Source organism: Nocardia sp. NPDC047038, from assembly GCF_040644075.1.
Classification (GTDB): domain Bacteria; phylum Actinomycetota; class Actinomycetes; order Mycobacteriales; family Mycobacteriaceae; genus Nocardia; species Nocardia sichangensis.
Map to the genome: position 1 here is coordinate 1 of NZ_JBEYVQ010000014.1, position 57,272 is coordinate 57,272.

50 protein-coding genes and 1 pseudogene (1 of these 51 running past the window's edge) are annotated in these 57,272 nt (G+C 66.9%); 28 read left to right on the forward strand and 23 right to left on the reverse strand.

Features of this window, described 5'->3' with window-relative positions; translation table 11 throughout:
* Positions 1-209 precede the first annotated feature (209 nt).
* The 6 genes from ABZ824_RS31250 to prpD all read right to left on the reverse strand — a co-directional run bounded on the left by ABZ824_RS31250 (position 210) and on the right by prpD (position 8,427).
* Positions 210-1,922, reverse strand: coding sequence for an acyl-CoA dehydrogenase family protein (locus ABZ824_RS31250; RefSeq protein ID WP_356967422.1), 1,713 nt, complete (start codon positions 1,920-1,922; stop codon positions 210-212).
* Between the two features lie 318 nt (positions 1,923-2,240).
* Positions 2,241-3,152: a cutinase family protein gene (locus ABZ824_RS31255; protein ID WP_356967424.1), complete on the reverse strand. Its 912-nt coding sequence runs from the start codon at positions 3,150-3,152 to the stop codon at positions 2,241-2,243.
* 607 nt (positions 3,153-3,759) lie between these two features.
* Complete coding sequence (locus ABZ824_RS31260; RefSeq protein WP_356967426.1) at positions 3,760-4,488, reverse strand: DUF6069 family protein; 729 nt, start codon at positions 4,486-4,488, stop codon at positions 3,760-3,762.
* A 419-nt stretch (positions 4,489-4,907) separates the two neighbouring features.
* Entirely contained in the window at positions 4,908-6,014 is a 1,107-nt protein-coding gene (locus tag ABZ824_RS31265; protein WP_356967428.1) for a bifunctional 2-methylcitrate synthase/citrate synthase, read from the reverse strand.
* The gene (prpB, locus tag ABZ824_RS31270; protein WP_356967429.1) at positions 6,011-6,925 is read right to left on the reverse strand and encodes a methylisocitrate lyase; all 915 of its coding nucleotides are present in this window, start codon (positions 6,923-6,925) and stop codon (positions 6,011-6,013) included. The genes ABZ824_RS31265 and prpB overlap by 4 nt, the downstream gene beginning before the upstream one ends.
* Entirely contained in the window at positions 6,925-8,427 is a 1,503-nt protein-coding gene (gene prpD / locus ABZ824_RS31275; protein WP_356967431.1) for a 2-methylcitrate dehydratase PrpD, read from the reverse strand. Before prpD ends, prpB begins: the two co-directional genes overlap by 1 nt.
* A 153-nt stretch (positions 8,428-8,580) precedes the next feature.
* On the opposite strand from prpD, the gene ABZ824_RS31280 reads away from it, so the two are divergent.
* Positions 8,581-10,017, forward strand: coding sequence for a short-chain fatty acyl-CoA regulator family protein (locus ABZ824_RS31280; protein ID WP_356967433.1), 1,437 nt, complete (start codon positions 8,581-8,583; stop codon positions 10,015-10,017).
* 20 nt (positions 10,018-10,037) lie between these two features.
* Here the strand turns inward: ABZ824_RS31280 and ctaD are convergent, their stop codons facing one another.
* Positions 10,038-11,735, reverse strand: coding sequence for a cytochrome c oxidase subunit I (gene ctaD / locus ABZ824_RS31285; protein ID WP_356967435.1), 1,698 nt, complete (start codon positions 11,733-11,735; stop codon positions 10,038-10,040).
* A gap of 28 nt (positions 11,736-11,763) precedes the next feature.
* Complete coding sequence (locus ABZ824_RS31290) at positions 11,764-13,557, reverse strand: thiamine pyrophosphate-requiring protein (RefSeq protein ID WP_356967437.1); 1,794 nt, start codon at positions 13,555-13,557, stop codon at positions 11,764-11,766.
* Positions 13,558-13,715: 158 nt separating this feature from the next.
* On the opposite strand from ABZ824_RS31290, the gene ABZ824_RS31295 reads away from it, so the two are divergent.
* On the forward strand, positions 13,716-14,219 hold the full coding sequence (locus tag ABZ824_RS31295; RefSeq protein WP_356967439.1) for an FAD-binding oxidoreductase: 504 nt from the start codon (positions 13,716-13,718) through the stop codon (positions 14,217-14,219).
* A 61-nt stretch (positions 14,220-14,280) separates the two neighbouring features.
* Here ABZ824_RS31295 and ABZ824_RS31300 read toward each other — a convergent pair whose 3' ends face one another.
* Positions 14,281-14,931 (reverse strand): hypothetical protein, encoded by a 651-nt coding sequence (locus ABZ824_RS31300; RefSeq protein WP_356967441.1) that lies wholly within the window; start codon positions 14,929-14,931, stop codon positions 14,281-14,283.
* Between the two features lie 564 nt (positions 14,932-15,495).
* On the opposite strand from ABZ824_RS31300, the gene ABZ824_RS31305 reads away from it, so the two are divergent.
* Complete coding sequence (locus ABZ824_RS31305) at positions 15,496-16,134, forward strand: hypothetical protein (protein ID WP_356967443.1); 639 nt, start codon at positions 15,496-15,498, stop codon at positions 16,132-16,134.
* A 252-nt stretch (positions 16,135-16,386) separates the two neighbouring features.
* Positions 16,387-17,271: a universal stress protein gene (locus tag ABZ824_RS31310; RefSeq protein ID WP_355074249.1), complete on the forward strand. Its 885-nt coding sequence runs from the start codon at positions 16,387-16,389 to the stop codon at positions 17,269-17,271.
* A gap of 185 nt (positions 17,272-17,456) precedes the next feature.
* Here ABZ824_RS31310 and ABZ824_RS31315 read toward each other — a convergent pair whose 3' ends face one another.
* The 3 genes and pseudogenes from ABZ824_RS31315 to ABZ824_RS31325 all read right to left on the reverse strand — a co-directional run.
* Complete coding sequence (locus tag ABZ824_RS31315; protein WP_356967445.1) at positions 17,457-22,913, reverse strand: carboxyl transferase domain-containing protein; 5,457 nt, start codon at positions 22,911-22,913, stop codon at positions 17,457-17,459.
* An 850-nt stretch (positions 22,914-23,763) separates the two neighbouring features.
* Positions 23,764-24,255 carry a TetR/AcrR family transcriptional regulator C-terminal domain-containing protein gene (locus ABZ824_RS31320; RefSeq protein WP_356967677.1) on the reverse strand — a complete coding sequence of 164 codons (492 nt, stop codon included), beginning with the start codon at positions 24,253-24,255 and terminating at the stop codon, positions 23,764-23,766.
* A 12-nt stretch (positions 24,256-24,267) separates the two neighbouring features.
* Positions 24,268-24,498, reverse strand: a pseudogene (locus ABZ824_RS31325) (helix-turn-helix domain-containing protein); the annotation flags it as partial.
* Positions 24,499-24,830: 332 nt separating this feature from the next.
* Between ABZ824_RS31325 and ABZ824_RS31330 the strand changes: the two are divergent.
* Positions 24,831-25,808 carry an ADP-ribosylglycohydrolase family protein gene (locus ABZ824_RS31330; RefSeq protein WP_356967447.1) on the forward strand — a complete coding sequence of 326 codons (978 nt, stop codon included), beginning with the start codon at positions 24,831-24,833 and terminating at the stop codon, positions 25,806-25,808.
* 263 nt (positions 25,809-26,071) lie between these two features.
* Here ABZ824_RS31330 and ABZ824_RS31335 read toward each other — a convergent pair whose 3' ends face one another.
* Positions 26,072-26,275, reverse strand: a complete 204-nt coding sequence (locus ABZ824_RS31335; protein ID WP_356967448.1) for a phosphatidylserine decarboxylase — start codon at positions 26,273-26,275, stop codon at positions 26,072-26,074.
* A 68-nt stretch (positions 26,276-26,343) separates the two neighbouring features.
* Here ABZ824_RS31335 and ABZ824_RS31340 point away from each other — a divergent pair, with 68 nt between their 5' ends.
* On the forward strand, positions 26,344-26,679 hold the full coding sequence (locus ABZ824_RS31340) for a hypothetical protein (RefSeq protein WP_356967450.1): 336 nt from the start codon (positions 26,344-26,346) through the stop codon (positions 26,677-26,679).
* Between the two features lie 129 nt (positions 26,680-26,808).
* Here the strand turns inward: ABZ824_RS31340 and ABZ824_RS31345 are convergent, their stop codons facing one another.
* Complete coding sequence (locus tag ABZ824_RS31345) at positions 26,809-27,765, reverse strand: LysR family transcriptional regulator (protein WP_356967452.1); 957 nt, start codon at positions 27,763-27,765, stop codon at positions 26,809-26,811.
* 64 nt (positions 27,766-27,829) lie between these two features.
* Here ABZ824_RS31345 and ABZ824_RS31350 point away from each other — a divergent pair, with 64 nt between their 5' ends.
* The 10 genes from ABZ824_RS31350 (at position 27,830) to ABZ824_RS31395 (ending at position 38,205) form a co-directional block, all read left to right on the forward strand.
* The gene (locus ABZ824_RS31350; RefSeq protein WP_356967454.1) at positions 27,830-28,963 is read left to right on the forward strand and encodes an XdhC/CoxI family protein; all 1,134 of its coding nucleotides are present in this window, start codon (positions 27,830-27,832) and stop codon (positions 28,961-28,963) included.
* A gap of 80 nt (positions 28,964-29,043) precedes the next feature.
* Positions 29,044-29,934, forward strand: coding sequence for a xanthine dehydrogenase family protein subunit M (locus ABZ824_RS31355; RefSeq protein WP_356967456.1), 891 nt, complete (start codon positions 29,044-29,046; stop codon positions 29,932-29,934).
* 2 nt (positions 29,935-29,936) lie between these two features.
* Complete coding sequence (locus ABZ824_RS31360) at positions 29,937-30,455, forward strand: (2Fe-2S)-binding protein (RefSeq protein WP_355074262.1); 519 nt, start codon at positions 29,937-29,939, stop codon at positions 30,453-30,455.
* The gene (locus tag ABZ824_RS31365; RefSeq protein WP_356967459.1) at positions 30,452-32,842 is read left to right on the forward strand and encodes an aerobic carbon-monoxide dehydrogenase large subunit; all 2,391 of its coding nucleotides are present in this window, start codon (positions 30,452-30,454) and stop codon (positions 32,840-32,842) included. The genes ABZ824_RS31360 and ABZ824_RS31365 overlap by 4 nt, the downstream gene beginning before the upstream one ends.
* 26 nt (positions 32,843-32,868) lie before the next feature.
* Positions 32,869-33,762, forward strand: coding sequence for an XdhC family protein (locus ABZ824_RS31370; RefSeq protein WP_356967461.1), 894 nt, complete (start codon positions 32,869-32,871; stop codon positions 33,760-33,762).
* A complete protein-coding gene (locus ABZ824_RS31375) occupies positions 33,759-34,352 on the forward strand; it encodes a nucleotidyltransferase family protein (protein WP_356967463.1) in 594 nt (197 codons plus the stop codon). Before ABZ824_RS31370 ends, ABZ824_RS31375 begins: the two co-directional genes overlap by 4 nt.
* Positions 34,349-35,236 carry a MoxR family ATPase gene (locus ABZ824_RS31380; protein ID WP_356967465.1) on the forward strand — a complete coding sequence of 296 codons (888 nt, stop codon included), beginning with the start codon at positions 34,349-34,351 and terminating at the stop codon, positions 35,234-35,236. Before ABZ824_RS31375 ends, ABZ824_RS31380 begins: the two co-directional genes overlap by 4 nt.
* A 13-nt stretch (positions 35,237-35,249) precedes the next feature.
* Entirely contained in the window at positions 35,250-35,894 is a 645-nt protein-coding gene (locus tag ABZ824_RS31385; protein ID WP_356967467.1) for an SRPBCC family protein, read from the forward strand.
* Positions 35,891-37,117, forward strand: coding sequence for a VWA domain-containing protein (locus tag ABZ824_RS31390; protein WP_356967469.1), 1,227 nt, complete (start codon positions 35,891-35,893; stop codon positions 37,115-37,117). The genes ABZ824_RS31385 and ABZ824_RS31390 overlap by 4 nt, the downstream gene beginning before the upstream one ends.
* A 146-nt stretch (positions 37,118-37,263) precedes the next feature.
* Complete coding sequence (locus ABZ824_RS31395; RefSeq protein ID WP_356967471.1) at positions 37,264-38,205, forward strand: FAD-dependent monooxygenase; 942 nt, start codon at positions 37,264-37,266, stop codon at positions 38,203-38,205.
* 234 nt (positions 38,206-38,439) lie between these two features.
* On the opposite strand, the gene ABZ824_RS31400 is transcribed toward ABZ824_RS31395, so the two are convergent.
* The 3 genes from ABZ824_RS31400 to ABZ824_RS31410 form a co-directional block, all read right to left on the reverse strand.
* On the reverse strand, positions 38,440-38,880 hold the full coding sequence (locus ABZ824_RS31400; protein WP_356967473.1) for a hypothetical protein: 441 nt from the start codon (positions 38,878-38,880) through the stop codon (positions 38,440-38,442).
* A 526-nt stretch (positions 38,881-39,406) separates the two neighbouring features.
* Complete coding sequence (locus tag ABZ824_RS31405; protein ID WP_356967475.1) at positions 39,407-39,565, reverse strand: hypothetical protein; 159 nt, start codon at positions 39,563-39,565, stop codon at positions 39,407-39,409.
* Positions 39,566-39,857: 292 nt separating this feature from the next.
* The gene (locus tag ABZ824_RS31410; protein WP_356967477.1) at positions 39,858-40,853 is read right to left on the reverse strand and encodes a transcriptional regulator; all 996 of its coding nucleotides are present in this window, start codon (positions 40,851-40,853) and stop codon (positions 39,858-39,860) included.
* A gap of 93 nt (positions 40,854-40,946) precedes the next feature.
* On the opposite strand from ABZ824_RS31410, the gene ABZ824_RS31415 reads away from it, so the two are divergent.
* From ABZ824_RS31415 to ABZ824_RS31425, 3 genes are all read left to right on the forward strand, one after another.
* Positions 40,947-41,369 (forward strand): VOC family protein, encoded by a 423-nt coding sequence (locus ABZ824_RS31415; protein WP_356967479.1) that lies wholly within the window; start codon positions 40,947-40,949, stop codon positions 41,367-41,369.
* Positions 41,370-41,876: 507 nt separating this feature from the next.
* A complete protein-coding gene (locus tag ABZ824_RS31420; RefSeq protein WP_356967481.1) occupies positions 41,877-43,310 on the forward strand; it encodes an aminobutyraldehyde dehydrogenase in 1,434 nt (477 codons plus the stop codon).
* 165 nt (positions 43,311-43,475) lie between these two features.
* On the forward strand, positions 43,476-44,222 hold the full coding sequence (locus ABZ824_RS31425) for an ABC transporter permease (RefSeq protein ID WP_356967482.1): 747 nt from the start codon (positions 43,476-43,478) through the stop codon (positions 44,220-44,222).
* Between the two features lie 50 nt (positions 44,223-44,272).
* Here the strand turns inward: ABZ824_RS31425 and ABZ824_RS31430 are convergent, their stop codons facing one another.
* On the reverse strand, positions 44,273-44,929 hold the full coding sequence (locus tag ABZ824_RS31430) for a VC0807 family protein (protein WP_356967484.1): 657 nt from the start codon (positions 44,927-44,929) through the stop codon (positions 44,273-44,275).
* A gap of 227 nt (positions 44,930-45,156) precedes the next feature.
* On the opposite strand from ABZ824_RS31430, the gene ABZ824_RS31435 reads away from it, so the two are divergent.
* Entirely contained in the window at positions 45,157-45,549 is a 393-nt protein-coding gene (locus tag ABZ824_RS31435; protein WP_355074285.1) for a hypothetical protein, read from the forward strand.
* A 72-nt stretch (positions 45,550-45,621) separates the two neighbouring features.
* Here ABZ824_RS31435 and ABZ824_RS31440 read toward each other — a convergent pair whose 3' ends face one another.
* Positions 45,622-45,999, reverse strand: a complete 378-nt coding sequence (locus tag ABZ824_RS31440) for a PPOX class F420-dependent oxidoreductase (protein WP_356967487.1) — start codon at positions 45,997-45,999, stop codon at positions 45,622-45,624.
* Between the two features lie 46 nt (positions 46,000-46,045).
* Positions 46,046-46,456 (reverse strand): dihydrofolate reductase family protein, encoded by a 411-nt coding sequence (locus ABZ824_RS31445; protein ID WP_356967489.1) that lies wholly within the window; start codon positions 46,454-46,456, stop codon positions 46,046-46,048.
* A 90-nt stretch (positions 46,457-46,546) separates the two neighbouring features.
* On the opposite strand from ABZ824_RS31445, the gene ABZ824_RS31450 reads away from it, so the two are divergent.
* The 3 genes from ABZ824_RS31450 (at position 46,547) to ABZ824_RS31460 (ending at position 48,599) form a co-directional block, all read left to right on the forward strand.
* On the forward strand, positions 46,547-46,999 hold the full coding sequence (locus ABZ824_RS31450; RefSeq protein ID WP_355074290.1) for a helix-turn-helix domain-containing protein: 453 nt from the start codon (positions 46,547-46,549) through the stop codon (positions 46,997-46,999).
* A gap of 238 nt (positions 47,000-47,237) precedes the next feature.
* On the forward strand, positions 47,238-47,468 hold the full coding sequence (locus tag ABZ824_RS31455) for a DUF6400 family protein (RefSeq protein WP_355074292.1): 231 nt from the start codon (positions 47,238-47,240) through the stop codon (positions 47,466-47,468).
* A gap of 300 nt (positions 47,469-47,768) precedes the next feature.
* Positions 47,769-48,599, forward strand: coding sequence for an LLM class F420-dependent oxidoreductase (locus tag ABZ824_RS31460; protein ID WP_356967492.1), 831 nt, complete (start codon positions 47,769-47,771; stop codon positions 48,597-48,599).
* Positions 48,600-48,792: 193 nt separating this feature from the next.
* Here the strand turns inward: ABZ824_RS31460 and ABZ824_RS31465 are convergent, their stop codons facing one another.
* The gene (locus ABZ824_RS31465; protein WP_356967494.1) at positions 48,793-49,401 is read right to left on the reverse strand and encodes a helix-turn-helix domain-containing protein; all 609 of its coding nucleotides are present in this window, start codon (positions 49,399-49,401) and stop codon (positions 48,793-48,795) included.
* A 77-nt stretch (positions 49,402-49,478) separates the two neighbouring features.
* Between ABZ824_RS31465 and ABZ824_RS31470 the strand changes: the two genes are divergently transcribed.
* Positions 49,479-50,429: a zinc-binding dehydrogenase gene (locus tag ABZ824_RS31470; RefSeq protein ID WP_356967496.1), complete on the forward strand. Its 951-nt coding sequence runs from the start codon at positions 49,479-49,481 to the stop codon at positions 50,427-50,429.
* Positions 50,430-50,906: 477 nt separating this feature from the next.
* Positions 50,907-51,599, forward strand: coding sequence for a dienelactone hydrolase family protein (locus ABZ824_RS31475; RefSeq protein ID WP_356967498.1), 693 nt, complete (start codon positions 50,907-50,909; stop codon positions 51,597-51,599).
* A gap of 194 nt (positions 51,600-51,793) precedes the next feature.
* Here ABZ824_RS31475 and ABZ824_RS31480 read toward each other — a convergent pair whose 3' ends face one another.
* On the reverse strand, positions 51,794-53,128 hold the full coding sequence (locus ABZ824_RS31480; protein WP_356967500.1) for a carotenoid oxygenase family protein: 1,335 nt from the start codon (positions 53,126-53,128) through the stop codon (positions 51,794-51,796).
* A gap of 332 nt (positions 53,129-53,460) precedes the next feature.
* Here ABZ824_RS31480 and ABZ824_RS31485 point away from each other — a divergent pair, with 332 nt between their 5' ends.
* Together ABZ824_RS31485 and ABZ824_RS31490 are read left to right on the forward strand one after the other, a co-directional pair.
* Complete coding sequence (locus ABZ824_RS31485) at positions 53,461-54,225, forward strand: potassium channel family protein (RefSeq protein WP_356967502.1); 765 nt, start codon at positions 53,461-53,463, stop codon at positions 54,223-54,225.
* Positions 54,226-54,454: 229 nt separating this feature from the next.
* Positions 54,455-55,774 (forward strand): serine hydrolase, encoded by a 1,320-nt coding sequence (locus tag ABZ824_RS31490; protein ID WP_356967504.1) that lies wholly within the window; start codon positions 54,455-54,457, stop codon positions 55,772-55,774.
* Positions 55,775-56,404: 630 nt separating this feature from the next.
* Here ABZ824_RS31490 and ABZ824_RS31495 read toward each other — a convergent pair.
* Positions 56,405-56,872 (reverse strand): MarR family transcriptional regulator, encoded by a 468-nt coding sequence (locus ABZ824_RS31495; RefSeq protein ID WP_355074309.1) that lies wholly within the window; start codon positions 56,870-56,872, stop codon positions 56,405-56,407.
* A gap of 111 nt (positions 56,873-56,983) precedes the next feature.
* Here ABZ824_RS31495 and ABZ824_RS31500 point away from each other — a divergent pair, with 111 nt between their 5' ends.
* Positions 56,984-57,272: the 5' portion of an NADH:flavin oxidoreductase gene (locus tag ABZ824_RS31500; protein WP_356967506.1), read on the forward strand. It continues 839 nt past the right edge of the window; only the first 289 of its 1,128 coding nucleotides appear in the window; the start codon lies at positions 56,984-56,986; its stop codon lies off the right edge, out of view.

Genomic DNA, 57,272 nt, shown 5'->3' on the forward strand with positions numbered 1-57,272 from the left:
TTGGTCACACTCTCGGTCCTGACCTCGACGCCCACGCCAACCTCCACAAATTCTCAGCGAGCTGCCCACCGGCGAACCGCGCGCTCGGTCATCGCCCGCACGGCGAAAAGTTATTCGAAATTCACAGAGCAGCGTACAGGAACAGGTTCCTGCGCAATCTCGACAGTCCTCGACGGCGACGGCGTGCGCCGTCGAGGAGGGGCAGCCGGCTACGGGTTCATTTCGAACACGCCCGTGTGGCTCATCACCTCGTCGTGCAGGCGCGCGGTTCGCTGGACGTCGATGATCGGCTTATGCAGCACGCTCAGTGCCCAATCCTGTTGAGCGGTGGTCGAGGAGGCTTTCGAGAAGACTCCCAGCGCGTACGAGGAGAAGTCGCGCACGAATATCTCGAAGATCGAGCCCACAATGTCCTCGGACGCCCCTTTGATCTCGGCTTGTTCCAGGATGAGCTGCCCGTAAGGCAGCAGCGTGAACAATTCCCCCACCGCGAGCTGATAGTCCAGATCCTCGAGTTGGGCCGGGGTAGGCGGTGCCTGGACGGGGAAAAGAGTGAAGCGCTCGGCTTGCTCGACGAACAATGCCACGTTGGGCAGGTGCCGATAGCGTTCGTACGCCGGCCGCCAATCCGCGAATCGCACTGCGCCCAACCCCGCCGCGCCCGGTTGCCGGAACAGCGACTCGTCGTCGCCGGGATCCCGTCGCACCGGCACCGGCGGCAGTTCCGCGGGGTTGAACAAGAAGTTCGGCATGAATTTCAACGTCAAGGCCATATTGACGTGTGCGGTGCCCTCCAGCCGTGGCATCGAGTCGATGGTGCCGCGTGCCGTCGCGAAGTAGGACTCCTTCTCGAATCCCTTGGCGGAGATGACATCCGAGAGTTCACGGAACACGCGCTCGGCCTCGCGAGTGACCTTCATCTTGCCGATGGAGTTGAACATCACGAAGCGGCGGTCCTCGGGGGTCGAGCAGCGCATGTAGTCGATCGCTCGTTCGTGGTAGAGCCGCATGGCGGTCATGCGCACGTAGCTGTCGCTCAGGATCTGGCGCACCTGCGGGAAGTCCGTGACAGGGTGCCCGAACAGGACCTTGGCGGCGGCGTGGTTGATCGTCTCGTAGAAACAGTGCTCCACGATCCCCAACGCGACCATGCCGATGTTGAACTTGCCGCAGTTGACCGCGGCGAGCGCGGAGTCGAACGCCTTGCGGCCTACGTGGAGTACGTCGTCGGCCGAGACGGGATAGTCCACCAGGTCGTAGGCGGAGACGAAGTTCTGCCCGTGGATGACGTTCTTGACCAGCCGGTAGTTCGGGTGCTGGCTGTCGGCGATGAACCAGACGTACGCGTCGGAACCCTCCAGGTCGGTGCGCCTGCCGATGGTCGGCACGATCCTGGCCACGTTGCCGTTGCCGATGTAGTACTTGCTGCCCGTGGCGGTGAAACCCCCTGCGCCATCGGGAGAGAGCAGCATATCGGTAGCGTAGATGTCTGCGCCATGGTCCTTTTCCGACAGCCCGAACCCGATGATCCCGCCGCGGTCGAGTTCCTCGGCCGCACGCAGATGCGCCTTGCCGTTGGCGCTCTGCCATATGGTGGCAAGGCCGAGCGTGGAGACGCCCCACGCATACCAGTACTGCGATCCGTAGAAGCCGGTGATCTCGTTGAACCGGGAAATGAACGCGGTGTCCCAGCGCTTCTCCGGATCCGCGCCCGAACTCGCCCTCGGGGTCGCCATGTAGGCGATGATCCGGCTCTCCGCCAGGAACCGCATCCAGTCCTCGTACCACTCCGCTCGGTGCGCGTCGCTGGTGAGCGCCTGCTTGCCCTTCCGCTCGAAGAAGTCGACCACCGACCGTAGCCGAGCCCGCGTGGCGGGATCGAACTCCTCGAACGTCTCGGTCTTCGGGTTGAAGAGGGCCATGACGACACCTTTCGAACTGACGGCAAGTGCCATCACTTTATGACTGACGGCAGCTGCCGTCAATCATCGGACGGGGCTCGGTGGTACAGGCGACGGTAAGCGGTCAGCGTCTCGGCGAGGTGTTCGACGACCTGGTCGCGTGTCGCGGGCAATGTGCCGTTCGACCAGGCCCGAGAACAGGCCCGCACAGGCGCACGCCATCGCGACCGCGGCCAGGTCGCGGCGCACCGGATCCCGGATACCGGTGCAGAAGTGCACTCGGATCAGGCGCGGTGGATACCAGCTCCAGCGGCGAGGTGCTCGTTACCGAACGGAGGGTCAGGAACTCGTCGCCTCGATGAGGCGCTGGCGCAGCCAGGTCAACGGCGTGGCCGCATCGGGGCCGATGGCGTACGCGGGATAACTCTGGTGAATGCCGGACTTCAGGAATTCATCGATCTGCCGCTTCCGCTGTTCGTAAGCGGAGGCGTTGAGCTGATCGGACAAGAGACCGAGGCCTCCCGCGGCCAGTGCGTCACCGATGATTTCGATTGCCTGCCGCTGGTATTCACCCATGTTGCCGGGATCGGGATTCGACAGTTGCACGAAGAAGCCGGCGATGCGTCCGGCGAAGTCGCCGTCCGGCATCGCGCAATACAGGTCACCCGCGATGCAGAAGGTGTAGGTCCGCGCGGTGAGCCAGCCGAAACCCCCCGCGCGAGGGCCGATCGCGCCCGCACCCGGGACAGGCGGCCCGATCAGAAGGTCGCCGGGTGAGCGACGAGGATCGGAGATCAGCCCGACCAGCACGACCCGGTGTGGCGGCACCACGCCCAGTCCGGTACCGATTTCGGCCGCGAGATCACCTGCCGCGTCCGCGCCTTGGCTGTAGCCGAGCAGCGCGATCCGGGTGGCCCCGCACAGCTGGGCCACTGCCGACACCAGGACGCGCGCTTTGTCGATCGCCTCCTGTTTGGAGCGACCGTACACTTCGCTTTCCCATGGGAAAGCCGTTGCCGCGTAGGGGACATAGTCGACCTGGACATCCCCGGGTAGATCATTCAGGCTCAGCGCGAGCATTCCTTTGCCCGGATCGGTGTTGGACGTTTCCCACGTTCCGGGAATCGCCACCACGTACAACTCTGGGCAATGGGCCGGTGCGCCGTCCGAAGCGGACACGACACCGAGATGAGCGGTGGTCACCGCCACGGCTACCAACGCAGCGGCGATCGTCTTCCATCGAGCGAGCATCGAATACCCCAGGCGCTCATCACGGTAGCCGCAGGGGAACCGTCATGCCGTTCGGGCCGCGCCGAGTTCGACGCCTCGGAGATCCGGTTGCTCCGGATCGTGATCGCACAACGGGTTTCGACGCCGCGCGCCGCCTGAATCCATCCATACCTGCGCCACTCCTCATTGAGCCGAGCACCGATCGTGCGGGCACAAGGACGTCCACACGCGGGCAGAGCATAAGAATAGCCATTAACATATCGATCGTCCAGCGTACCGCCTCGGCTCATCGCAACCCAGTCTCCGTCGCCGGCCTCCGGAGACATCAGCCAGTGCGAGTGCCGTCCATTCCAGCTGCTGCAGCGGTTTTCTCGCATCCCAATGGCGCAACTTGCGGCACCGCGTGCGTCGCGCGGCGAACAAGAGGCACTACCGTTACCACCAATCGTGGCGGTGGGGCGAATAAGCAGTCACATACCCACGGATGGGTCGGCAAGGCGAGTGAAGGTGCACGCTCCTCGATCAACCGCGCTCCCACACCCGTCGAATCCTCCGGCGCCACGGCCACCCTGAGTGAGGGGGGCATCCGGCTCGCGGCAGCGCGCGGGCGAACACTACGCAGGGTCGATCACCGGGGCACGATGCTCTTGGCGCCCACCATGCGCACGAGGCTGAGGATCGGAAGCCCGATCACCAAATGTTCGATCCCGGTGGAGATGCCGACCCAGAGGTCGCTGGACAGTGCCAGAGGAATGATCACCGCCGCGGCGGTCAGAATGCCCACGATCCAGCCGAAGAACAACTCCGGCGACGGAGTGCCCAGGCGCAGCAGATACCACAGCACCCCGCCCAACAGCGCACAGATGAATGCCACCACGGCGAACCAGTACGCATCCTGGGCCATCGGGTTCCACACCCCGAACTTGCCGCTCTCGCTCACCCGGGTGGCGATGATCTCGATGATCCAGGCGCACAACCACGCCGCGAGCGCGGTCACCACCGCCGCGGCGATCACACCGCCGACGAACATGCCGATATTGACGTCCGGCTCCTGCCGCGACCGAGGTTGCCTCTCCGGGCGTTCGGAGTGCTGATACGCGCCCTGTCCCTGGTCCTGGCCGTATCCGGACGCCTGGTCGTATCCGTGATCCTGGGCGTACCCGTGATCCTGGCCGTACCCGTGATCCTGGCCGTACCCGTGATCCTGGCCGTATCCCGAGGCCTGGCTGTACCCGCGATCCTGGCCGTACCCGGAGGACCGGCCGTTTCCGCGATCCTGGCCGTACCCGGGATCACGGTAATCGCCCGGCTGATAACCGGCTTCATAACGTGCGGTGTGCTGGTCGCGCGGATTCATGGGATTCAACCGCCGATCACCTCCGTGGAGAGCTTGCGTGTGCGTCGAGTGTAGGGCGGGACCGCAAGGGCCGCTGCCCCCTATCCAATTCCCGTTGCGCGCAGTCGTCACACACAGGTCGGCGCCGCCATGGCGGAGATCAGTAAGGTGCCGGACTCCGATCGGGGCCTGAGGATCGCCGTCGCCCAGATGAAAGAACCCGGAATGGTCCCCGACCGCGGCCCGGAACCAACCGTTCATCCGGCGCAGCGGGGAAGGATCGCGGGCGGGCGAACACTCCCCGCCGGGCGGAGCCGCGCGGTGATACGCAACGGGCCTGGGCGAGTCCGAGCGCCCCGCCCGCCACCGAGAGTTTGGGCCGACAACTCCTCCCGGTTCCCGGCCGATCGCACCTGAGCACGATCCGCAGTGCGGAAAGTTCAGGCGACGACCGTCCGTTGCGGGACGCCGACGTATTCGCTCAGTGGCCGGATCAACGCGTTGGATTCGCCCTGCTCGATGATGTGCGCGGTCCAGCCGGTGATGCGGCTCATCACGAAGATCGGGGTGAACACCTCGATATCGAAACCGAGCAGGTAGTAGGCGGGGCCGGTCGGGAAGTCGAGATTCGGTTCGATGCCGGTGGCCTCGCGCATGGTGCGCTCGAGGACCTCGTATATACGCACCCACTTCTGGCCGTCGGTCGCCGCGGCGATATCCAGGAAGGCTTTCTTCATGGTGGGGACGCGGGAGTCACCGTTCTTGTAGACGCGGTGGCCGAAGCCCATCACCTTCTCCTTGCGCGCCAGCTTGTTACGCAACCATGCCTGGGCCAGCGCGGGGTCGTCGATCTCCAGCATGTCGTGCATGACGGCTTCGTTCGCGCCGCCGTGCAGGGGCCCTTTCAATGCGCCGATGGCGGCGGTTACGGCGCTGTATATGTCCGACTGCGTGGAGGTGACGACGCGGGCGGCGAAGGTGGAGGCGTTGAAGCTGTGCTCGGCGTAGAGGATCAACGACACTTCGAACGCTTCCACCAACGCGCGCGACGGGATGGTCCCGAAGCACATGTTCAGGAAGTTCTCCGCGTACCCCAGATGGGAATGCGGTGCGATCGGGTCCAGGCCATGGCGACGGCGATGGTCGGCCGCGACGATGGTCGGCAGCACCGCGAACATGCGAAGGGCCTTGGCGCGGTTGGCATTCGCCGAATTGTCGTCTTCGGCCGGGTCTTCCGCGCCGAGGTAGCTGATGGCGGTGCGGACCACATCCATCGGGTGGCAGGTGTCGGGCAACTTGGCCACCAGCGACAGCAGTGACCGGTCGGCCCGGCGGGACGCGCGTTCTCGCTGCTGGAACCGCTCCAGTTCGGCGTCCGAGGGCAACTCGCCGTACCAGAGCAGATACGCCACTTGTTCGAAACCGCAGTGTGCGGCCAGGTCCTGTACGGCGTAGCCACGGTAGGTCAGAGAGTTGGTTTCCGGCACCACCTTCGAGATGGCCGTGGTGTCGACGACGACGCCAGCCAGGCCTTTGGCTATGGTCACTGGTTCCTTCCCAGAGTGAAATCGAAGATGTCGGAATCGAATTCGTTGTATCGCTCGTACTGGAGAAGCTCGTACAGGCGAGAGCGGGGCTGCATTCGATCGAGCAAGCCCGATTGCGTGCCCTGCTCGAAGATCTCCTGCAACCCGGCTTCGGCCGCGAACATCGCCAACCGCAGGGTGGACACCGGGTAGATCACCGCGTTGTAGCCGATCCGCTCCAGTGTCGCCGCCGGGATGAGTTCGGACTTACCGAACTCGGTCATATTCGCCAGCAATGGAATCGGCATCGCGGCCCGGAACTTCTCGAAATCCGCGACGGTGCGCAACGCCTCGGTGAAAATCAGGTCCGCGCCCGCTTCGGCATAGGCCCCGGCCCGATCGATCGCGGCGTCGATGCCTTCGATCCCGGCGGCGTCGGTGCGCGCGCAGAGCACGAAATTCGGATCCCGCCGGGCGGACACCGCGGCCCGGAGCCTGCGCACCATCTCCTCGACCGGCACCACAGCCTTGCCGTCGAGGTGACCGCACCGTTTCGGATTCACCTGATCCTCGAGATGGCAGCCCGCGATTCCGGCGTCTTCCAGCATCGAGACCGTGCGCGCGGCGCTCATCGGCTCGCCGAAGCCGGTGTCGGCATCGATGAGCACCGGCAGATCGGTCACGCGCGCGATCTGCCGACCGCGCTCCGCCACCTCGGTCGAGGTGGTGAGCCCGATATCCGGCAGCGCCAGATCGGCCGAGACCACCGCGCCGGAGACATACACGCCTTCGAAGCCGATTTCTTGAACCAGCTTGGCTACCAGCGGATTGAACGCACCCGGGAAACGCTGGATCGTTCCGGAGGCCAGCCCCGCACGGAACGCGGCGCGTTTGTCGGCGGCCGGCGTGGCCGCGGCCAGCAGACCGGTCATCAGAACAGTCCCTTCGGCAATTTCGGCGCCCGCGCGAGTACCTCGTCGGAGACGGTGAAGTTCAACTGACCCAGTTCCTCGGCGGACAGCCGCGGGGTGCGCTGGGCCACGTCGAGGAAGCGGTCCTGCTCGCCCGCGTCGATCAGTCCCTCGGCCAGCGTCCGGAACTTGGCGATGTACTGGTCGCGGGTGAACGGCCGCGCGCCGAGCGGGTGCGCGTCGGCGACCGCGAGTTCGTCGACGATCACCTCGCCGCTCTTCAGCGTGACCTCGGCACGGGCGCCGAACGCCTTCTCGTTCGGGTCGGTCGAGTGATAGCGCCGGGTCCACTCCGGGTCCTCGGCGGTGGAGATCTTGCGCCACAACTCGACGGTGTCGGGCCGCTTCGCACGTTCGGGGGCGTAGGAGCGCTCGTGGTGCCAGGTGCCGTCCTGCAGGGCGACGGCGAAGATGTACATGACGGAGTGATCGAGGGTTTCGCGGGACGCCGTCGGGTCGAACTTCTGCGGATCGCCCGATCCGGTGCCGATCACCACGTGCGTGTGGTGGCTGGTGTACAGCACGATCGAGGCGATCCGGTCCAGGTCGCCGATCCGCTCACGCAACCGGCGCGCCAGGTCGATCGGCGCCTGGCTCTGGTATTCGGCGGAATGCTCCTTGGTGTAGGTGTCGAGGATGCCGCGCTTGGGTTCACCCGGGCCGGGCAGCGGCACCGAATACTCCTTGTCGGGGCCGCCCAGCAGCCAGGCGATGACGCCGTCCTCCCCTTCCCAGATCGGCGACGGCGCGCTTTCACCGCGCAGGGCACGATCGACCGCTTCCACCGCCATCTTCCCGGCGAAAGCGGGTGCGTAGGCCTTCCAACTGGAGATTTCTCCCTTGCGCGATTGCCGGGTGGCGGTGGTGGTGTGCAGTGCCTGACCGATGGCCTGATAGATGGTCTCGGGGTCCAGGCCGAGCAGCGTGCCGATACCGGCGGCGGCGGACGGGCCGAGGTGGGCGACGTGGTCGATCTTGTGCTCGTACAGGCAGATCGCCCGCACCAGGTCCACCTGGATCTCGTATCCGGTCGCCAACCCGCGGATCAGATCCCGCCCGCCGCGTCCGGCATGCTGGGCTACCGCCAGGATCGACGGGATGTTGTCGCCGGGGTGGGAGTACTCCGCGGCCAAGAACGTGTCGTGGAAGTCCAGTTCGCGCACGGCCACGCCGTTGGCCCAGGCCGCCCACTCCGGCGAGCATCGGCCGTCGACGCCGAAGACGGTCGCGCCCGGCTGGTACGGGTGCGCCAGCGCCTGGGCGCGCGCGTTGGCCACCGGACGACGCGTCACCGACGCCGCCGCGACCGCCGCGTTGTCGATGATCCGGTTGACGATCATCTCCTCGGTCTCCGGAGCGACCCCCACCGGGTCCGCGGCAACCTCGGCGATCCGCCACGCGAGGTGCTCCTCGCGGGGGAAGTGCTCAGCGGAGCGACGCGTGCGGACGAGGTGGTTTTTCACGACGAAAGCCTCCAGATCATCAATTTCCGGGTTCTTTTCGCACACTACACACGCCTATGCACGCGGGAAATCCGTTACAAATGCCGAATTTTGCGTACCGCAATCAGCAAATTTGTGGAAATTGCGAAATCTCGTGGTGCTACATTCGCGAGCATGCAGAAGATGTATGCGGGCGGGCGGCTGCGCGCACTGCGCGAGCAACGCGGCTTGTCGCAATCGGGCCTGGCGAAGGCGCTCGCGCTGTCGGTCAGCTACGTCAACCAGCTGGAGAACGATCAGCGGCCCCTGACGGTGCCGGTGCTGCTACGCCTGAATTCCACCTTCGATCTGGACATGGGGTTCTTCGCCGCCGACACCGACGCGCGACTGCTTGCCGACCTGCACGACGTCTTCGCCGAGGATCCCGACGGCGCGACGGTGTCCACCGCCGAACTCGACGACCTGGTCTCCCGGGTGCCCGCCGCCGCCCGCGTCCTGGTGAGCCTGCACCGACGTCTGCGTGGCGCGACCGAACAACTCGAACGATTCTCCGCGGGCATCGAAAGCCCTACGGCCGACCCCGGTCGTGCCATGCCGTACGAGGACGTGCGCGACTTCTTTTACGACCACCGCAACCACATCCCCGAACTCGACCAGGCCGCCGAACGACTCTTCGCCGACCACGGTCTGGGCATCGGCGGCCTCGACCTGCAACTGAGCAAACTCCTGCGCGAGCGGCACGGCATCACGGTCGCGATCAGATCCGACGACCCACACCGCCCCGGCCCCAAGCGCGTCTACGACCCCGAAGCGGGCCGTATCACGCTCGCCCGCAGGCTCTCCGCCGGTCAGCGGGCCTTTCAGCTCGCCACGCAGCTGGCTTTTCTCACCCAGACCGCGACCATCGATGCGTTGACCGCGAGGGTGGAGTCGATGGCTGACGAATCGCGCGGGCTCCTGCGGGTCGGGTTGGCGAACTACTTCGCCGGGGCGCTGATCCTGCCCTACACCCGGTTCCGGGACGCCGCCGAAGAGCTGCGCTACGACATCGATCTGCTGTCGGCGATGTTCGAGGTCGGCTTCGAGACCGTCTGCCACCGCCTGTCCACACTGCAACGCCCCGGACGACGCGGAGTCCCGTTCTTCTTCGTACGCACCGACCGCGCGGGCAACATCTCCAAACGCCAATCCGCGACCGCGTTCCATTTCTCCCGGGTCGGCGGCAGCTGCCCGCTGTGGGTCGTCCACGAGGCCTTCACCGCGCCCGGTCGGATCCGTACCCAGATCGCGGAGATGCCCGACGGACGCAAATACCTCTGGCTGGCCCGAACCACCGACGAGAGCACCCCCGGATACCTCTCTCCCAGAAGAGATTTCGCGATCGGTCTGGGATGCGACCTCGCCTACGCCGACAAGCTCGTCTACTCCCACGGCCTGCCCATCCACGACGACACCTCCGCGGTTCCCATCGGCGCGGGCTGCAAGATCTGCGAACGCCCCGACTGCGCCCAGCGCGCCTTCCCTCAACTAGGGCGCGCGATCCGGGTCGATGAGAACCGCGCCGCCAACATCCCCTACACCCCGGCCGACCATCGCGGCGAACCGCGATGATCACACCGGCTTCGTGCCACCTACGAGCCCCAGCCGACGTACGATTCCGCGCGCATCCGTTCTCGCATGTGTGGGTAGTGGAGTTCGAAGGCCGGGCGTTCGGATCTGATACGGGGGAGTTCGTAGAAGTTGTGCCGGGGAGGCGGGCAGGTCGTGGCCCATTCGAGTGAATTTCCCGCGCCCCAGGCGTCGTCCACGGTGACGACCTCGCCGTAGCGGTAGCTGCGGAACGCATTCCATACGAACGTGACCATCGAGACGCCCAGAATGAACGATCCGATGGTCGAGATGGCGTTCAGCGCGGTGAACCCGTCGGTCGGCAGATAGTCGGCGTACCGGCGGGGCATACCTTCGGCACCCAGCCAGTGCTGAACCAGGAAGGTCGTGTGAAAGCCGACGAATGTCGTCCAGAAATGCAGCCTGCCCAGGCGTTCGTCCATGTAGCGCCCGGTCATCTTGGGGAACCAGAAGTAGATTCCGCCGAAAGTGGCGAAAACGATCGTGCCGAACAACACGTAGTGGAAGTGGGCTACGACGAAATAGGTGTCGTGAATCTGCCAGTCCAATGGCGGGCTGGCGAGGATGACGCCGGACAGTCCGCCGAACAAGAAAGTGACGATGAAGCCGACGGCGAACAGCATCGGGGTCTCGAAAGTCAGGTTCCCCTTCCACATGGTGCCGATCCAGTTGAAGAATTTCACCCCGGTCGGCACCGCGATCAGGAAGGTCATCATCGAGAAGAAGGGCATCAGCACCGCCCCGGTCGCGAACATGTGATGCGCCCATACCGCTGCCGACAGCACTCCGATCGAGATGGTGGCGTACACCAGAGGTCCATAGCCGAACAGGGGTTTGCGGCTGAACACGGGGAGGATCTCGCTGATGATCCCGAAGAACGGCAGTGCCACGATGTAGACCTCGGGGTGCCCGAAGAACCAGAACAGATGCTGCCAGAGCAGGACGCCACCGGTGGCGGCGTCGTAGATGTGCCCGCCGAGATGCCGGTCGTAGGCCAGCGCCATCAAGGCGGCGGTGAGAATCGGGAACGCGAGCAACACCAGCACGCTGGTCACCAGGATGTTCCACCCGAACATGGACATGCGGAACATCGTCATGCCGGGCGCGCGCAGGCAGACGATGGTGGTGATCATGTTCACCGCGCCGAGAATGGTGCCCAAACCGGATACGACCAAGCCCATGATCCACAGATCGGCTCCGGGGCCGGGCGCGTGGATGATGTCGCTCAGTGGCGTATACGCGGTCCATCCGAAATCAGCCGCGCCGCCGGGTGTCACGAATCCGGAGACCACCATCGTCCCGCCGAAGAGGAACAGCCAGAAGCTCAAGGCATTCAACCGTGGAAATGCCACGTCGGGTGCTCCGAGTTGCAGCGGAAGGACCGCGTTGGCGAATCCGAACACCGTCGGAGTCGCATACAGCAGGAGCATGACGGTGCCGTGGATGGTGAACAGCTGGTTGTACTGCTCGGGTGAGAGGAACTGCAGGCCCGGCCGTGCCAGTTCCGCGCGCATGAGCAGCGCCATCAGACCGCCGAGCAAGAAGAAGGCGGTCGCGGCGACGAGATACATGATGCCGAGCACCTTCGGGTCCGTCGTGGTGACCAGCCGCCACAACACCGAGCCCTTCGGAGCCGTCCGCGCCGGAAACGGCCTGGTCGGTGCGACCTGCGGTGCGAGTGGATACGACACCTGAGTCATCGATACTCCTCACCTGCTACCGGCGAGATCACCCGCGGTGGCCGGGGACGAATTCCTGGGCCTTGACTTTCGCGCCTTGTGCCACGAGATGCCATGCGTCGGGGTCGCCCCGCAGCACCGCTTCGGCGGTGGATTTCATCTGGTCCCAGGTGGCGTGCGGTGGGATCGGCGGTACCTCCGGATCGCAGCGGACGTCGAGCACCGTGGGCCGCTCGGCCGACAGCGCCGCTTCCCAGGCGGGCGCGAGGTCGTTCGGGTCGTCCACGGCGATGGCGCCCAGGCCGTACGTGCGGGCGAGTTCGGCGTAGGAGACCTCCGGCAGCGACTGCGATTCCTCGAATTTCGGCGCGCCCCCCATCGAGCGCAGCTCCCACGTGACCTGGTTCAGGTCGTTGTTGTGGAACACGCACACCACCAGCCGTGGATCGCGCCACTGCTCGTGGTAACGGCTGATGGTCAGCAATTCGCCCGCGCCGTTCATCTGCATCGCACCGTCACCGACGAGAGCGACCACCGGCCGGTCCGGGTGGGCGAACTTCGCGCCGATCGCGTACGGCACACCGGGCCCCATGGTCGCCAGCGTCCCCGACAACGAACCCCGCATCTGCCCGCGGAACCGCAGACAGCGGGCATACCAGTTGGTGGACGACCCGGAGTCCGCGGTCACGATGGCGTCCTCCGGGATGTACCGCGACAGTTCCCACACCACCCGCATGGGATTGACCGGCTTCGCGTCCAGCAGCGACTGGCGTTCGATCGTGTCCCACCAGCGCCGCACGTTGGATTCGATCGTCGTCCGCCAGCTGCGATCGGACTTGCGGCTCAGCAGCGGAAGCAGTTCGGTGAGTGTTCGTTTCGCGTCACCGACGAGGTTGACCTCGGTGGGGTATCGCATGCCGATCATGGCGCCGTCGATGTCGATCTGCACCGCACGCGCCTGACCGAAGTCCGGAAGGAACTGCGAATAAGGGAAATTCGATCCGATGATCAACAGGGTGTCGCAGTCGCGCATCAGTTCATAGCTGGGCCGGGTACCCAGGAGCCCGATGGATCCGGTCACGTACGGCAGGTCGTCCGAAAGCACGTCCTTGCCGAGCAGGGCTTTGGCCACCCCGGCTCCGGTGATCTCGGCCAGCTCCATCACCTGCTCGGCGGCGTCCCGGGCGCCTTGCCCGACGAGGATCGCCACCCGCGACCCGGCGTCGATGATCTCGGCGGCTCGTTCTATGCCTGCGCGATCCGCGGTGACCGTGGCATGCAGTGCCGAGGGCGGGCTGGATGGCACTTGCTTGAACGCGTGCTCGGGCGGCTGATAGCGCTCCTCCTGCAGATCGGAGGGGATGATCAGCGCCGTGGGGGCCCGGCGGGTGGACGCGATACGGAACGCGCGGTCGAGCGCGTTGGGCAATTGATCGGGAACGTTCACCTCGACCAAGTAGTCCGAGGCGACATCCTTGAACAGGCTCTGCAGATCGACTTCCTGCTGATAGCTGCCGCCCATCGCGCTGCGCGCGGTCTGCCCGACGATCGCCACGACCGGCACGTGATCGAGTTTCGCGTCGTAGAGGCCGTTGAGCAGATGGATCGCTCCCGGACCCGACGTGGCAGTGCAGACGCCGACCTCGCCGCTGAACTTCGCGTAGCCCACCGCCTGGAAGGCGGCCATCTCCTCGTGGCGCGCCTGAATGAAGGCGGGTTTGTTGTCGGCCCGCCCGAACGCGGCGATCAAGCCGTTGATGCCGTCGCCCGGATAGCCGAACACCTGCTGCACGCCCCAGTCACGCAGTCGTCGCAAGACATAGTCGGCGACCTGGTCAGCCATGTCGTTCTCCTGTCCGCCTTCGAGGTGTCGTCTCCGGGGCCGATTACCCCGGCCTGCAGCCCTCAACCCGAGGCATACGCGGCGACCGGACGGGTATCCGCGCGGTGTTCTCGTCTGTTCCGATGCTCACCTGCCGTCGTCGAGAGGATGTGCCCGAAATGGCGCGTTCGCTTCAATTGCCCGGCCATCACAGCGCTTCCGGTCGTTCCCAATGGCCGTTGGAGGCACTGCGCGCGGAACTCACCGAGCGGATCTACGGCGAGGTTCGATTCGACTCAGGAAGCCGCGCGACGTACTCGACGGATGCGTCGAACTATCGCGCCGTCCCCCTCGGGGTGGTCGTGCCGCGCACACCGGAGGACGCGGCCATGGCGGTCGCCGTCTGTCGCGCTCACGACGTGCCGGTGGTGTCGCGTGGTGGCGGCACGAGCCTGGCCGGGCAATGCCGCAACGCGGCGATCGTCATGGACCGGAGCAAATACTGCACGCGTGTGGTGTCGGTGGACCGTGCCGCCGCCACCGCCGTGGTCGAGCCGGGCATCGCGCTCGACCGGCTCAACACCGAGTTGGCATCCACCGGCCTGATGGTCGGCCCCAAGCCGTCCACTCATGTCAGTTGCACGATCGACAGCTCTCGCCGCGCGTCCGGCTCGGCGGAATGAGAGCACGGCCCGGCCGGTGAAGGCCCGGGCGGCGACATGCCCTGACGTCCATACTTTTTCATCACCCGCCGGTCCACCGCGATTGCGGCGGACGCACCCGGTGCACGCGATCGACCGACGAGGCTCCGGGCTGCTCGACGAGCGGGATGGGCCATCGGAGGTCGATCATGGTCGCCGTGTGCAGCGTACGTTGGCGTTTCATGATCGGCCCGAGCTCCGGCGCGCCGATCGATACCGTCACGGTGCAATCGCCGGGGCCGAGCGCCACCAGCATGCCGTTGCGAACGGTGGCGGCGAGCGGCTGGAGCAGTAGCGCGACACAGAGTTCGATCGTGAACTCCCCCACCGTATTTCCGTCGATGGTGACATCCAGGCACGGATGGTAGGTCTGGGTGATCTCGTGTTCGAACAGCGTCACCTGCTCGGCTCCGCCCGCACTTGTACGCATCGCCGCCATGCGTAGCCGGTCGTAGCGGCGCCAACCCTCGATCGCGACAGTGCCCAAGTCGACCTCGAGCAGCCCATCTATCGTCTCGGCCACCTCGTGCAGCGCCGCCGACTCCAGTAGCGCGGCCACGCCCGGCGCCCGGCGCAGTGCCAAGTGTTCGGCGCCCCTTTCGTGCAGGCACTCGGCCAACTCGCCCACACCGACATCGTGCGGAGCGTTCTGGAACAGTACTGTCCGAGCCCTGATCAACGCTGGACTTGTCATCCGAATACCTCCTTGACATTCAGCCATGGCTCGCAGGCCCGCAGCCGCACCCGGACGTCGGGAGCGCGGGCGACCTGGCGAACGTGGATGGATGGGGGGACGTCCGCGACCACACGCACATGTACCTGTGGCAGATGCGGATCCTCGTCGTGCGACGCGCTGCCCGGGCGTTTCCCGCGACCCCGTATGACCAACGCCGCGGCACCGAGGGCAAGGAGGAACCCTCCGAGGCCCACTATGCCGATGGGGCCGGTGTCCGGATTGCCCCCATCGGCTTGTCCCGGAGGAGGCGGAGGCTCGCCGGGCGGTTCCGGGATTCCGGGTCCGTTGGATGTGGGGACGAGCCGCGCGGGTGATATCTCCACGGACGTCTTCGCGACAATGCGCTGAGAGGTTCCCGAACAGGCGGCGGGGATGGAGTGCAGACCCAGTGCGGCTCCCTGTGGCACATCGACGCGAGCATCGAACGAACCGCCCTGAGCCTGGGCGGTCACCGCCGCGGACCAGTCCGGAAGCACCCGAACCAGGTCGCAGGGCCAGCGTTCGCCGTGCACAGTGATCACAGTGCCGCGTTCGGCAGTGGCCGGAGCGGTGAGAAGGGGTGCGGGAAGCACGGCCGAACTCTCGGTCGGTACGGGGGACGGACCGGAACTCGGTGGCGGCGCGGTTGTCCGGACCGGTTTCGTCGTCGTGGTCGTCGTCGGACTCGGTTGCGTCGTGGTTGTGGACTCCGGCTTTGTCGTCGTGGTTGTCGGTTCCGGTTTCGTCGTGGTTGTCGGTTCCGGTTTCGTCGTGGTTGTCGGTTCCGGCCTTGTCGTCGTGGTTGTGGACTCCCGTTTCCCCGTCGTGGTCTCCGGCGTCGTCGGGGTGGTCGTCCAATCGGACCGCGTAGTCTTGGGCAGCCAGTCATCCGTGGGCGTGCTGTTCGGCCAAGCGGGTTGCGACGTGACCGGCGACGGGTTGGGCACGGTGGTAACCGGCTCCGGTGCCGCGACCGGTACCGACACCGCGCCGAGCAGTCCCGCTACGGCCGCCGCGACAAGGAATACTCGCGAATCGTTTCTCATGATCACCTCCCCCGAGACAGGCATGCTCCCGAGGATGCAGTCGAGCCTTCGCTCTCCTCGACCTGCCGACGCGAGTAGCCGACTACCCGTTTCCCGTAGTCGCGCCCGTACCCGTCTGCCTCGGCACCGCCCTTGATTCCGCGAGGCCAGCGGATGTATCACCCGTCGCCGAGGCTCGAACGCACCATCGTGCTCCGCGACTTCGCCGCAGAGGTCGCCGCGGGGAAGGCGGCTCCCGCCGCGTGCAAGAGCGGGACCTTGGTCCTTCGCCGCTGGCTACCGGTTGCTCTACTGCCGCCTCGCCGAGGAGACGGACACTCGCAGGTACGCCACCACGATCTCGACCCGGCCCGACAACGGCCCCCGCATGCGAACCGGAGGAGAACCCATGTTCACTTCGAGCAAGGCTCCGATCCTCGCGGGTGTCGACGGTTCCGAGGTGGCGCTTGCCGCCGTGCGCTGGGCCGCCATCGACGCCGCCCACCGCCACGCACCGCTGCACCTCGTCTACCTGACCGGTGGCCTCGGCGACCACGGTTCCGGCGTCGAGTTCGGGCCGTCCGCTCCCGGCAGCTATCGCTGGGGCGGCCCGGACGCGTTGGAGATCGCGTACGCCACGGCCATCGCCGAATCCGCTCCGATCAATCGGATCGACGTGACCGCGGAGTTGACCAACGCCGCCCCCGTTCCGGTTCTGCGCCGCCGATCCGAGACCGCGCGGCTGCTCGTGGTCGGCGCCCATGACCTCGGCGCGTTCAGCCGCGCGATGCTGGGATCGCTGAGCACCGCGCTGGCGCGGCAGGCGGGATGCCCCGTTGCCGTCGTTCCCCGTGGCGTCGAGCACGGCGACGGGCCTGTCGTCGTCGGCGTCGATGCCTCCACGAGCAGCGCGGCAGCCGTCTCCTTGGCTTTCGACGAAGCGGCGTTTCGCGGCGCCGATCTCGTTGCGGTCCACGCGTTGTCCGGCTTCCCCGGCTCGCTCATCGAATCGCGGGAGGGTGGCGAGGGATTGCTCGACCGGAGTTTGGCAGGGTACAGCGAGGCGTATCCGGAGGTGACGGTGAGGCGTGTCGTGGTCGAGGACCACCCCGCCAGGCGACTGCTCGAGGCGGGCGAGAAAGCGCGGTCGATCGTCGTCGGCAGCCGCGGGCACGACGAATTCTCCGCGATGCCGCTCGGTTCGGTCAGTAGAGCCGTACTACACGGGGCGCAGGTGCCGGTGATCGTCACCAGACCGGCGAGCTTTGCGCGGCACCCCCGGAACCGGCGATAGACGGGCACCGCCACCGCGGTCGACGGACCGTCAACGCTACCGATTCACGGTGCACCACGGGGAGCCGTGGGCCCGTAGCGGAGTTCGCACACGAGGGCGGGCGACGACTGCCGATCGGATTGTGCCGCTATCGAGCACAACCGACCGTCCAGCCGCCGCCCGCCGAGGACGCAGCCCGCCCGCCGTCAGCCGTCCAGGCGCTCCTGGATGGCTTCGATGACGCGAAGCCGCAGTTCATCGGCGCGGATGACCGCATCGACAGAGCCGACTTCGACGGCGCGCTGGATGTTGTGGATGCGGTCGAACTCCGCGGCCACTTCACCGAGTTTCTCCGCGCGCACCGAGGAGCGCAGTTCGTCCAGTTCGGCGCTCAGAGTGGCGCGGTCGGTACCGGCCGCGTTGGCGACGCGCACCTCCAGCTCCTGCACCCGCGGGTCGGCCGTGGTGCGGGTGGCGACGTCACCGGAGAACACCGCCGCCGCGGCGGGCGCGCCGCCGAGCACCGAGGCGAACGAGCCTTCCAGCGCCAGGACGGTCATGTTCGGGTTCAACGCCTTCGAGAAGACGACGAACGCGCCACCGTGATAGCGGGAGATCACGCAGAACACGATCGGACCGTCGAAGTTGACGATCGCACGGCCGATCTCGGCGCCGTACTCCAACTGCAACTTGCGCATCGACTCCGGCGACCCGTCGAAGCCCGACAGGTTCGCCAGCACCACCAGCGGACGGTTGCCGCTCGCGGCGTTGATCGCCCGCGCGGCCTTCTTCGACGACCGGGGGAACAGCGTGCCCGCGGTGTAGGTGTCCGGGCCGTCGGTGGGCGGAAAACCGTGCCGCGGCACGCCCCTGGACTCGATGCCCAGCAGGCACACCGGGATTCCGCCCAGATGCGCGTCCTGCACGACGGCGGTCTCGGCGTCGGCCATGCCCGCCCAGCGCTCCAGCACGGGGTGGTCCTGGTCGGCGACCGCGCGCATCACCGTGCGGATGTCGAACGGCTTCTTCCGGTCCGGATTCGCGGTGGCGGAGAAGATCTCGCCGACGGTGGCGAAGTCGCTGCCCGCCAGGACGTGCGGGAAATCGGAGATGTCGCGATCGATGGGATCGCTGGTCTGCGACCGCCGCGGCGCCTGCTCACCAGGGACGATGTAGGTGTGGTCGTAGTGCGCCATCAGGATGTCGCGCGCCGCGGCCAGGTTCGGCGCCCAGTACTGCGCCTGTCCGTTCGGACCCATGACCCGGTCGTAGCCGCCGATGCCGAAGTTGTCCTCGGCCGACACGCCGCCGGAGAAGTCCAGCGCCTGCTTACCGGTGAGCACCATGGCCGAATCCGGCGTCATCACCAGGATGCCCTTGGTGTGCATGAGCATGGTCGCCTCGGCGTTCCAGTACGGCTGGGCTCCGACATTGATGCCCGCGACCACGATGTTGATCTCGCGGCCCGCCTGGGTGAATTCGACGATCCGCTTGAGCGCGGCCGCCACCCAGTCCATGTTCTCGGTGCCCGATTCCATCGAGATGCGAGCGCCCGCCGACAGCGCGTACCACTCCAGCGGCACCTCCAGGCGCTCGGCCAGGTCCAGTGCGGCGATCACCCGCCTGCACTCCGGTTCCGACAGCGCGCCCAATGCTTTCGTCGGGTCGCCGAGCAGCACCACCCGCGTGACGCCCTCCGGGTGTTTCGGGGTGGCCGTGGTGATGACGCCGGCGACGATCGCGGCGGTATTGCGCCCCTTCGGCCGGTCGACCGGGACCAGCGTGTGGTCGCTGTCGAGGTCGTATTCGGTGAAATCGCCGAGCAGGCCGGTCAATTCGTAGGGGTACACCGCATTGCGGCCCGCGGCGCGCAGCACCTTCTGCCGATAAGCGTCGAGCGGTTCGATCGGTTCGTCGGACGGCTCGCCGAAGGTCACCACGGTGCCGCCCGCGGCATCGAAACTGATCCGGATGGCAACCTTCGTCAACTCGCCGGTGTCCGCGTCGCGTTCCCGCGCGATGAGCACGATCTCCTCGAGTCCGGCGCCCGCGGTCGTCGGCAGCACATGCCCGCCGATCCGCTCGAGCTCGGCGCGGGTGACATCCAGCGGCGGCCAGACGTACATCACGATGCGATTGGTGTTGAGCCGCTTCGCCGACGGCCGCTGCGACTGCGCCCGGCGGATCGAGTCGAGGCAGGTGGCGATCGTGCTCTCGGCGGTCGGCAGCGCGAGCAGCCGTCCGTCGTGTTCGCGCAGCGCGGTCAGGTCCCGCACCTGGGCGAACGCGATGAGCCGGTCGTCGGCCGGATTGTCCTTCGCGACGCACCGGAACAGATAGATCTCCTCGTCGTCGGACGACGGCAGTCGCGTCAGATCGAACTTGCGCAGCCGCTCCATTTGCATCCGCTGCGCGATGTACGGATGCAGGCCGCGGATCAGCCTTTCCTCGGCCGGGCCGGTGGCCGACGGGCGGAAGGTGAAGTGGTGATGCATGACCGCGCCGTTGCTGCCCGCGACCGTCGCGGTGATCCGGTGCACCTGCTTCGGCAGCGGCTGCGCGCTGAGCACCGAGTGCAAAGCCGCGGCCATGGCGTCGAAGTCGGCGGGCTGCTTCTCCCAGCTGAGGTAGATGTCGGCGTCGATCGACACCGCGTCGCCGGTCAGTTCGGCCAGCCCGCGCACCGCGGCGCCGAGCGCGTCGAAGCGCACCGCGGCGGACACCAGGCTCGCACCGTCGCGGTCGGCGATCAGGTAGCGGCATCCGTCGACATCGTGGGTGCGGACGCCGGTGAGGCCCTTGTTGCCGTAGTACCGGCGGGTCAGCACCTCGAGCATCGCCGTGTTGTCGTCGCTGCCGCGCACCAGCCGCTGGCCCAGCAACCGCACCAGCGGTTCGGTGCTGCGGACCATGTCGGAGATACGCTCCGCGCGATCGGACGCGTCGGGATGGGTGTCCAGGTACCGCAGGGACCGGCGGACATTGGTGTACACGCGGGCGCGATTACGCCGCAGCAACGGCTGGCCGTACCAGCCGAACACCAGACCGCGAGCGAGATCGGCGACGACGGGGAAATGCACCTGGGTCGCGGCGACCAGCCGTTCCAGTGCCAGACCGACCGGTTCGCGCAGGGCTCGATCGGGCATCCGCTCGCCCAGCCACTCCCGCAGCAGTGCCGTCACGACCGCGACGGTGTCGGTGCGTTGCTGGGCGAGGAAGATCCGGAAGACCGCGGCCTCGAGCTCGGGGGTACGTTCCAAATCGGACACGCCGTAGTGGCCGAGCGCCCGCGCGAGCTTGCTCTTGAACGATTCCGGCAGTCCGGCCCGTTCGACGTCCAGGCTCTGCAGGTAGGTGTGGAAGTACTCGCGGGCACTGTGGACATGCCCTTGGGCGTCCTCACCCGACGGCCGGTTGTGGCTCAACTCGGCGAGGTCGGTGAACACGTCGATGAGCTCGAGTTCCTCCGCCAGCGGCCTGCGGTCGTCCGCGACGGCGATACGGCGGGCATCGAGGTAATCCGTCAGCACCCGGCGGTCGTCGTGCGGATCGACGTCGAAACCGAGCAGCAGGCCGCGCAGGTCCTGCGACCGTCGGACGATCCGCTCGTGCGGATGAGCCTGCGCATCCCCGGCGGGCAGGTCCAGTTCGACCGACCCGACGGCCGCGGTCTCCTCGACCGCGTCGTCCACCAGGCGCTCCAGCCGCAGCAGCGGCGCCCCGGTCTCCACCTGGGTACCGACCGAGACGGCGCATTCCTTCAGCCGCGCCTTGAACGGTGCGCGCAGCACCGTCTCCATCTTCATGCTCTCCAGCACCAGCAGCGGCGCGTTGGCCTCGACCTCGTCGCCGACCTGCAGCGGCGTGGCGACCACGAGCGCGGGTGCGGGTGAGCGGACGACGCCGCCCTCGTCCCGGCTCACCCGGTGGGTAACACCATCGACGTCGACCACGTGGATCGGCCCGTGCGTGCCCGCGGTGACGCGGAAGGCGGTGCCGTTGACCACGATCTGGCCGGAATGCCGGTCATAGCGGACCAGGTCGACATCGGCGGTGCGGATGTCCTCGCCCGCCTCGATGCCGATGCGGAACCGATGCGCGCCGGTACGGGCCACGCGCACCCGATAGCCGACTCCGCGCAATTTGAGGTCGAGCGGTCGGCCCGCGTGGTGCTGCACCAGGGGACGACCGCCCGCGGCGGTGGACAGCAGGCGGTCCCGCTCGGCCCGTTCCTCTTCCTCGTAGGCATCGATGGCGGCGGCCGCGAGCGCGACGGCGGAGTTGCGGTGCGAGACGAGACGACCCTGTCCGCGCACTCGGTCGATCCAGCCGGTGTCGGCGCTCGCGTCGATCACCTCGGGCTGGTCCAGCAGTTCGAGGACGAAACTCTTGTTCGTAGCGCCGCCCTCGATGATCACCCGGGTCTGCCCGACGGCCCGGCGCAACCTACCCAGCGCCTCGGACCGGTCGCGGCCGTAAGCGATGATCTTGGCGATCATCGAATCGAAATCGGCGGGGATGACATCGCCTTCACTGACACCGGTGTCGACCCGAATACCCGGCCCCGCGGGCAGGTCCAAGCGGGCGATCCGGCCCGGCGCGGGAGCGAAGTCGCGGTCGGGGTCCTCGGCGTTGAGCCGCGCTTCGATGGCGTGCCCACGCTCGGCGGGCGGCTCGCCCTCGAGCCGTTCACCCGAAGCCACCGCCAGTTGCGCGCGAACCAGGTCGAAACCGGTGGTCTGCTCGGTGATCGGGTGCTCGACCTGCAGCCGGGTGTTGACCTCGAGGAACGCGAACAGCTCGTCACCGGGGTGATAGAGGAACTCGACGGTCGCCGCGCCGCGGTAACCGACCGCGACCGCCAGGCGCTCGGCCGAGGCCTTGAGCTCGGTGACCTGCTCGGGCCGCAGCACCGGTGACGCGGACTCCTCGATGACCTTCTGGTTGCGCCGCTGCACCGAGCAGTCGCGCACACCCAGCGCCCAAGCGGTGCCCTGACCGTCCGCGATCACCTGAACCTCGACATGGCGGGCGCCGGTGACGAGCCGTTCGAGGAACACCACACCACTGCCGAACGCGCGGGCGGCCTCCTGCCGGGTGCGTTCGTAGGCGTCGACCAACTCGGCCTCGTCGGTGACAACGCGAATACCGCGCCCGCCGCCGCCCGCGGTCGCTTTCAGCATGAGCGGGTAGCCGATGTCGGCGGCGGAGGCGAGCGCGTCGTCGACGGTCTCGACCGGGCCGCGGCTCCACGGCGCGACCGGTACGCCGACCTCTTCGGCGATGAGCTTCGCGCCGATCTTGTCGCCGAGTTTGCGCATCGCCTCGGCATCCGGACCGATGAAGGTCACGCCGATCTGGTCGCACAACTCGGCGAACGCCGGATCTTCGGCGACGAAGCCCCAGCCGACCCACGCGGCGTCGGCCCGGGTCGCCACCAGCGCCCGTTCGAGCGCCTTCAGATCCAGGTACGGTCGCGCGGAGGCCGGGCCGAGGTCATAGGTGATATCGGCCTCGCGCACGAACGTCGCGTTGCGATCGACATCGGTGTAGAAGGCGATGGTCTCGATCGAACGTGCCGTTTCCGCGGCCAGGTCTCGGACCGCGTGGATGAGGCGCATGGCGGCCTCTCCCCGGTTCACAATGGCGATGCGGCTGAACACTCGCCGTCCTTCCTCTCCGAAGTTGTGGCCCGGTCGACGGGCAAAGGGTGGATACCCTTTGTCGCACATCCGGTCGGTGCAATTACACCTGTCCGGTGGTTACTCGGCCGTATCGTCGCGCGGGGTGCGGGGCAAGCGCGCCGGGTAGCCCGCTGCCGACTGCGACGGTCACGGAAGCGTGGAGTGATCCGGCAGCCGTCGGTCGCAGAGATGGCGATACCTGCGACGGCCACCCCGACGCCGCATGGTAAGCATCGTTCACCACGCGAAGGTTAGAGGCAGGCCGGTGCCGCGTCAATCTTTTCGCCTCGCGTACGCTCGCGTCGTCGGATTCCGCTACGAAACCAGAAACGCGAATTACTGGTCGGTTTCGAATATTTTAGCGAGTACCGAGAGCTGTGGCGCCGCAACCTGCACGCGAACGGCGTCTCCCTTTCGCAGACGTCTCCCCTCCCACGAACGGGGAACCTGCCACTTCGCGACCCACCGGACGACCCCGTGACGAGGAACCGCGTAGTTGTCCCGGGTTCACCTCCTCACCCGGGGTACGGAGCAAATGACTCGATGCGCCCGCCGTAGCGCGTTCCGATCGCGATCTTCCCGACCTCGGCTTTACCGTAGGCATACAAAAGGCTCGTATGCCGATTCACCCCGTCGCGCTGCCACCCTGCACCCGGTAGGAGACCTGGCGCGCCGACCAGGGTGACGATCGTGATCCCACAGGTCGCAGATGCGTATGAAGCGCACCGCCTTCGCCGATGCGTCGACGTCCGGACAGACCGCGAACCGGTTGAGCCGATCAGCCATGGTGCGGCCGCGCCCGTCGATTCGGCCGAAGCCGACACTGCGGTCAGCTATGCACCGAGGCAAGGATGTTCGCCGAATCTCGAACCTTGCCGTAGAGAACAGCGCGCAATCCGTCCGTGAACCTCAGATCCCGATCACCGGTCATAATCGCGAGGACATCGTCGACGCCCTCCTGCCGGGCATGATCACCGGTCGAAATTCGCGCCACCAGGGAATCCCACTCGCCCGCGTTGCTCAGTTCGAGATAGGCCTGTTCCTCGATGACGAAACCCGTGATGTAGGAACGCAATACCAAAACGATCTCGCCGACGCCGAACTGCGGCAGAACCACACCGCGGAGGAGTGTCGTCAGCGTACTGGAGACTCTGATGGTCTCCGGCGAAGGCGAGTACGAGCCCGCGACGACGCGCCCTCCCTCACGGAAACGAAGTATCGCCGCACGAATACGCCGACAGCAGATCATCGCCTGAGCGACATCGGGGTTGCCGAGGTCGATATCCGACAGGTCGACGGCCCGGAAAATGGTGTCGGCCATCGCACGCTGGAGATCCTTCCGGTCCCGTAAATGCTTGTACAACGCACCGGGCGTCACCCCAGCCGCGGCCGCCAGCCGTCGCATCGTGAGCGCGTCCAGACCGTTCTCGGAGACGTAATCGTGAGCGATGTCGGCCAGACGATCCCGGGTCAACCCGCGCTTGGTCATCGCTATCGCGCCGATCCCGCGCCGCGAGCAGGCCCAAGGGCGCGGCGAGTGCCTCCCCCCACGTGATCGACACATACGAGCCGTCGAGTCACCCCACGGACATCTACGAAGCGGAGGCCGTCCAGATCTCCCGAACACGAGACGGAAGTGTTTACGACCGCCGGGTGATCATTGTTCACCTCGCCGAGGCTAGGACAAGCGCTGTATTGCCGTCAACGGCTCTACGTGGTGATACATATCTCGATGCGCATATCTAAGTATGAACATGCAAATGGCCCGTGCGCCCGCCGGCAGCGAATTCACCCATCTCGCCCAGCTGGGCGTTCCACCGTCAGCGCTCGGTTCAGGTACGGCCCAGCCTGCGCATTCGTATGCACCGCCGTTTCGGATGGCTACCCTCAGACGCGATGCATGTTGAGTTGATGCTCGATTCACTCGATGGACTGTCCGTGGGAGACGCGCTGGGAGCGGAATTTCCCATCATGGGCCGGTCGATTCCGGATCTTCGGGCCGGCAATCTCCCGGCCCGGCAGTGCGGGTGGACCGACGACACCGAAATGGCCTGCACCGTGGTTGCCGAACTCATCGGTCGCGGTGGGATCGACCAGGATCGGCTCGCCGCCGCGTTCGCGCGCCGATTCGACCCGAGCCGTGACTACGGCTTCCTGGCGGTCGACACATTGCGCCGAATCCGCGACGGCGTGCACTGGCGGGAGGCGGCCGGAGCCGTGTTCGACCACCAGGGATCCTGTGGAAACGGTGCGGCCATGCGGGTCGCTCCGCTCGGCGCCTTCTACGCCGACGATCCGGAGAAGATCGCCGCCGAAGCGGCGCGGTCGGCGCAGGTGACGCATCTGCATCCGGAAGGCGTCCTCGGCGCGGTCGCGGTGGCGCTCGCGGCCGGTCAGGCCGCTCACGCTCGCCTACGCGGAAGTCGGCCCACGCCAGCGGATTTCATCACCGGCGTCCTCGACCGCCTCGACGACGGCGAGACGACCCGCCTGATTCGCCGTGCTCGCAGTCTGCTCGAGGCCTCCGCGAAGGAGGCAGCGGACGAACTCGGCAACGGATCCCTGGTCACCGCGCAGAACACGGTGCCGTTCACGATCTGGGTAGCGGCGACGCATCTCGACGACTACCCGGCCGCGATCACCACGTGTATCGCCGCGGACGGCGATATCGACACCACGAGCGCCATCGTCGGCGGAATCGTCGCCGCCCACACCGGCACCGACGCGCACCCCGGCCCGCTCGGAGGAGTGCCGCGAACCTGGCTCGCCGCGCGAGAACCGTTGCCCGGCTGGTTCGACCCCACCCGCCGACCACCACGGCGCAAAGATTCCGTTTCCGGCCGCTTCCGGAAGTGGCTGTCCGGCGCGTCGTGAGAACAACCAGCTGACGCCGTGGATCCCCAACACCAAGACGCCACTCCCCCGTCGTACTTCCTCCCCTACCCTGGCGCCCGCCGCACCGGTCGCGGCCCAGAGCCTCGTGGTCGCAAAGCTTTTCAACCGAGCGGCGCCGATCATGCGGTGACGTGAGCGATGTCCTGTGCCCTTGGACGGCCCGATGCTTTCTCGGTGGCGCATGAGGCCGGCCCGGAATGCGTCTGTTCCCGATATCGGTTTCGTCATCGTCCAGCCGCGCGTCAGCGGTTGGTCGCCGACGCGAAGTGCGCTGCGGGTGATCCGACGAGCCGGTAGTCGTCGTCGGTGTTCACGTGCAGATCGAGCTTGTTCTGGAAGAGGAGGATGATGTCGGAGCCGCCGAACTGGAAGTAGCCGAACTGCTGCCCCTTCTCCATCTGCCTGTTCTCGACCGCGGTGAGCACGACCGAACCCACGTGGGACATGCCGACGCAAACGACCGCGACGATGCGGCCGCCGAAGACTCGGCGATCGCCGTCTGGTCATCGCCCACGTGCTGGTCGACGAGCCAGAAGAAGTGGCACATCCGATCGGTGACCTCACCTGCGTCACCCCGCTCCGGCGCGGGTGCGGTCCAGGCGGGCGCATCGGATTCCACGGGCACCCAGCGAAGGAAACGCTCCAGGTAGGCCTCGTACTGCTCGAGATTCTGCGGCCAATCCAGCGCCGCGAAAAGCGCGGGGTCCAGCTGTGGCTGCGCGGATGCGCGGGCCTGAACCAACGACTGCTCGAGCCGGGCGGCAAGGCCTTGCTCCTCGCCGAGTGCCCGCCGCAAATGCTGGATGATCCTGTCCGGCTCGCTCACATCAGCCTCCTGCCGGCCGGATAAACCCAACTCTACGTCGCGGCCCGCGGCGGCCAGACGTTCCGCATCGCCGACAACATCGACTCCGCCATCGAGGCCGTCGTGCGGACTCGAGGCGAAGCATCCCGTCAACGGTGCGCAGCAGTCGCGGTTTCAACTCCACAGGGTCACATGCACTTTCGGGCGAAACCGCGTGACGCCCACGCCGGACCCACGGATCATCGCCTGGATGCATCGCGGGGTGGCGATGAACCGCAGCAGTTCCGACACCGCGGGCTGGCGGGAATCGGGCGGCAACGTGGTGGCGCACCACTCGTCGGATACCTGGAGCCCTGGTCCCTTGACGTGGATCAACCGACCGGCCGCGAGATCGGCGGCCACGGCGAAACCGATCGTCGGGGTGATGCCTCCGACCCGGCGGACCTCTTCCAGAGCGGCGGCGTCGCTCTGGAAGATCCGCTGATGGGATTCGGGTACCGCCAACTCGCGCAGCATCGTCGCGATGTGCCCGTCCACACTGCCCGCGCTGGGACCCAGCATCCACGGCTGCTCCCGCAGCAGCGCCGGAGGTGCGGCGGCGCCCGCCAGAGGGCTGTCGGGGCGCGCGACCGAGATGATCTGATACTTCAGGAACGGCCGGGCGGCGATGGCCGTGTCGGCGTTCTCCGGCCCGGGCCCGAGCGCGATGTCCACCGCACGGGTCTCGATCAGACCGCGGAACCGGCTGGTGGGGTGCACGCTCAGCTCGACCGCCAGATCCTTCGCCCGCGCCGCGAACAAGTCGATGAGGCCGGGCGCGGCATGTTCGGCGAACGCGCTCGATGCCGCGATGCGCAGCAGCCGTCGGCCATGGGCGGCTTCGCTCACCTCGATCGCGGTCTGCCGTTGCAGTCCGAGGATCTCGATGGCCCGGCTGGCCAAGCGCAATCCGCCGGGCGTGAAGGCCAGCCCCGCGGCGGCGCGGGTGAACAACGGGTCGTCGAGTTCTTTGCGCAGCTGGGCGATGTGCAACGAGACACCGGCGTCGGACATCCCCAGCTCTCTGGCCGCCGCATGGACGGAGCCGAGCCGCACCACGGTCGAGTAGGCCCGAAGCTGGGCGGGCGTCACGATCCGAGTCTAGTTTGGAGGTGGACGCGGTGCCTACCGCCGTATCGCGCCCGGAGGACGCATCATGCAGGACGTGCTCACGGATCTGATGGCAACGTGGAACGCCGGGGGCACGGCTGGGGTCGCGACGGTCGTACGCACCTTCCGCTCGGCGCCGCGACCGCCAGGCGCCGCCATGGTCGTCGCCCCGGACGGGACGGTCGGCGGGTCGGTCTCCGGCGGCTGCGTCGAAGGCGCGGTCTACGAACTCGCCACCGATGTCGTGCGCACCGGCCTTCCGGTGTTGCAGCGGTTCGGGTTCTCCGATGACGACGCGTTCGCCGTCGGCCTCACCTGCGGCGGCATCATCGACATCTTCGTCGAACCGATCTCACGGAAGACGTTTCCGGAGCTCGGCGAGGTGGCCGCGGACATCGCCGAGCACCGGCCGGTCGCGATCGCGACCGTCATCGAGCACCCGGACCCCGGCCGGATCGGGCGGCGGCTGCTGATCCGGCCGAGTGACGCGCGCGGCACGCTGGGGTCGGCGCGCACCGACGACGCGGTGATCGATGACGCGGCCGGGTTGCTCGCGGCGGGCCGCAGCGAGGTGCTGTCCTATGGCCCGGACGGACAGCGTCGCGGCGAGGGCATGGCGGTTTTCGTCGCCAGTCATGCCAGGCAGCCGCGGATGCTTGTGTTCGGGGCCATCGATTTCGCCGCCGCCGTGGCGCAGCAGGGATCCTTCCTCGGGTACCGGGTGACCGTATGCGACGCGCGGCCGATCTTCGCCACCTCGGCCCGGTTCCCGACCGCAGACGAGGTCGTCGTCGACTGGCCGCACCGCTACCTGGCCGCGCAGATCGCGGCAGGCGCGGTCGATGCGCGGACCGTCGTCTGCGTGCTGACCCACGATCCCAAGTTCGACGTTCCGCTGCTCGAAGTGGCCCTGCGGGCGCCGCAGATCGGTTATGTCGGCGCCATGGGGTCGCGCCGCACGCACGACCAGCGGCAGGCCCGCCTGCGGCAGGCCGGCCTCACCGAGGAGCAACTCGCCCGGCTCGCCAGCCCGATCGGGCTGGACCTGGGCGGCCGTACGCCGGAAGAGACGGCGGTGTCCATCGCGGCCGAGATCATCGCGCGGCGCTGGGGCGGGCACGGCCGTTCGCTGACCGGAACCGGCGGACGGATTCACCACACCGCGCCGACAGCCGATTAAGTGATTACTTAATCCGGTCTTGACCCCCAGCTCAGCGGCGCAGAAGCTGAGCTTCTCCCCATGAATGTGAGGTGGGTCACATGCAGGTGCCCGGACCATTCGAATACGAGCGCGCGACGGGCGTGGATCACGCCGTCGGACTCCTGGACCGGCTCGGAGAGGAGGCGCGCATCATCGCGGGCGGGCACAGCCTGTTGCCGATGATGAAACTGCGCCTGGCCAATCCGGAATATCTCATCGACATCAACGACCTGGCTGCCGAGCTGGGCTATATAGTCACCGATCCCACCCTGGTGCGCATCGGCGCGATGGTGCGGCACCGGCATCTGCTCGAATCCGACGATCTCGCCGCGGTGTGCCCGATCTTCCGTGACGCCGAGCGCGTGATCGCCGACCCGGTCGTGCGCAACCGCGGCACGATCGGCGGCTCGCTGTGCCAGGCCGATCCCGCCGAAGATCTGACCACGGTCTGCACGGTTCTCGGCGCCACCTGCCTGGTGCGCGGACCGTCCGGCGACCGGGAGATCGCGATGGACGACTTCCTGGTCGGCCCGTACGAGACCGCCATGACGCGAAACGAGCTTTTGATCGAGATCCGAATCCCGGTGCGGCATCGGACTTCCAGTGCGTACCGGAAAGTGGAACGCCGGGTCGGCGACTGGGCGATCGCGGCGGCAGGCGCGACGGTGACACTGCGCGACGGTGCGATCGCGGCCGCACGGATCGGCCTGACGGCGGTCGACCCCGATCCCGCGGCATTGGCCGCCGCGTCGGACCTGCTCATCGGTGAGCCGCCCACCGAAGAGATCTTCGCGGAGGTGGGCCGCCGGGCGAGCGCGGCGTGCTCACCCGCTTCCGATTCGCGTGGCAGCGCGGACTACAAGCGCCACCTCGCCTCCGAACTGACGATCCGCGCGCTGCGCACCGCGGTCGAGCGCGTACTGAACGATTCCGCGCTGAGAGGGAACTAGCCATGCAGGTAACCATGACCGTCAACGGCGAGCAGGTGAGCGCCGACGTCGAGCCGCGCACCCTGCTCGTGCACTTCCTACGAGACCAGTTGCGGCTCACCGGAACCCACTGGGGATGCGACACCAGCAACTGCGGCACCTGTGTCGTGGAGGTGGACGGCGAACCGGTGAAGTCGTGCACGATGCTGGCCGTCATGGCCGGTGGGCGTTCGGTGCGCACCGTCGAGGGACTCGAGGTCGACGGCAAGCTCGATCCCGTGCAAGAAGGCTTCATGCAGTGTCACGGGCTGCAGTGCGGATTCTGCACGCCCGGGATGATGATCACGGCCCGGGCACTACTCGACCGCAACCCGGACCCCGACGAGCAAACCATCCGGGAGGCGATCTCGGGCCAGATCTGCCGCTGCACCGGATACACCACCATCGTGCGGTCGATCCAGTGGGCCGCGGCTAAGCAACGGGGCGAAGCGGCGGAGCCGGAACCCGCGCCCACCGCGGCGCCGGTAGGGAGTACATCATGACCGCCGTCGAATCCCGGCCGGAAGACCGCGTCGACAACGACCGCAGGCCGTGCGGGCACGGCAGGATGCTCCGCAAGGAGGATCCCCGGTTCATCCGCGGACGCGGCAATTTCGTCGACGACGTCCAACTGCCCGGCATGCTGCATATGGCGATCCTGCGTTCGCCGTTCGCGCACGCGCGGATCGTGAGCGTCGACGTCTCCGCGGCACAGGCGCATCCGAAGGTGAAGGCGGTCGTCACCGGCGCGGACCTCGCCGCCAAGGGACTGGCCTGGATGCCGACGCTTTCCAACGACGTGCAGGCGGTGCTGGCGACCGACAAGGTCCGGTTCCAAGGCCAGGAGGTGGCCTTCGTCGTCGCGGAGGACCGCTACGCCGCGCGTGACGCGCTGGAACTCATCGACGTCGAGTACGACATGCTCCCTCCGGTGATCGATGCCCGGACCGCGCTCTCGCCCGAGATGCCGGTGATCCGAGACGATCTCGAGGACAAGCGGGACAACCACTGCTTCGACTGGGAGACCGGTGACGCCGCCGCGACCGAGGCGGTGTTCGCCCGCGCGGACGTCGTCGTCGAGCAGGAGATCGTCTATCCGCGCGTGCATCCCGCCCCGATGGAAACCTGCGGCGCCGTCGCGGATCTCGATCCGGTGACCGGCAAGCTCACCCTGTGGTCGACGAGTCAGGCGCCGCACGCCCACCGCACGATCTACGCGATGGTGGCCGGGCTGCCCGAGCACAAGATCCGGGTCATCGCACCCGATATCGGCGGCGGGTTCGGCAACAAGGTGCCCATCTACCCGGGATACGTCTGCGCCATCGTCGGGTCGCTGCTACTGGGCAAACCGGTCAAATGGATGGAGGATCGCAGCGAGAACCTGACCAGCACAGGTTTCGCCCGCGACTACATCATGCTCGGTGAGATCGCCGCCGACGCCGACGGCAAGATCCTGGCCATCCGGTCCACCGTGCTCGCCGATCACGGCGCGTTCAACGGCACGGCCGCGCCGTTGAAGTATCCGGCCGGCTTCTTCGGTGTCTTCACCGGCAGCTACGACATCGAAGCCGCCTACTGCAAGATGACCGCGGTCTACACGAACAAGGCCCCCGGCGGCGTCGCCTACGCGTGCTCGTTCCGGATCACCGAGGCCGTCTACTTCGTCGAGCGGTTGGTGGATTGCCTCGCGCAGGAACTGAAGATGGATCCGGCGCAGCTGCGGCTGCGCAATCTGCTCCGGCCCGAACAGTTCCCGTACACCAGCAAGACCGGTTGGGTTTACGACTCCGGTGACTACGAGAAGACCATGCGCTTGGCGATGGACATGATCGGATACGACGCCCTGCGAGAGGAACAGCGGGAAAAGCGCGCCCGCGGTGAGTTGATGGGCATCGGGATGGCTTTCTTCACCGAAGCCGCCGGCGCGGGACCGCGCAAGGATATGGACATCCTCGGGCTCGGGATGGCCGACGGGTGTGAGCTGCGGGTCCACCCGACCGGCAAAGCCGTTGTGCGGCTGTCGGTGCAGACCCAGGGGCAGGGACATGAGACGACGTTCGCCCAGATCGTCGCCGAGGAGCTCGGGATACCGCCGGACGACATCGACGTCGTCCACGGCGACACCGATCAGACCCCGTTCGGCCTCGGCACCTACGGCAGCCGCTCGACTCCGGTCTCGGGCGCCGCCGCCGCGCTGGTGGCGCGGAAGGTGCGCGACAAGGCCCGGATCATCGCGTCCGGCATGCTCGAAGTATCCGTCGCCGATCTGGAGTGGGAGAAGGGCTTGTTCCACGTCAAAGGCGACCCGTCCGCGGCCGTCACGATCCAGCAGATCGCGATGCGAGCACACGGCGCGGGTGATCTGCCGGAGGGTATCGAGGGCGGACTCGACGCGCAGATCTGTTATAACCCGGCGAATCTCACCTACCCCTATGGCGCGTACTTCTGCGTCGTCGATGTCGACCCGGGGACGGCCGTGGTGAAGGTCCGGCGCTTCCTCGCCGTCGACGACTGCGGGACCCGGATCAATCCGATGATCATCGAGGGTCAGGTGCACGGCGGCATCACCGACGGCATCGGCATGGCGCTGATGGAGATCATCGCCTTCGACGAGGACGGCAACTGCCTCGGCGGATCCCTGATGGACTACCTCATCCCGACGGCGCTCGAAGTTCCGCATTTCGAGACCGGGTACACGGTCACTCCTTCGCCGCACCACCCGATCGGCGCGAAAGGTATCGGCGAATCGGCGACCGTCGGATCACCGGCGGCAGTGGTCAACGCGGTGGTGGACGCATTGGCGCCCTACAAGGTTCGGCACGCCGACATGCCGCTGACGCCGTCGCGAGTCTGGGAAGCGATGCAGGGCCGGGCCACACCGCCCGTCTGAGTGGGGCGGGAGCGATGGGAATACCGATGAAGCTGACCGAGCGTGCACAGCAACTGGTTCGGACCCGGACTCCGTTCGTGCACGCGACCGTCGTCCGAGCGCAGCAGCCGACCTCGGCGCATGCCGGGGACGAGGCGATCCTGTTGCAGGACGGGACGATCGAAGGATTCGTCGGCGGCCAGTGCGCCCAGAACTCGGTCCGCAAGGCCGCGCTGGGCGCCCTGCAATCGAACGAGAGCGTGCTGCTGCGCGTGTTGCCCGACGGCGACCTGCAATTTCCCGAAGCCCCCGGCGCGGCTGTGGTGGTGAATCCCTGTCTGTCCGGCGGAGCGCTGGAGATATTCCTCGAGCCGCAGGTCCCGGCTCCTCTGGTGCGCATCTGCGGCGCGACACCGATCGCGGACGCACTGGCCGAGATGTGCGCACTGGTGGGATTCGATGTGCAGCGCGGTATCGGCGGAGCCGACTCGCCGGATTCGCTGACCGACACGACCGCGGTGGTGATCGCGAGCCACGGCGGCCCGGAAGCCGAGACGATCCGCGCCGCGCTCGACTCGGGCGTGGGGTATGTCGGTCTGGTGGCCAGCAAGATCCGGGGAGCGTCGATTCTGGACGAGCTCGGCTTGACCGAAGCCGAGCAGATGCGCGTGCGCACCCCGGTGGGCCTGCCGATCGGCGCCAAGACCTCGGCGGAGATCGCCGTCTCGATCGTCGCGGAAGTGATCCAGGCGATCCGCAAGGGCGGCTTGGCCATCCCGGTTCGCCTGTCGAGCGTCGCGTTCGAGGCGCTCGATCCGGTGTGCGGCATGACCGTGGCGGTCGGGCCGGACACGCCACATCTCACCATCGACGACGTCGACTACTGGTTCTGCGGCTCCGGCTGCCGCACTTCCTTCGCCGAGGCGAAGACGGGCTCATGACAAACGGATTCGTCACCGGGGTCGTACTCGCGGCGGGAACCTCACGGCGTCTCGGCACACCGAAACAGCTACTGCCATACCGTGATACGACACTTCTCGGCGCCACATTGGACGTGGTTCGAGCCTGCGGTTTCGGTCAGATCATCGTCACCCTCGGCGGGGCGGCCGCAGCGGTCCGGCAGCAGGTCGATCTCACCGGGGTGGAGGTGGTCGTGGCCGACGACTTCGGTTCGGGCTGTTCCTCGTCGTTGCGTTCGGCCCTGGGCTCGGTACATCCCCTGGCCACCGGAATCGTGCTGATGCTCGGTGATCAACCGGGTTTGTCGGCCGCGACCGTCGAACGACTGATCGCCGACGCGACGACCGCGGCGATCACGGTCTGCGGCTACCGCGACGGCGTCGGGCATCCGTTCTGGCTGCCCCGCGGCCTGTTCGGCCAGTTGGCCCGATTGCACGGCGACAAGGCGGTCTGGAAGATCATCGAGTCGGGCCGCGTCCCGGTGTCCCGGCTCGACGTCGACGCAGCGGTGCCCTTGGATGTGGACACCTGGGCCGATTACGAGCGCCTGCGCGCCTCGACCTCGCCATGATGTCGCCGTTCGCCGATATCGAGGACGTGGTCCGGCGATTCGACGCCGACGACTACCTGCTCGACACCGGTACCGCCGCCGCCTTCTATCTGGCCACCACGTTGGGTCGGCCCCTACTGCTGGAAGGCGAGCCGGGAGTCGGCAAGACGACCGCGGCGAAGACCCTTGCCACCGCGCTAGCCGCGCCGCTGATCCGCCTGCAGTGCTACGAGGGCCTCACCGTGAACGAAGCGCTGTACGACTGGAATTACCAGCGTCAGCTGCTCAGCATTCGGCTCGCCGAAGCACGCGGCGCCGACCTCACCGAAGCCGACTTGTTCACCGAGGCATTCCTGGTCGACCGTCCGATCCTGCGCTGTGTCCGTTATCGCGGTCCGACGCCCCCGGTGCTGCTGGTCGACGAAATCGACCGTGCCGACGACGAATTCGAGGCGTTGCTGCTGGAATTCCTCGGTGAGGCCGCGGTGACCGTGCCGGAACTCGGCACCTTCACCGCCGAGCGGCCGCCACTCGCGGTGCTGACCTCGAACCGCAGTCGCGACCTGCACGACGCGCTGCGGCGGCGCTGCCTCTACCACTGGATCGACTATCCCGAACCGTCCCGCGCGGTGGCGATCGTGCGACGCACGGTGCCCGGGGCGACCGATGCGCTGATCGAACATGCCACCCTGTTCGTCGCGCACGCTCGCGGTCTCGATCTCGACAAGCCGCCCGGCGTCGCCGAGACCATCGACTGGATCGCCGCGTTGGCGACGCTCGATGTCGCCGATCTCGTCGCGCCGGAGGCGGTCGCAGCACTCAGCGCGCTGGCGAAGACACCCGACGACCGCGCGACCGTGCGGGAGGCGTTCGTCGAATACACGCGAGACCTGGCTACCGGATGAGAGGGATGCCGCAATGAAGATCGCCAACGAGTTCACCGTCAACGCACCCGTCGAGCAGGCATGGGAGGTACTGACCGACCTCGAACAGGTCGTCCCGCTCCTGCCAGGCGCACAGATGGTCGGATGGCAGGGAGACGACTTCCTCGGCAGATTGAAGGTCAAAGTCGGCCCGGTGACCAGCGAATTCACCGGCAAAGCGCAATTCGTCGAGCGCGACGAACACGACCATCGCGCCGTTATCAGCGGGCGCGGCCGGGATTCACACGGATCCGGGAACGCCGCCGCGACCATCACCACACGGCTGTGCGCGGACGACGGCAGGACGCGGGTCACCGTCGACACCGACCTCAAGGTTGTCGGCAAACTCGCCCAGTTCGGCAGCGGAATGCTGCAACAGGTGTCCGAGAAGATGATGAATCAGTTCGTCACATCCTTGGAGACGAAACTCGCGGCTGCCGATGAGACCTCTGTGGAGCCGGTAGCCGAGCCGGACCGCCGAGCAGCGCAGCCGGTGGCGCCGCCCGAGCCCGCGCCGCTGGACCTTGTCGAACTCATGGGGCCCGCGATGATCAAGAAATATGCGCCCGCGGTCGTGTTCGCACTCGCGGCAGTGCTCGGAATAATTCTGCTGCGCAAGCGGATACGCACGAATCGATGACGCGGGCGGCACTGCTGCGCGGCGTGGATCTGGCGGCGTTCGCCGTCGCGGTGGTCGCGCGGCTGCGGGGAAGTGGCGTCGCGGTGGCGCCGAGCGGTCCCACGCTGTTCGTGCAAGCCTGGCGTCGCATGGCGCCGCGCTCGCGCACCGAACTCTACTGGGCCATGCGACTGACGCTCGTCGATCGCATGCAAGATCTCGCCGCCTTCGACGCGGTCTTCGCGGCGGTGTTCGCCGACGCGGTGCTGGGTGTGGACCCGGCGAGCCGAACGCACGGACTACCGGCCGAACGCGCGTCGGCGCCGGGCACAGTCGGTCGGGGGCGGTCTCGGCACGGCGGTGATGTCCCCTGGGCGACGCCGCGATCGGCAACCGGCGCCGACCGGTCCACCGACCAGGCTCCGGCGCTGCCGGACGTGCTGCCGAGCCGGTTCGCCGCACGGGAACAGGAACCGTTCGCCTGCTTCGATCCGGACGATCTGCGAACGATCGGCGCCTGGCTGGAACAGGCGGCGGCGCTCTGGCCGCAGCGCCGCAGCTTGCGCCAGGAAAGTGATCCGCATGGCAAGCGGATCGACTTCCGGGCGACGATGAACCACTCGCGGCGCACCGGCTGGGAGTCGGCGGTGCTGGTCCGCACCCGTCCCAGGCGTCGCCCGCGCCGGATCGTCATGATCTGCGACGTCAGCCGCTCCATGCAGCCGTATTCGACGATCTACCTGCACCTGATGCGGGCCGCCATGCAACGCCGTTCGTCCGATCGACCCGAGGCGTTCGCCTTCTCCACTTCCCTGACCAGGCTCACCCCCGTGCTCGCGCACCGTTCCCCGGAGGTGGCGGTGGCCCGGGCCAACGACAAGGTGCTCGACCGCTACGGCGGCACGCACATCGGCCGATGCCTCGGCACACTGCTGGCGACTCCGTCCGGTAACGCGGTGCGCGGCGCCGTCGTCGTCATCGCCTCGGACGGTTGGGACAGCGACACTCCCGATCTCTTGGCCCGCGCGATGGCCCGGATCAGACGCCGGGCTTGGCGCGTCATCTGGCTCAATCCCCGTGCGGGCGAGTCCGGGTTCCAGCCGGCCACCGGCGCGATGGCGGCAGCCCTGCCGTTCTGCGACACCATGATGCCCGCGCACACTCTTGCGGAGGTACACGCGTTCGTTCGGATTCTGGCATCGTCGACTGTGTCCGCCGACCGATACCCGATCCCGTCCCGGTGATCATCGAGAAACCTTGCGGTGGCGCGAACCAGCGGATCGGCGACCATCCGAACGCCTGCGCCTGGCTTCACCCGGCCCAGGCCTCTAGCCGCGATCTCGGCGCAGCGGCGTCGTGAGCGCGGGGTGGATCCGGCTCGGCGGCAACGATGGCAGCCCTGCAGGTAGTGCCCGGACCCGACGGATCGGTGCCCGAGCCGACGCTCGACATCTTCCGCGAACTCTTCACCGCGCGTTCGGGCCGGGCGGATGTGGTGCTGGACGAGGCGACCTGGCTGTCGCGTTACCGCTTCAACGCGCGCATGGTCGACCGGTACCGCTACGGCCGGGTCTACCTGGCCGGTGACGCCGCCCACGTGCATTCGCCTGCTGGCGGCCAGGGCATGAACACCGGCATCCAGGACTCCTACAACCTCGGCTGGAAACTCGCGGCTGTGCTCGGTGGTGCGCCCGTCGACCTGCTGGACAGCTACGGGGACGAGCGAATCCCGGTGGCCGCCAGAGTGCTGGCAGACAGCTCGCGCGGCTTCCAGTCGGTTTTCGCGCTGCGCGGTGTGCGCCGCTTTGTGCGTGATCATCTGATCTTCCCGCTCGTGAAGCACCCGGCGGTGATGGCCAGGCTGCTCGCCAAAACCAACCAGTTGGCCATCGCCTACCCCGACTCCGCGCTGACCCTCCGCTGTGAGGACCGCTGCCGCGGCCCACGCCCCGGGGACCGCGCCCCCGACGCCCGCGGCGTCACCGCCGACGGCACACCGACCCGACTGTTCGATCTCACACGCGGAACCCACTGGACCGTAGTGGGATTCGGCGAAGAGGCCGCCGCAGCGCTCCGCGAACTCGCCGATATCTCGGACGACGCAGTACGCACCTGCATGGCAACCGACAACGCCCCGGGTTCGGACCACACGGATATCACCCGGACACTCATCGGTTCCGAAGCGCGGCGCCTGTTCCGCGTCCAGCCGGGCACGCTGGTCCTGATCCGTCCCGACGGTTACCTCGCCGCGCGCACCCGCGACGCAGCCGCGATCTCCGCACACCTCACTCGAATCCTCGCTCCGCGCAAAGCACTCGCGACCACTACCTGAAGGTCAGTGTCGCGTGCCGCGCCGGACGACGGCCTGCGGCGACTGCGAATCTGCTCTCGCTGCAAGGGTTTCGTTGCCAATCGATAGCTCCGAGGGGGTGCCTGGCCACCACATCGGCGGCAGATGAGGGAGTGATGATGGAAGTGGAGAACGTCCACCACTCCTACGGCAGACGGTCGGTGCTGCGTGGAATTGCGTCCGGTTCGATCGCGCTGTCCGCCGTCCGGCCGATTATCAGGTGTGCTGGAATCGCCACTGCTGGGTGCGGCTGATCGGCGCGGATCGCGCGAGCCCGATCTGCTCGGTGCCGATGTCACCGTCGTGACCAGGCAGGTCGAGGACGAACTCGCAGGCGGCCCAGACAGCGATGCGGTAACAGTCGGGATGGGCTTCCTCGGCGGTGATCTGCCACCCCATCGGCGTCCCACTGCACTCGAGGTGGGCTCCCTCGCTCACCACTCCGTCGCCGAACCCGAGCCTGGTGCCGGTGCGTCCGCTGCCGATATACCAAATTCCTTCGCCGAATTCCGGCGCTCTGGACAGCAGCCAATGCTGCCAGCCGTCCTCGACACTTGGCTCCGCCACCACCGTCACCTGATCAGCGCTGTCGAGCGCCAGCACACAACCGGCGCCGACATTGACGATCCGATAGACACCCTCGCTCAAACCGGTCATGATCCGTCGTCCTCACCATCCGCTAGATCCCGAGGCCACGGTGTTCCCACGAGCCTCGCGTCAGAAGATTCCGTGCCTTTGGGCTACCCCGCCCATCGCCCGAAGAATCACGTCGATACGGGCGCGATCGCAGCCGCCGGGCTCCTCCGAACGAGACAGAGCCCCCTGTCTCAGCGAGGTGCGGACGATCCGCGGGGTCGACGACCAGCCGGTCGGGACCTACCCCCGACACCTCGCGCTGTCTCCACCCACCGCCGCCCGGTGACTCTGTCGGCTGTCTGCGGTGAGCGGCGGTCGGCACCCCGCGCCGGTGCACGGCGCGACCGGGGGCGACTCGGAAATCATCTCGAATTCCTCGCGCAGCGACACGCCAACGAGAACGCAGAGCGGATGCGGCCCACGAATCCAACGGCGGCTACACTCAGCCTCCGGACACCGCAGCCGAGGGGATGGCTCCAGAACCGATAAATTCGAACAATCGGGACCGAGTGTTGCCGAACTCAGAGACGATACGAAGTCGACCAAATCAGATGACGTCGACATCGCACGGATGGAGCGGATCCTCGACCTGCGAGAGGGCATGCTCGCCGGCGACGAGTACTACCTCCAAAAAATCGTCTGCGAATGCGGAAGACGCCTCACCATGTACGACTTCGTCTTCACCGGTTTGGTTGACGCCGGCCATTCGAAGTCTCTTATCGTGCACACATTCGTCGGCAATAAGTTGGTGGTCAACGAAGCTCGGCCTATCCGATGTTCCGCGTGCGCCAGGGTCTGCCCGCGCTCGTGGTATCGAATGCCGCAAAGTTACGGCTGCCGACCACCGGCGTGATTGTTCAGCCGAAGGCAACACCCTCTCGTATATCGCACCTGCTCGTCAGGTATACGGCCGCTCGGTGTGTTCGATCCCGGCGATCGGTTCGGGCCCGACGCGGTTCCGTGCTGATTCGAGTGCGCCGCCGGACAACGACTCACCCTCACACCTGCCGACCGGGTCCGCTGTTCGCTGCGGCGGTGTAGCGGCCGGCCAGGTGAGCGAAAGCGGCGGTGAGTTCGGGCGGGCCGATGACCTCGATGTCAGCGTCGAACTTGCCGAGAGAGCTTGCGAGCGCGGGCCATGACCACGAGCCCAGGACGATTCGGCAGCGGTCGGGACCGAGCGCCTCGACCACTCCGTCGTGGAGGAACGGTGCGATCTCGGTGGCGGGCAGGTGCATGATGACCGCACCGCGGCAGGGCCATCCGCCGTTCGCGTCCGAACCGCGAAACCTGCTGCTCACGAAGGTGGCCACATCTCCCGCAGGGAGTTCGCGCGGAACGAAGCGGGGGCCGGTGGGGATGCGCGGGGTGATCCGGTCGGCGCGGAACGTCCGCCAGTCGTCACGGTCGAGGTCCCACGCCACGAGGTACCAGCGCCCTCCCCACGTGACGAGATGGTGGGGCTGCACTCGACGCGGCGGGTGCGCGGCGGCAAGCGGTTCGGACGCGCCGTTGTAGTCGAAACGCAGTACTTCGCGGGCATTGATGGCGGCGCCGATCGCCGTGAGAACCTCCGTGCCGACCTCGGGTGCGGACTGGTCGGCGGGCGGTGCGACAGCGGTGATCCGAAGAGTGTCCATGCGGTGGCGTAGCCGCGCGGGCATGACCTGACGGATGGTGGTCAGCGCTCGCGCCGCGGATTCTTCGATACCGGCGCCTGCGGTGGTGGCGATCTGCAGTGCGACGGCCAGGGCGACGGCCTGCTCGTCGTCGAACAGCAGCGGCGGCAGTTGTGTACCCGCGCCGAGTCGGTATCCCCCGTCCGGGCCTTTGCTGGTGACGATCGGATAGCCGAGTTGACGCAGCCGGTCCACGTCACGGCGTACCGTGCGCGGGCTGACTTCCAGCCGCTGGGCCAGCAGCATTCCCGGCCAGTCCCGGCGCGCCTGGAGCAGGGACAGCAGTGCCAGCAGTCGCGCGGAAGTTTTCGGCATGTTTGTCATCCTGCCCGAAGTAGAGGACACAACCTGGCCACTACCCCTGCGAATGTTGCTCACGTCAGCCATCGAGCCGAATCAGGAGCAACCTTGTCCCTCACAACCACCACCCACCTGAACTTCCGCGGTGACGCCCGCGCCGCGCTGGCGTTCTACCAGTCCGTTTTCGGCGGCCACCTCGCCCTCGTCACCTACGGAGACGCCGGAGCTGTCCGTGACGAGTCCGAGGCCGATCAGATCATGTGGGGCCAGGTACAGGCCGACAGCGGGTTCCACATCATGGCCTACGACGTGCCCTCGTCGATGGACTACCACCCTGGAGAGAACGGGTTCTTCGTCTCCGTGCGCGGAGAGACCGTCGACGAGGTGTCGGACTACTGGGAGAAACTCACCGCGGGCGCCACCGTGGTGATTCCGATGGGCCCGGCGAGCTGGGCGACCGCCTACGGGATGCTGCGGGACCGTTTCGGTGTGGTCTGGGTCGTCGACGTCGTCAGCGAATACAACGGATAACTCGTTGCGTCATCGGGGCGCTCCCGCCCCGATGTCCATCCGCCTTCCCGCCGGGCCACCTGGGGCACTTCGCGTTGACGAATCTGCGTCTGCCGCCAGAATCGCCGCCGCATTCCACCAACCCGAATCGAATTCGCCGCCGCCCTTCTTGGCCAGACGGGCCGCGAGCCATGATTCGATATCCCGATGGGCGGCGGCAACGCCGGTCGGCCGGTGGGTGAAGGCGGATGCTATGGTGCACAAATTTTCCGACATCTGGAACGACAAAATTCTTTGCTAGGCGGAATTTGTCGCAATCGGATTAAAGGACGCTATTCGGCGCGGATGAGCTGGACTCCAGCAGCATAGTCCTCGGCAGTCACGAGAGGAGTAAAATCGATTCATTCGATATCGATAAATCGAATATCGACGATAATTCATAGCCCGACGATGGCGACCAGATGCCGAGTCGACCGACCGTCCCACGCCAACGAATCGTCGACCGAACAGAGCAATCGAGGAGGCATCATGACAGTGGTTCAGAACTTCATCGACGGCAAGCTCGTCGACTCGGTCGGTGGTGCGACGATGGCACTGGTCGACCCCGCTACCGGCGATCGGTACGGTACCGCCCCGGTGTCCGACGAACAGGACATCGACAACGCGTACGCGGCGGCCGCCAGAGCGTTCCGCGACTGGAAGCGGACGACGCCGTCGCAACGCCAGAAGGCGCTGTTGGATTTCGCCGACGAGTTGGAGAATGCCGCCGGCGCGCTTGTCGAGGCCGAGGGCCGCGACACCGGCAAGCCGAACCACATCACCTCGGCCGCGGAGATCCCGCAGATGCTGGACCAGACCCGATTCTTCGCGGGAGCGGCACGGGTACTCGAGGGCAAGTCGGCCTGCGAGTACCTGGCGGGCCATACATCCTGGATCCGCCGGGAGCCGATCGGCGTCATCGGACAGGTGACACCGTGGAATTACCCGATGATGATGGCCATCTGGAAGTTCGTTCCCGCGATAGCGGCAGGCAATACCGTGGTGATCAAGCCGAGCGAAACCACTCCGGTGACGACGGTGATGCTCGCCGAACTGGCCTCCGAACACCTGCCGCCAGGTGTGCTCAACGTGGTAACCGGTGACCGGGCGACCGGTGCGGCGGTGGTCGCGCATCCGACTCCGGAGATGGTATCGATCACCGGTTCGGTGGCCGCGGGCCGTGCGGTCGCGGAGTCGGCCGGGAGCCACCTGAAGCGCACGCATTTGGAGTTGGGCGGCAAAGCGCCGGTCATCGTGTTCCCCGACGCCGATATCGCTGCTGCCGCGCAGGGTATCGCGGCCGCGGGCTATTTCAACGCCGGACAGGATTGCACGGCGGCCACCCGAGTGCTCGGTCACGGCTCTGTGGCCGACGATCTGACCGCGGCGCTGGCCGAGCAGGCCTGCGGCGCGACAACCACTTTCGGCAAAGCCGCCGATGACGAGGATGCCTGGGTGCCACCGGTCAACAACGCCGACCAACTACAGCGGGTGCTCGGCTTCCTCGACGAGGTGCCCGATCACGCTTCGGTCGTGGCCGGTGGACACCGGCAGGGCGACCACGGGTATTACGTCGAGCCGACGGTCATCGGGGGGTTGTTGCAGGATGACCGGATGAGCCAGAACGAGATCTTCGGCCCGGTGATCACCGTGCAGTCGTTCACCGACGAAGACGAGGCGATCCGGTGGGCCAACGGCGTCGAATACGGGCTGGCCTCCTCGGTGTGGACCAAGGATGTGTCGAGGGCGCTCCGCGTGTCGGCCGCGCTCGACTTCGGCTCCGTGTGGATCAACACCCACACCGCGCTGATCGCCGAGATGCCGCACGGCGGGTTCAAGTCGTCCGGACACGGCAAGGATCTGTCGATGTACGGGCTGGAGGACTACACCCGCGTCAAGCATGTGATGGCCAAGATCGACTGAAGCCCCACAACGATGACAACACAGCCGGTCGCCGCCACCGGCGGCACCATGCACCAATTGCGGCGTCGCCATCACCTACTCCTGTGATCCAGGCCGGTCGGCGGCACAATCGCAACAGCGTAGGCAACGAATCCGGTGCCGTGAGCGAAGACGAAAGGGGCGCGGGTGCACGCGACCGTAGAGCCCGGCGTCGAACTGGCGGTGCTGTGCGTGGTGATGGTGGCTCTGACAGCCGCGTGGTATCGGGTGGCGCGATTGGGACCGACTCCCGTGGCTCCGCGCGCCGCGATCCGCGGCGCCGCACAACTCGGAATCGTCGCGCTGGTACTGGCCGCGGCGCTGGCACATCTCTGGTCCGCGGTGCTCGTCCTGGCCGTCATGTTCGCCGCCGCGGTGGCGACCGCCGCGCAGCGGTCCTCGGCCGGCTGGTCGGGAATGTGGCTCACCGTCGCGCTCGGGGCGGGAATCGGGGTGGTGGTGCCGCTGATGCTGATCAGCGGCGTGGTCCCACTCACCGGTGTGGCGTTGGTCCCGATCGGCGGAATCGTGCTGGGCGGGACGATGACCGCGACGTCGCTCGCCGCCCGTCGAGCCCTCGACACGGTCGAACAACGGTGGGGTGAAGTGGAGGCGGCGATGAGTCTGGGCTTCACCGAACGCGAAGCACGACTCGAGGTCGTCCGTCCGAGTACGGGTGATGCGCTGCTACCGGGCGTCGATCAGACCCGCACAGTCGGATTGGTCACTCTGCCCGGCGCATTCATCGGTGTGCTGCTCGCCAGCGGTTCAGCCCTGCAGGCCGCCGCGGTACAGATGCTGGTTCTCACCGGCCTGCTGCTGGCCCAAGCATCCGCGGTAGCGGTGACCACCGAACTGGTCGCACGATCGAAGGTTCGCCGCACACCACGATAACGACACAATGGATCAGTACCAGCCGAAGGTGCCCCACCGACCCGCGCCGGTCACCCCCTGAGCGCCTTGCGCATCCGCGCGACCATCCGGACGGTGACGAGCACCAGCACCGTCAACGTGGCCGTCAGCAGCAACGTGGACAACCACGCCATGGTGGGCACCGACAGCCGGTAGACCAACACGATCCGGGTCGCGGCCTCGACGACCAGTCCCACGCCCCACAATGCCGAGAGGCGGACGTGGGTGCGGCGGGCCAGCGCATTGGTGCGGTAGGTGTGCTCGATGACGGCCAGGTCGCCGGTCGCCATGACGCGGCGGGCGGCGTAGTAGGTCAGCGGCTTGCCGAAGAACAGGCCGATGAGGATTGTGACGCCGATACCGGCGGTCACCACGGATTGTTGCACCATGAGCGTGCGGGCGTCGCCACTGAGCAGCGACCCGATCAGTCCGATCACGAAGCCGCCCAAGACCATTCCGGCGAACAGGTCGATCCGGCGATTCCGCGCCACCTCCACGAGCACGGTCGCCGCGGAGGCCAGCGCCCCGGCAAGCAGCGCCATGAAATCGGAGCAGCCGAGCGCGTGCAGCACGAAGTAGGCCGCTATCGGCACCAGGATGTCGCGCGCCACGGGGGCGAACAGTTTTCGCAGGTCCGGACGCCCAGTGGCAACCTGCGCGGCGGGGGAAACGGTGTCGTCGACGATCATGGTGGGCAACTCCTGTGAGAACGGGCCGGACAGGAATCGAATCTACGAACGCGAGAGCCGTCCGGGATCTGTCAACCGTCACATGTCGGGCATGACAACTGTCATGCCGCGGTAGCCGCCCCCGAACGGCACCCGACCCGGACCCGCAGCCGTTCGACGTGGCGGAGTCGGCGTTCGGCGAGGACACTGAAGACGTAGCACCCAACTCGTCCCCAGGAGCACATGCGATGCCAACCAACGGGCCTTTCGGCATCGATCCGGAAGATTTCGAACGCGCACTGCGTGGGGCGGGCACCGAGCTCCGCGACCTGCTCGGGAAAGCCGGTGTATACCTGGATCGCGTAGATCACGCGACCGTCGGTTCACTGGCGTCGCTGCTCGGTCAGTTCGTCCAGCCACAACAGCCACGTCCACCGAAACCCGAGGGCGAGACCACCGGGGAGACCGGCAGCGGGGTGTGGGTGATCTACCGAGTCGACGACATCGGCGAGGCCAAGGTCGAGCAGGTCTTTCCGAGCGAACTCGAGGCCTTGCGCGCGCATCGCGACAACACCGATGATCGCCGTCGGGTGCGGTTCCTGCCCTACGGGGTTCCGGCAAGTGTGTTGGATGCGCCCTGACGGCTGGACAACCACCGACTACCCGATGCGATGGACGGTAGGGACATCCGGCCGGGGTGAAGCCCCGCGGTTTCAGCCGATGCTTTGACGGGTCGGCTCGATGAGCGCGATGAACCGCTCCTCTTGCCGCGAGTAGGGGTTGCCGGTGTATTTCGTCGAGATTTGGTCGACGATCTCCCATGCGGCGTCGCCTTCGAGCCATGCGACGACCCTGCCGCGGATGACGACCGGCCGGAGCGGGTTGTCGACCGGTGTGAGGGACAGTGCGATCCGGGGGTCGCGGCGCATGTTGCGAGTCTTGCGATAGCCGGGGCCGGTGATGATCGCGATATGGTCGCCGTGGGTGCCGGTCCAGACGGGGACGGAGTGGGGTGCGCCGTCGGGCAGGATGCTGGCGAGGTGGGCGATCGAGGTGCCTTCGAGCACGCGGCGCACTTCGGGGTCGAGCATGCTTGTCATCTCCTGGGCGTGAGTTCTCGGTATCGATATCGAAGGGTCAACGCTGAATCTCGTGGTGGAGGTGGGTGACTCCCGGCGCGGGAACGGCTTCGACCAGACGCAGACGCACCTGCTCGGGCAGCGCCCGGAAGAAGGGCCTGCCCTCGCCGAGCAGGACCGGCACCTGATGCAGAACCACTTCGTCGACGAGTCCCGCTTTCAACGCCTCGGTCACGACCCCGCCGCCCATGAGGGCGACATCCTTGTCGCCTGCGGTCTCACGGGCTGCCGCGATCGCGTCCTCGATGCCGGTGGTTGAGAGGTTTTGGCGGTCGGAGATCTCCGGCGCGGGCGGGTGGCTGACGACGAACAGCGTCCCTCCATCGCCCAGACCGCGACCGGCCCCGGGGTCACGGCCGGTGATATATCCGTCGACCGATACCGCCAACGCGCTGAAAACCTTGCTCATCTCCACATTCCTCTCTGAGTTCCTTCAAGAGACTTCAGAACCGTAGCACTTTAAGTTCCCTGAGGGAACTCCAATGGGTAAGCTGTTTCCATGCAGCGCACGAACTTCAGCGGGATGGCGTGCTCGATCGCGCGGACGCTCGACGTCATCGGGGAGCCGTGGTCACCGCTGGTCCTGCGGGATGTGTGGGTCGGGCTCAATCGGTTCGACCAGATCCAGGCCGACCTGGGAATCTCCCGCAAGGTCCTGACCGAGCGGCTGAACCACCTCGTCGATCAGGGGGTGCTCGTCCGGCGTCCTTACGACCAGCGGCCACGCTACGAGTACCACCTCACGAAGAAGGGTCTCGAGCTGGTGGACCTGCTCATGGTCATGACCCGCTGGGGTGACAGATGGCTCTCGGGCCAGGAAGGCCCGCCGGTGCTCTACCGCCACCACGCGTGCGGCCGGATCAGCGACGTCGACCTGCGCTGCGCCCACTGCGGCGAGCCGATGCACGCGGAGGACATCGACACACTGCCGGGCCCCGGCGCAGCCGGATGACCCGCCCGCTTGCGTTGCGTCCAGTTGCGAGGGCGCCGGGTAGCGGGATTCGGGGCCTGGATCAATCGCTGGCCGAATACGCTTCCGATCATTCGCTCTACTCCGCCGTCCAGCGCATGTACGGACATCGAATGTGACGAAGACATATCACAGAACGTGATGCAGATCATTGCGCCAAAAGGTGTGGTTGGGCATCGTCGTCCATTCATTTTGGAAAGAACCTGGTTGGAGATGCCGAATGGCCGACCATAATTTCGCTTACGACCTCACGCTGGACGAGGCACGACGGCGCAGCGCCGTCTTGGCGGCGCTCGGAGACGACTGGGATCCGGTCGCGGTGCTCGCCGAGGAAGAGCTGGCGTACACCATGCTGTACTCGAATCTCGACGATGAGCAGCAGCGAATCTACGAGGAACTCGTCCAAGCGGGCATCCTGCCGGATCGAGCGACACGCGATACTGCGCACTGATCCGACCGCCGAGCACGAACCGTGACCGGTGTTCGGCGTGTGCGACAGCCCGACCGCCGGACGGATCGTCCCCGAGCCGGCATCCGGAACTCATCCAGAGCTGTCGCGCGGGACCAGGGACACGGCCGAGTGGTCGGACTGCACCCAGGTCGTAGGCGCCGGCCGTCCGCACCGTTATCGTTTTCCTGAGGAAATCTTCGCCCGCCGGCGTCCACGCCCGAGGGGGCCCGGGACGCGAAACGGTATACCTTCAGCGGCGGGTCGCTGACCAGCGGAGGCAAAAGGAAGGTTCGGACGTTTATGGCGATCGACGGTCTCGGACGGTACGGAGTATGGCGCGGCTACCGGGGATTCGCTCCCACGGATGCCGCCGAACTCGAGGGACTCGGTTACAGCGCGCTGTGGCTCGGTGGGTCGCCGCCCGCCGACTTGCCGGTGGTCGAGTCGTTGCTCGAGGCGACGGAGACGCTGATCGTCGCCACCAGCATCGTGAATATCTGGACGGCACCGGCGAATACGGTCGCCGAATCGTTCCACCGGATCGAACAGCGATTCCCCGGCCGCTTCCTGCTCGGTATCGGCGTGGGGCACCCGGAGGCCAACAAGCCGTATCAGAAACCGTACGACGCGCTGGTGGAGTACCTCGACGAGCTCGACAAGGCCGGGGTGCCGAAGGAGCGGATCGCACTGGCGGCCCTCGGGCCGAAGGTGCTCGAACTCTCGCGCGAGCGCACCGCCGGCGCGCTGCCGTATCTGGCTCCGCCGGAGCACACCGCGCGGGCGCGCCGGATCCTCGGCTCCGCGCTGCTCGTCGCGGAGCAGAAGCTCGTGCTCGACGACGATCCGCAGCGGGCGCGCGAAGTCGGCAGGCAGATGGTGGACATGTATCTCGGCCTGCGCAATTACGTCTCGAACCTGCGGCGTCTCGGCTTCTCCGAGGACGATGTGGCCAAACCGGGCAGTGACCGTCTCATCGATGTGCTCACGGTGCACGGCACGCCCGTCGAGGTCACCGGGCAACTGGTCGAGCATCTGAAGGCTGGTGCCGATCACATTGCGCTGCAGGCATTGGATACGGACTATCTCGGCTCGCTGCGCCAACTCGCGCCGCTGCTGACCGCGGCCGACTGAATAACCGTGCCGGGCCGCGTTCTCGTGAGGCCGGCCATTCGCTGATCCACGTCGATCGACGGTTCGATGGGTGCGCACAGCGGTGTCGAGCACTGGCGACGGATGCGTCCGCTGCCGCAGAGGTAGCCGGAGTCGGAGGGTGCGTAGGCGCTGCCACCGTCCCGCGGTGTTGCGTTGCGGCGGAAAGCGACTCCTACCGCGCACGCGGCATTGCCGACAGCGGACCGTTCTCAGGCGAGGCGCGGAACGCCTGGATCATGAGCGCGGCGAAGCGCCGCGAGGCCGCCACACGGGTTTGCGAGCCGGCCCGGATTCCTCGGTGTGCCATGAGCATGAGGCTCAGGTCGGCGACTGCGAAGTCGGGTCGCAGCTGCCCGGTCTTCTCGGCGCGGCGGGCCAGTTCGCCGACCGCCCGTAGCGCAGCGGCACGTTCGGCGGCGAAGTCGATTGCGTCGGGAAAGGTCGAGGTGAACGCCTCGGTAAAGGCGCGGTTGTCGGCGTGCAGCGCACAGATGTTCTCGATGAACTGGCAGAAGCCATGCCAGGGATCCGGGTCGGACAGTCCTTGCTCGACGAGGGCGCGGCAGGCGCGCATCTCACCGGCGAACGCGGCGGTGGCCAAGATCTCCTTGGTCGGAAAGTGCCGGTACAGCGTCGCGGGCCCGACCCGGGCATGGCGGGCGATATCGCGCATCGGCACGGTCATTCCCTCGGCGGCGAACAGAGCACGCGCGGCGTCCAGGATGCGTTCGCGGTTTTCCCTGGCATCCGAACGCAGAGTGTGAGGCAAACGGTCGGCCACCGCTCTCACTTTAGCTAAGCGGACGCATGCGTCCGTTAGCGTCGGCTCGGGGGGCTGACAGGAGACGAGGAGAGCCAGTGAAAGCCATCGAGATCCGGACCTTCGGAAGCCCTGACGGCATGGCAGTGGCCGACATTCGCATCCCGTCGCCCGCCGCAGGACAGGTGCTCGTCACCACGGAGGCGATCGGCGTCGGTGGAGTGGACGCGGTGATCCGGCGCGGCACCCTCGGCGGTTACGGCTTCCGGGAGGGGCACATCCCCGGCAGCGAGGTCGCCGGGGTCGTGACCGCGGTCGGCGCGGGTGTCGACCGCTCGTGGGTGGGGCGGCGGGTGTGGGCGTTCACCGGGGTCGGCGGCGGATATGTCGAACATGCCGTCGCCGCCGTCGAGCAGATCTTCGCGCTGCCCGAGCACCTGTCTCCGGCCGCGGCGGTCACCCTGGGCAGCTCCGGAGTCGTGGCGCACTTCGGTCTCGCTCACGCCCGCTTCGCCGCAGGCGAGTCGGTGCTGGTGCGCGGAGCGGGCGGCAGTATCGGAATCTCGGCCGTGCAGCTCGCCGTTCGCGCCGGCGCCGCCGCGGTCGCGGTCACGACCTCCTCGCCGGAGAGAGGCGATCGGCTCCGCGCCCTCGGCGCCACCCAGGTGTTGGACCGCGCCGGGACCGGTGGCGCGGACTACGACGTCATCATCGACATCGTCGCCGGCGCCGCCGTCCCGTCGTTCCTCGGCAAACTCGCGCCGAACGGCCGCATGGTGGTCGTGGGGATCGTCGCGGGCTATCCACCGGCCGATTTCGGTATGGCGATGATGACGGCGTTCCAAAAGTCGCTCTCCTTCGCAACCTTCAGCGCCGACACCATCGACCACACCGCCCAGCGAGCGATCCGCGCCGAGCAGTTCGCCGCCGCGGCTCGCGGGGAACTGGATGCGGTAGTGCACGAATTGCTGCCGCTAGAGCAGGCCGCGCTGGCGCATCGGAAGATGGACGCCGGAGAGGTTTTCGGTCGCATCGTCCTGACGCCGTGAGCGATCGCGTCGCCGAAATTCAGCGCCAGGTCTCCGCGCCCCGGCGATTTGCCCCTCCCGCGCTACCGGAAAGATTTCTCGGCGGCCGGACCTCTCAACCCCCGACCGCCCGATTCGGCTCGACGCGTTCCATCGGATTCACAGGCCGTATCGGTTTCAGAGGCGGCGTCGGTACTGCCATGACCCCATCATCCCCTGCCTTCCGCGGTGGACCCCTACGTTCGACAGCCGGAAGTGCCGACGATCGCAATAACATAGTGCTGGTTTCAATTCGAGTTCGATGGTGCGGGCGGTGAGGTAGCTTCTGTTCGGCCTGCTGGGTCGAGCACAGGCGTGTCGACCTAGAAAAGGCTCCTGAACTGGGATAATCGGAGTTTGCGCAGCAGACTCGACACCGCATTCAGCTGGCCGTGTGGATGTCCACCGCTCGACGTCCCGACAAACTCGCCCCGACCCACCGAAGGAAGTCAGAGCGCCATGACAGACATCAGCATCCAGACGCTCGACGAAACCATCGACGCGGTGCTCGAAATTCCGTCCGGCGAGGGACCTTGGCCTGGCGTGGTCGTCATCCACGACGCCCTTGGGCTCCGCGACCCCCACCGGGAGATCGCGCGTCGCATCGCCGGCAACGGCTATCTGGCGATCGTGCCCAACCTGTACTCCCGCGGCGGGATGATCCGCTGTATGCGCTCGATGTTCAACGATCTCATGGCCTATGAAGGCCGCACCTTCGACGACATCGCGGCGGCACGAAAATGCTTGGCAGAAAGGTCCGACTGCACCGGTGCAGTCGGCATCGCCGGATTCTGCTCGGGCGGCGGGTTCGCCCTCGTCGCCTCTACGAAGGGGTTCGGCGCATCAGCGCCGTTCTATCCACCGCCCCTGCAGAGCAAGTACGCCGAAATCGTCGAGGGCGCGTGCCCCATAGTCGCCAGCTTCGGCCGACGCGATCCGATGAACCGGGGTAGCGGCCCGCGCCTCGAAGAAGTGTTGACCCAGAAGAAGATTCCACACGACGTCAAGACCTACCCCGACGCGGGTCACAGCTTCGCCGACCGCACTCCCGTGCAGGCGGTGGCGCGCATCTTCGGGTTCGGCGAGAACGAGAAAGTCGCCGCGGACGCGTGGCAGAGGGTATTCACGTTCTTCGGCCAGCACCTACGGTGACCGCGACGCCGCGAGATCGGCGTCGGGGAGCCTCCGCCCGCGTTGTCGGGTCAGTAGAGCATCGAACGCTCCGCGCCGTCCGCGACGGCGGCCCCGGCCACATGGCATCGGCCGCACACCTGCGCGCCGCGCTGCCTCGGCACACGGATTGGAGGAGACCGCGCGGGCGGTCGGCGCAACAGCTGGAGATGGAGTCAAGAGGGGATCCAACTGCCGTGGAAGCCGGTGGGGATTCGGACGGGCAGGTGGACTTCGGCGATGGGAGGGCTGGCGAGGTCGGCGGCGTCCAGAATCAGAAGGTAGCCGTTTCCGTGAAGTCGATCGTGGGCGAAACTCATCAGGTATCCGTCGTTTTCGTCCGTCGCCTGGGCGCGCGGGACGAACACGGCCTCACCACAGGTACGCCCTTCCGGCAGTCGGTGAGTGCGCCGTGAGGCGCCGTCGGCGAAGTCGTAGCGGTAGATGCGGGAGTGGCTCGGTTCGGCTTCGAGCGAGAAGCTGACCAGGTAACCGAAGCGGTGGTGGAGCCCGACCGTGCTGTCGGCGACGCGCGGATACTCGACCACCGCGTCGTCCACCTGCTGTTCGGTGACGGTGCCCTCGGCAAGCATCAGGCGCCACTGGTGCAGGCGGGGCAGCCCGCCGCCGATATCGTCGCTGCCGTCCCGCCACAATGCTGCCACCCGCGTACCGGTGAGGGTGATGGCGCCGTCGGCCTCGAATGCGTTGAGGGTATGCCACACATAGCAGGGTTCGATGTCGAACCAGCGGACCGGGCCACCGGCGCGGGCCATCACCCCGAACCGCGCGTGATGTCCGTCGTCCCAGCGCCACGCTGCGGTGACCTGGTCGAACACGACCGGCATGTCCATGAAGACCACATGGTGCCGGGTCACGGCGAAGTCGTGCATCATCGTGGCGCGCGGAAGTTCGATCGGCTGGGTCCGGAGCAGTTCGCCGGAGGGTGACACACGGTGGTAGGTCAGATACGGCGGGCGCAGTCGGTAACCGAAGAACAGCAACTCGCCGGATTCCGGACAGATCTTGGGGTGCGCGGTCATCGGCGTTCGCAGCGCGCCGTCGAAGGTGAACGGTCCGACGGTCTCCAGTTCCGGCGTGAGCTGGTAGGGGAAGCCGCCTTCCTCGAGCGCCAGAAGTCGGCCCGCGTGGCTGACGACGTGAGTGTTGGCCGTGGTGACCCGGTAATCCATCGTCGCGGTCGCCGGGTCGAAGCCGAGTTCGAAGCGCGATCGGCCCGGGTGGTGGTAGAGCGGGGTGCGCACGTAGCGGTTGCGATACCAGCGCGCGCGTCCTTCCGTCAAGGCAACCGCGTGGACCATGCCGTCCCCGGCGAAGTAGTGCGGTGACCAACCGGTCCGTGGGTTGGGACCATTACGCACGAACATTCCGTTCAAGTCTGCGGGTATTTCTCCGATCACCTCCGCTGGTTCCACGGTGCATTCCTCGGTGACCGGCGCGTTGTTCCCGGCCAGATGCAGCGGCACGGCTGCGTGCGACGGCATTGTCATCGTCGGATCTCCCTTCCCCGGATCGCCGTGCCAGGATGCCGAGACAATTCCCGAACAAACAGACTTGTTTTCGGCGAAGCCCTGAGCCGCTCACCGAACTCCCAGCTCAGCGCCGCGCAAGAAAATATGCGCGACTCGATCACCGCCATCCGCGTCGGCGGCGGCCGTCGCGGATGGCGCCGGCCGACTCGTCGCTGGAATGACGACCGGGATAGGCACGGTGACCTGGGTTCCGTGTGAGAATCGGCTGGAGAACGGCCGGTCTCTTTCGGGACTCGGCGGCCGAACCCGCGGTGTCGCCGACACCGCTGCGCAGCGACACAGGTAGTCCGATGACCGAAACACATTCCGAGTGCACCCGCAGAGAGTCCTGGGAGCGGACGACCGGCATCCCCTTGATGGTGCTGGCCGTCGCGTTTCTCTGCGTCTATGCCTGGCAGGTACTCGATACCGGGGCATCGCCTCGCCTGGACGCCTGGCTCACCCGGGTCGACGTGCTGATCTGGGCGGCGTTCGCGCTGGATTTCGCCGTGCGGTTGGTGCTGTCCGGGAACCGGTTGCGATTCCTGCGTACCCACCCGGTCGACCTGTTGATCGTGGTGTTGCCGCCGCTTCGCCCCCTGCGGCTGTTGCGGGCGGCCATGCTCGTGATCGGCACCCTGAACCGGAACACGACGACCAGAGCCAGACTCGCGGTATTCGTCGGAACTAGTTCGCTACTGCTTCTGCTGCTGTGCAGTCTGGCATTCTTCGACGCCGAGTACGGGGCGGCCGACAGCAAGATCCACAATTTCGGTGACGCGCTGTGGTGGTCGATGGTGTCGGTGACCACCGTCGGCTACGGCGATGTGTATCCGGTGACCACCGAAGGCCGTTTGATCTCGCTGATCCTGATGACCTTGGGCATCGGCCTGATCAGTTTCGCAATCGGCACCACCACCAGCTGGGTGATGGATCAGCTGAAGAGCGTCGAGGCGAATGTGGAGAGTACCGATCGGGAGATCAGCGAACTCGTCGCAGAGATCAGAGCATTACGTGCCGAGGTGGCCGCTCTGCGATCCACTGGGATCGAGCCGGATACCGTGCCGGCCGAATGACCGACGCATCCTCGGTGACAATGCTCATCTCCGGCGAGAGTCGCCAACGCGACCCTGCGGTGTCGGCCGAATTTCAACATGATTCGCCGCAGCCGCGACCACCAGCGGATGCGGGCCGGTGCGGGGCCGCCCCTACAAGTAGGGGCGCGCAGGGTCGTAACCGGGGGTGAGGTGGGGGCGATGAGCCAGGTGGAGTTCGTCGAGAGCGGAGGCCGGCGTGGGTCGAGCTATGAGAAGTGTTGCGGTGGTCGCTATTACGGCGGCAATGTCGATGTTCGGGATCGGTGCGCCGGTGACGGCGCATGCCGAACCGGCCGGGCTGAGGCATTGCGCGGTCAGCAGTGGACGAGTACCGGAAACAGCGACCCCGGAGGAGGTCGGACTCGATTCGCCCGCGCTGCGCCAGGCAGTGGCGCTCGCGGCGGATTCGACCCGCACGACGCTGCAGATCTTTCGGAACAATTGCCTGATCGCGACCGGCCCGAACACCGCGCGGGCCGCCGGTGTGCCGTGGAATCTATGGAGTAGCACCAAGAGTGTGGTTTCGATGGTAGCCGGGATCGCGGTCGACGAGCAGCGGCTGCGGCTCGATGACCCGATCGGCGCCTATCTGCCACCCGAGCTCGGTGATGCCGGACATCGCGCGATCACGGTGCGGAATCTGCTCATCGAATCCAGCGGCATGCGGGTAGCGGTGGCCTCGGAGGGCATCACCGGGTTGGCGCAAATCGACCCGAATGTGGTGGCGCAGGCGCTGGCGATGCCGATCGATCAACAGCAGGGCACCGAGTGGCGCTACAGTCAGCGCGCTGTCGATCTGCTCGTGTACGTCATCCAGCGTGCGGTCGATGAGGACTTTCAGACGTACGCGCAACGAAAGCTCTTCGATCCGTTGGGAATTCCGCCGACCGACTACTTCTGGGGACGGGACCGCAGTGGAAACACCTACGGTTACGCGCATCTACTGCTGCCACCGGACGACTTCGCCAAGCTCGGACTGCTGCTCACCAATCGCGGCCAGTGGGGCGGTCACCAGATCATTTCCGCGGATTATCTCGCGCAGGCAGGCCGGCCCGCCCCGACGAACCCATGCTATGGCTTCCTGTTCGTGGTGAACGGGCCGGACTGCGGCAACTACTTTCCTGGACTGCCGCCGGATGCGATGCAGATGTCGGGAATGATGCGCCAGGACAATTTCGTGGTGCCGAGCCTCGGATTGATGGTCAGTTGGACCGGTGTCACGGTGCCGGGGAGCGCGTTGAGCTTCCCGCACGATGTCCTGCGCGCGGTCGGCGCCGCCTTCCGGGACCCTCGCATACCCGCCGCGGCACCCTACGAACAGCAATCCGATGTCCAACTGTCCGATCCGATGATCTCGAACCCGGACGCGACACTCGCCGCACTCGGCATCGGCCCGATGGCCTACCCAGGTTGCAACCCGCTGTCCTGCCTGGGTCAACCCATGTCCGCACCGTTCGCGAATTGGCCACCGGGTTGTTTCATACTCGGCTGCGTCGGCCCGCACCCGGCGACCCCTGGAATTCCGTAGCGGCACAACGCGTATATGCGGCCAAGGTCATCCCGCTGCCCCGCGGCGCCAGCACTTCTGCGCTGGGCGCCGCGGGCTGCGGCGTGCCGCGATCCGCGTCGCGCACCACGCCGCCGCCGACATATCACGACGCCGGGCCGCGCAACCGATCCGTAGTTCCTTTTGGTCTCATAGCATTCGAAGACAGCTCCGAAAAATGTTCCGCCGACGGTCTTTCCTTGTGGCGCTATCGGCCGCGACGCACGCCGCCGGAGTCCCGAACGACCACGTGTCCAGGTGCGTCATCTACGGCATCAAGCCGAACGGCGATCTGCAGTGGTACCGCCACGACGGGTGGCGGGACGGCACGGCGACGTGGACGGCCGGTGCGGGTGGGAAGAAGATCAGTGGTGGCTGGACATCTCCAGCTCGGCGTTCAGTGGCGACACCTACCTCCACCTCGTCTGAGCATCCCATCCGAGATTCGATGTCCTGCGAATCGCGGCTCCGCTTGATGCACGGTTCGGCTCCCCCAGAGGCTGCCCTTCGGGGGAGCGTCGATGTCGTCCAGAATCAGGCGGAGATCGCCAATGTCGGTCACGGTTGGCCTGGAACAGTTCTTTCGGGTCGGTGTGCCGGCGTCGTCGGCGCTTATCGACCTGCGACCGACGCAGGCGAGTCCGCTCGGGTGACGAGCCGGGAGACGAAAACTCGTTCCAACAGTTCGTACAGACAGTCGCGGTCCTGGTCGCTGAGCCTGTTCAGGCCGTCCTGGGTGGCGCGCATTTTCGCCCGGATCGTGTCGGTGATCTGTTCGCCCTCGGGCGTGATGACGAGATTGGTGACGCGCCGGTCGGCTTCGCTGGCCTCTCGTCGCACGAGGCCACGCTTCTCCAGCCGGTTGATGATCCCGGTGACGTTGGAGGCGTCGCAGGCCAAGGTCTCGGCCAAGGCGCGCATCGCGACGGGCCCTCGGCGCAGCACGGTCAGCGCCTTGCCCTGGCTCGCCGTCAAGTTCTCGCTCGCCGCCGCGACGGTGAAGTCGCCGTAGTAGACGCCGAGCGACACCGAGAGCAGCTCCATCAACTGGGCCGTGTCGACGCGGGGAGCTTCTGCCATGGCAACCAGCCTATCCGCAGAAACTTGACTATCTCAAATATTTACCCTTAGCGTGTGTGGCCATTGCTTGAAGTTCTCAACCATCGAAGTCGTACCAACGAGGAGTACCCAGTGATCGTCACCGCGTCCGACGCCTCGCGCACAGCCGAGATCCTCTCGCGGCCCGTCGCGCTGAACGGCCTGACCGTCCCGAACCGCATCGTGATGGCGCCGATGACGCGCATGTTCTCCCCCGGCGGCGTTCCCGGTGACGATGTGCGGTCGTACTACGCCCGCCGCGCCGCCGCCGGCGTGGGCCTGATCGTCACCGAGGGCACCTACGTCGGCCACGAGTCCGCTGGGCAGAGTGACCGTGTGCCGCGCTTCCACGGTGAAGAGCAGTTGGCGGGGTGGGCGAAGG

What these genes read in the sequence shown, in the direction of transcription:
- ABZ824_RS31355 (WP_356967456.1), top strand. Translation starts at nt 29,044, where the DNA reads ATGCAGGTGCCCGGACCATTCGAATACGAGCGCGCGACGGGCGTGGAT.
- ABZ824_RS31290 (WP_356967437.1), bottom strand. Translation starts at nt 13,557, where the DNA reads ATGGCTGACCAGGTCGCCGACTATGTCTTGCGACGACTGCGTGACTGG.
- ABZ824_RS31485 (WP_356967502.1), top strand. Translation starts at nt 53,461, where the DNA reads ATGACCGAAACACATTCCGAGTGCACCCGCAGAGAGTCCTGGGAGCGG.
- ABZ824_RS31255 (WP_356967424.1), bottom strand. Translation starts at nt 3,152, where the DNA reads ATGCTCGCTCGATGGAAGACGATCGCCGCTGCGTTGGTAGCCGTGGCG.
- ABZ824_RS31350 (WP_356967454.1), top strand. Translation starts at nt 27,830, where the DNA reads ATGCAGGACGTGCTCACGGATCTGATGGCAACGTGGAACGCCGGGGGC.
- prpB (WP_356967429.1), bottom strand. Translation starts at nt 6,925, where the DNA reads ATGACCGGTCTGCTGGCCGCGGCCACGCCGGCCGCCGACAAACGCGCC.
- ABZ824_RS31330 (WP_356967447.1), top strand. Translation starts at nt 24,831, where the DNA reads ATGCATGTTGAGTTGATGCTCGATTCACTCGATGGACTGTCCGTGGGA.
- ABZ824_RS31295 (WP_356967439.1), top strand. Translation starts at nt 13,716, where the DNA reads ATGGCGCGTTCGCTTCAATTGCCCGGCCATCACAGCGCTTCCGGTCGT.
- ABZ824_RS31300 (WP_356967441.1), bottom strand. Translation starts at nt 14,931, where the DNA reads ATGACAAGTCCAGCGTTGATCAGGGCTCGGACAGTACTGTTCCAGAAC.
- ABZ824_RS31405 (WP_356967475.1), bottom strand. Translation starts at nt 39,565, where the DNA reads ATGGCCGGCGTCAACCAAACCGGTGAAGACGAAGTCGTACATGGTGAG.
- ABZ824_RS31480 (WP_356967500.1), bottom strand. Translation starts at nt 53,128, where the DNA reads ATGACAATGCCGTCGCACGCAGCCGTGCCGCTGCATCTGGCCGGGAAC.
- ABZ824_RS31360 (WP_355074262.1), top strand. Translation starts at nt 29,937, where the DNA reads ATGCAGGTAACCATGACCGTCAACGGCGAGCAGGTGAGCGCCGACGTC.
- ABZ824_RS31320 (WP_356967677.1), bottom strand. Translation starts at nt 24,255, where the DNA reads ATGGCCGACACCATTTTCCGGGCCGTCGACCTGTCGGATATCGACCTC.
- ABZ824_RS31420 (WP_356967481.1), top strand. Translation starts at nt 41,877, where the DNA reads ATGACAGTGGTTCAGAACTTCATCGACGGCAAGCTCGTCGACTCGGTC.
- ABZ824_RS31335 (WP_356967448.1), bottom strand. Translation starts at nt 26,275, where the DNA reads ATGTCCCACGTGGGTTCGGTCGTGCTCACCGCGGTCGAGAACAGGCAG.
- ABZ824_RS31440 (WP_356967487.1), bottom strand. Translation starts at nt 45,999, where the DNA reads ATGCTCGACCCCGAAGTGCGCCGCGTGCTCGAAGGCACCTCGATCGCC.
- ABZ824_RS31385 (WP_356967467.1), top strand. Translation starts at nt 35,250, where the DNA reads ATGAAGATCGCCAACGAGTTCACCGTCAACGCACCCGTCGAGCAGGCA.
- ABZ824_RS31495 (WP_355074309.1), bottom strand. Translation starts at nt 56,872, where the DNA reads ATGGCAGAAGCTCCCCGCGTCGACACGGCCCAGTTGATGGAGCTGCTC.
- ABZ824_RS31455 (WP_355074292.1), top strand. Translation starts at nt 47,238, where the DNA reads ATGGCCGACCATAATTTCGCTTACGACCTCACGCTGGACGAGGCACGA.
- ABZ824_RS31250 (WP_356967422.1), bottom strand. Translation starts at nt 1,922, where the DNA reads ATGGCCCTCTTCAACCCGAAGACCGAGACGTTCGAGGAGTTCGATCCC.
- ABZ824_RS31475 (WP_356967498.1), top strand. Translation starts at nt 50,907, where the DNA reads ATGACAGACATCAGCATCCAGACGCTCGACGAAACCATCGACGCGGTG.
- ABZ824_RS31490 (WP_356967504.1), top strand. Translation starts at nt 54,455, where the DNA reads ATGAGAAGTGTTGCGGTGGTCGCTATTACGGCGGCAATGTCGATGTTC.
- ABZ824_RS31280 (WP_356967433.1), top strand. Translation starts at nt 8,581, where the DNA reads ATGCAGAAGATGTATGCGGGCGGGCGGCTGCGCGCACTGCGCGAGCAA.
- ABZ824_RS31310 (WP_355074249.1), top strand. Translation starts at nt 16,387, where the DNA reads ATGTTCACTTCGAGCAAGGCTCCGATCCTCGCGGGTGTCGACGGTTCC.
- ABZ824_RS31395 (WP_356967471.1), top strand. Translation starts at nt 37,264, where the DNA reads ATGGCAGCCCTGCAGGTAGTGCCCGGACCCGACGGATCGGTGCCCGAG.
- ABZ824_RS31380 (WP_356967465.1), top strand. Translation starts at nt 34,349, where the DNA reads ATGATGTCGCCGTTCGCCGATATCGAGGACGTGGTCCGGCGATTCGAC.
- ABZ824_RS31435 (WP_355074285.1), top strand. Translation starts at nt 45,157, where the DNA reads ATGCCAACCAACGGGCCTTTCGGCATCGATCCGGAAGATTTCGAACGC.
- ABZ824_RS31365 (WP_356967459.1), top strand. Translation starts at nt 30,452, where the DNA reads ATGACCGCCGTCGAATCCCGGCCGGAAGACCGCGTCGACAACGACCGC.
- ABZ824_RS31375 (WP_356967463.1), top strand. Translation starts at nt 33,759, where the DNA reads ATGACAAACGGATTCGTCACCGGGGTCGTACTCGCGGCGGGAACCTCA.
- ABZ824_RS31390 (WP_356967469.1), top strand. Translation starts at nt 35,891, where the DNA reads ATGACGCGGGCGGCACTGCTGCGCGGCGTGGATCTGGCGGCGTTCGCC.
- ABZ824_RS31460 (WP_356967492.1), top strand. Translation starts at nt 47,769, where the DNA reads ATGGCGATCGACGGTCTCGGACGGTACGGAGTATGGCGCGGCTACCGG.
- ABZ824_RS31445 (WP_356967489.1), bottom strand. Translation starts at nt 46,456, where the DNA reads ATGAGCAAGGTTTTCAGCGCGTTGGCGGTATCGGTCGACGGATATATC.
- ABZ824_RS31450 (WP_355074290.1), top strand. Translation starts at nt 46,547, where the DNA reads ATGCAGCGCACGAACTTCAGCGGGATGGCGTGCTCGATCGCGCGGACG.
- ABZ824_RS31260 (WP_356967426.1), bottom strand. Translation starts at nt 4,488, where the DNA reads ATGAATCCGCGCGACCAGCACACCGCACGTTATGAAGCCGGTTATCAG.
- ABZ824_RS31410 (WP_356967477.1), bottom strand. Translation starts at nt 40,853, where the DNA reads ATGCCGAAAACTTCCGCGCGACTGCTGGCACTGCTGTCCCTGCTCCAG.
- ctaD (WP_356967435.1), bottom strand. Translation starts at nt 11,735, where the DNA reads ATGACTCAGGTGTCGTATCCACTCGCACCGCAGGTCGCACCGACCAGG.
- ABZ824_RS31370 (WP_356967461.1), top strand. Translation starts at nt 32,869, where the DNA reads ATGAAGCTGACCGAGCGTGCACAGCAACTGGTTCGGACCCGGACTCCG.
- ABZ824_RS31400 (WP_356967473.1), bottom strand. Translation starts at nt 38,880, where the DNA reads ATGACCGGTTTGAGCGAGGGTGTCTATCGGATCGTCAATGTCGGCGCC.
- ABZ824_RS31430 (WP_356967484.1), bottom strand. Translation starts at nt 44,929, where the DNA reads ATGATCGTCGACGACACCGTTTCCCCCGCCGCGCAGGTTGCCACTGGG.